Source organism: Streptomyces sp. NPDC020299 (genome assembly GCF_044387825.1).
In the GTDB taxonomy this organism is placed as follows: domain Bacteria; phylum Actinomycetota; class Actinomycetes; order Streptomycetales; family Streptomycetaceae; genus Streptomyces.
Window position 1 is genome coordinate 1 of the sequence record NZ_JBIRWL010000022.1, and the last position, 57,504, is coordinate 57,504.

A 57,504-nucleotide genomic window follows, 5' to 3' on the forward strand; every position below is an offset into this window, starting at 1 on the left:
TGGAACAGCTCCCACAACTCGTCTGGCACCAGCCGCTCAACAATCCCCACCACGGCCCACAGCATAACGACTCGGCCAAATGAGATGACCTCTAAAAGGGCCCGTCACATAGGGAGTGAGAACAGCCGTACTGGTCCTGGGGGCCACCGGGCATCGTCGCGCAGCGGCGTCACCATGGTCCGCAGCGGCATGGTCACCAGGCGGCCTTCGGGTTGGTCGACGAGTACGTCCTTGCCGAGCGGGTGCCATCCGAGGCGCTGGTAGAGCGGCACGAGGGGAGGCCGGCAGAAGAGGAGTGCGTGTTGAGGACCCATCGTTCGGGCGTGCTCCAGGGCAGCTGCGACGACGAGGCGGGCGAGGCCCTGACCTTGCATGCCGGGTGAGACGGCCACCCCGCCGACGCCCACCACCTCTGTCTCGGCGTCGCCGATCGCGACAGGCAGTCGCAGCAGGCCGGCGTGTGCCACGAGGCGGCGGTCGTGCCGGATGGCGAAGTGCTCTTCTTTCGGCAGCCAGGTCAGACCGGTCCAGGCGATGCCGAAGGGATCATCGCTGTTGCCAAGGATTTCCTCCTGGTCCGCCTTCGTGTACTGGGCGAGCCGCATCACAGTGGGTGCCACAGTGGATCGGTTCTCAGGCATTCCCTCATGATGATCTCTCCGCCGAGCACTGGCCAAGCGATTCCCCAGCCGATCTGCGCCGTCCAGAGCAGGGAGTTCAGGCCAAGTGGGCATGGTTCGCTTCCAAGGCCGGGGACCTTCCTCGGCGCCGTGATGTTGGCCGCACCTGTTCAAGAGGGGCCACGTATGACGTCAGCCCGCGGTGGCTTCCCGTGCGGCGGCCCGGGCCTCGGCAAGGGCCAGCCGGTAGGATCCGGCACCGGTTTGGATGAGATCTGCCGCCGAAGGTGAGCCGGGCGACGATGGCCGCGCAGAGCCCGGGTCGGTGAAGGTTTTGGTCCAGCCGCTGAAACTCTCGTTCGAGGCGATCGCGACGCTGTTCTTCTCCTCGCGTTCGGTCAGCACCTCTCCCGCAGCGCGGCGGCCTCCCGCTGCTCCTGCTCCGTCCAGCGACGACACGCCTGACTGGCTGGTGTCGGGTGTCAGGCGGGTGGGGTGCGGGCGGCGATGAGGGTGATGTCGTCGCGGGGGTCGCCGAGGTCGCGGGCGAGCTGGGCGCACAGCCGGGGCAGGGGCAGGTGGTGGTGGGTGTCGGCGTGCTGGCGCAGGCGTGTCATGCCGGTGTCGATGTTCTGGGTGCGGGATTCGACCAGGCCGTCGGTGTAGAGGACGAGGGTGGCACCGGCGGGCAGCGTGGTGCGAGCGGTGGGGCGGGGCATGGTGGGGCGTACGCCCAGGAGCATGGCGTGGGGGCCGGTGAGGTAGTCAGCCGTGGCGTTCGTGGCCAGCAGCAGGGGCGGAGGGTGCCCGGCCACCGACCAGGCCAGCTCCCACGTGCCGTCACCGGTGGGGTGGAGGCGGGCGAAGATGACGGTGGCGGAGTCGGCCAGGGTCAGGCGGGACTGGGCGGTGTCCAGCCGTTGCAGGATCTGGCCGGGGTCTTCTTCTGGGCGGTCGACGGCCAGGGCGCGGAGCATGTTGCGCAACTCGCTCATCCGGGAGGCGGCCTGGATGTCGTGGCCGGTGACGTCGCCGATGACGAGGGCGGTGTCACCGCCTGGCAGGAGGAAGGCGTCGTACCAGTCGCCGCCGACCTCGGCGGCGCGCTGGGCGGGCTGGTAATGCGCGGCCAGTTCCAGGCCGGTCACGGCAGGCAGGTCGGTGAGCAGGGCACGCTGGAGGGTGGCGGCGATGTCGGCCTGGGCGGCGTGCAGGCGGGTGTTGTCCAGGCCGAGCGCGGTGCGGCGGGCGACTTCCTCGGCCAGGACCCGGTCGGCCTCGTTGAACGCCGGGCTGGCCGCCGCACGGCACAGCGTCAACGCGCCCAGCGTGGTGGCCCGCAGCCGCAGGGGCACGACCAGCACGTCGACGGCTTCCACCACACTCAGCAGGTCCGCCGGTGCGTCGCTCTCGGCGACGGCGACGTGCTGTATTCCGGCGCCCTGCAGCACCCGGTCCAGGGCAGCCCGGTGCCGGGGGTTCTCGGGCGGCTGGTTGGACTCGCCGGAAGTGGGGGGCAGGACGTCGGCGAGGTGGTGCGCCCAGGCGGTCTGGTGCGGGGCCCCCTGTTCGGACAGGTGGATGAGGGCGGTGTCGGCGAGGCGGGGCACGAGCAGCCGTACCAGCCGTCCCAGGGTCTGTTCGGCGTCCAGGGTACTCACCATGGCCAGCGTCAGCTCGCTCAGCCAGGTCACCTCTGCCAGGCCGTACTCGGCCTGCTCGCGCATCGTTTCGCTGTGCGCGTACCGGTCCGCCTGGCGGTCGGCCCGCTCACGCTGGGCGGAGATGTCGTGGAAGACAACCACCGCGCCGGGTCCATAGCCGGCCTGGGGCGGCAGGGGCGCCGCTGACCACCACACCGCCAGCGCGGTGCCGTCGGCTCGCATCAGGACCGCACGGTCACCGCTGATCCGCTTGCCCAGCGCCACGTCCCGCAGGACGGGGGCCTGCCGCGGCAGGCCCCCACTGCCGGTATCCGGGTTGCGTACCTCGTGCGCGCTGACGCCGATCAGCGCGCCTGGTTCGTAACGCAGCAACCGCTCCGCCCACGGGTTGCAGGCGATCACCTGCCCATCGGCGTCGACCGCATACATACCGGCGCCGGCAGCTTCGAACAGGGCGGACATCAGCGCCTCGTCCCGTAGCGGGACGCTGGTGCTGTCCGGTTCAGGGGAACTCTCCACCCGCAGTATCCTCCTGGTCCCTCGCCTCGGTGAGAAGAAGCATCCGCGCGGCGCCGCTCACGTGGCGGCCGGTTTCGAGGCCGCAGCGACGTCCGGGTACACCTCGACGGCCGCATCCAGCCCCGTCAGCTCCAGCAGCCCGCACACCTGTGGACCGGCTCCGGCCAGCCGGACCAGGCCCCCTCGCGACCCCGTCGACCGCATCGGGTAGACCAGCACGCCCAGACCCGCGGAATCCATGAAGTGAGGTCAAGGAGCCCTGGCCCACCGGACAGCAGCCCACGGCGCTGCAAGGCCTGGACGCGGCCGCGGCGGCAAGCTGAGCAGACAATTGGGCTCCGGGGTGCGGCCGCTCACGGCGTGCGATGATGCGGGTGCCGACCGGGTAGCCGGCCAGATCCACCATGCCGGTCAGCTCGGCGATCTCGGCGCCATCACGCAGGGTGCCGTCCTGGTCCAGGGCGGGATGCCAGAGGCGTTCGGGGATCGCCCGGACAGCGCGGCGGACCGGCTCGGTGACCGCGTATCCGACCGAGAAGAAGGTACGGATTCCTCGTTTCCACATATCGCGGACGTGGGCGAGGAAGGCTCTCGCGGATCCGGCACTGTCGGCGCGGGTGAGGATGTCGGTGCCGTGCCGGTGAGCGTCGGGGATCTGCGCGAGCGCCTGGTCGAACACCGCGATGTGGTCGGCGGCAGTGTTGGCTCCGGAGTTACCGGGCCGCAGCCGTCCCGCCACGGCCTCGCCGGGGTCCGCGAGGAAACACAGCAGCGGATGGAAGCCGAAGCCGCCCTTGTAGGACGGGGCGGCCTGTTCCTTTTCCGAGTGGCAGGCGACCAGCGTGGCGCCGAGGTCCAGAACCAGGCCGGGAACCTCTCGTCCTCCGACCCGAACAGCAGGTGTGCCCTCGCCGGTCTCGGCGGCCTGCATCCAGGCGACTTCCCGGGCGCAGGCGCGGCCCGCTCGCAGTGAGGCAATTGCAGCCTCATCGGTGTCAGCGAGCAACCGCCAGGCGGTGGGCGTGGAGGCGACGACCGGCCGAACACCTCGCCCTGGTCCCGCAGCACGGCCAGATCCGCGATCGCCTCACCGCCGTCGGCGAGCATCACTGCGAGATCGTGGCGACCCGTCCCGGGTCCTGCTCGGTTCCGCGCGGCCGAAGCGGCCGAGAGCGGCGGAGTACGCGGCGGTCAGCCCTGTGGCGTCAGCGAGATCCACCAGCAACCGTGCCCCGGCATGCCCGACCACCCTCGAACCATCGGCACTGGGTGATGTCGAGGGTCGTTTAGCGCGGCCTTCCAGGGCATGGCCCAGCGGGCCTGTCCGTTGCCGGTGGGGTCGAGCGGCATGATCGCCATGTAGACGCACTTCAGGGCGGCCTGCTCGTTCGGGAAGTGTCCGCGGGCCTTGACCGCTCGCCGGATGCGGGCGTTGACCGACTCGGCCTGGGCGCGGTCATCCGGTCCGGCGAACGGATGACCAGGGGCCGGTCGAAGAAGCGGTGCTCAGGCTTCTGACGGGGCGCGTATCGAGCCGTGATCAAACTGCCTGTTCCATGTGCCGGTTGTGGCCCCCTGCGGGGACTTGCGTGAGATCATCTGTCCATGAGCAGCGACCTGGAAGTGAGTGCTCTGGCGATCAATGTCACGATCCCGCAGGCGCTCCGCTGGACGGACACTCGACGCGGTGAAGCGTTCACGCTCACCACGCTCAATGTCCGGCTTCTCGCGGACGGTCACCTCGCCGTAAAGGCCTATGGCCGGCCCGTCGGTGGTGGTCGGGGCGCGTACGTCTCGTTCCCCGTCCCCGACAAGCCCGAACTGGCGTCCCTGGTCGCAGACGCTGCCAGCCGTGCCGGGAAGTTGTGGGCCGGCCATCGTGGTCTCGGCTGAGCCCGGTTCGGCTCGATGGCGGACGGTGGCAGTCCCAGATTTTCGCCCCGGCGGCGCGGCCGGAAGGATAGGTCTTCTTGCCTGACGCGACTGCAACTGACGGATGAGAAATGGGAGTTCACCGGGCCGTACCTGCCGATCTGCGAGTAGGGCCCGTATCTCGAGCGGCTGTGGCAGCAGTCCGAGGGCGTGATCTGGCGGTTCAGGACTGACGGACAGCGGTGAGAGATGCCGGCGAAGTTCGGTGCCTGGTCGACCGTCCACCACTGTTTCCGGCAGTGGCGGGACGCCGGTGTCCTCGAGGCCCTGCTGGAGTGCTTGATCGCGGAAGCCGCGAAGCGGGGTGGGGCGGACCTGGCCCTGGTCAGCATCGACTCCACCACCGCCCGGGCCCACCACGACGCGGCCGCAATGCACCTCGGCCAGGACGTCATCACCGTCTTGGAAAAGGCTGCCTCCGAGGAGGAGAAAGCCAGGCCAAGAGGGGCGGCCTCGAAGAACAAAGCGGGCAGGACTGCGAAGACGATCCCCCGGGAAGAACGACGCCGTATCCGGCGACGACGGAAGCGCCGGCTGAAGGCCGCTCTCCTTGGACGCTCCAGAGGCGGGCTCACCAGCAAGCTTCCCCTTGCCGTCGACCGCAAGTGCCGCCCGCTGGCATGCGTCCCTGATCGCGGGCCAGGCAGCGGACAGGGAGGTCGCCCCCTGCCCAAAGCGAGTCGGATGAGAGTGGGCAAGGACTCAGCATGTCCAATCCTCAGCAGCCCGAGCAGCGGCGCAGCGACAAGGGGGCTGCCACACCGCAGGACAGCGGTGGGCGCAGGACGCGGCAGACCGCGGACAAGGTCGGCGGGCACGCCCATGGCCATTGACAAGGGGAACGAGGGCGGCGGAGCAGAAGGCGGAGTGCCTCCGGACCAGAGGCGATCCGATCACCCTCGAACATCCATCGAGGAGGAGCGTCATGCCTGCCGGATCGAGTTCCAAGCGGGAACGGACCGCTGCCTTCTCTGGACCACCAAAAGAGAGCTTCGCAACGCACTGCTGCAGGAGTTCGGTGGCCGGCGCCATTCACAGGGGTAGCCGTCTCACCTCCGGTCGGCGACCGAGCCGGGGCTCCCTGGTGGCGTGAGATTTGTTCCCCGGCTGGGCCATGCGAGGTCGTCAACGGCGAGAAACGGCTCGCGGGCCACGGTCGCGGGAGTTGTTCCGGTGAACGCCATGACGTCCCGGTGCAGGTGGGACTGGTCGGCGTAGCCGGTGTCGGCGGCGACTTCGGCCGGGCCTTCACCCGCGACCAGGCGGTGGGCGGCATGGTCGAAGCGGACCAGCTTCACGGCGCGTTTGGGCGGCAGGCCGAGCTGCGACCGGAACCGGGACCACAGCCGCTTACGGCTCCACCCGACCTCGGCCGCGAGTCCGTCGACCCGGATCAGGCCACGGCTGACGACGATCCGGTGCCAGGCCCGGGCCACCTCCGAATCCACCGGCGGCCCTGCCTCGTGCCGGCGGGCGAGCAGCGCGTCCGTCAACGCGAAGCGATCCTGCCAGGATGAGACATCGCCGAGATGTTCCCGGATCCGTGACGCCTCCCGGCCCCACAGGTCGCTCAGCGACACGACGGCGCCGTCGAGGTCGGCGGGGGAGGCGCCCAGGATCGCGCGTGCGATCACCGGGGACAGGCGTACCTGTACGCACTCGACGTTCTCTCCCCGCGCCCGGACCGCGCCGCCGGAACCGAGCCCGGGCCCGGCGACGACGCTTCCCCGCTGCTGTCGCCCGGCGGCACAGTCAATGACGGGCGAACCGGTGCCGAACTCCAGGAGCAGCGTCACGGTCGGGTGCGGGACTATCCGGAGCGCGTTCAGGTCACGGACACGGAACCCGGCCATGGTGACACCGGCCACCTGGCTGGGCCGCCGCGGGCATGCGACGTCCCACCGAGCCGCACCGTGTACGAACGTCCGCATCATCCCATGCTATGCGAGCCGGCTGAGAGGTCGCGCGGATAGGCGAGTGCGGGTGGTCCCGCGTCATTTGCCGTTTCCGCTGCGGATGGTGACGCCCGCTTTTTCAACCGCTCTATTCGTGCGACCTCCAAGAGGAACATTCGTCCAATCCACCGGCACATGCGGGCGGAGAGGGTGGGCTCATGACTGTTTCTGACGGCGGACCGCACGTGAATGGCGGCGCCGAAGCCACCGAGAGTGCGACCCTGGCGCTGGACGACGGCGATATCCACGTGTGCCAGGACGGCCCCCGCGGCGCACTCCTGCTCATCCACGGTTCCGCCTCCTCGACCCGCTCATGGAACCCGATGGTTCCGCTGCTGACCGGATCTCACCGCGTCATCCGGATCGACCTGCTCGGGCACGGCCGATCGGCCAAACCGTCCGACCGCAGCTACGCGATCCCGGACCAGGCACGTCGGGCCGGCGTGGCACTGGACCGGCTCGGTGTCGAGCACGCCGTGGTCGTCGGTCATTCCGGTGGCGGAGTGGTCGCCACCGCCCTCGCCGGGCAGCGGCCCGAGCTGGTGACCGCGCTCGTGCTCATCAACACCGGACCCAATCTGGACGCCCTCATCGCACCGGAGTCCGCCGCGATCGGCCTCGCGCAGTGGCCGCCGGCCGACGAGCAGCTCCGGCGGTTCGCGAGCACCGCTTTCAGCCGCGCGGGCTACCAGATCCCGGAAGAGCTCCTCGATGACGTGCGCCGTATGACCCACCACTCGCTCACCACGTCGATGCGGGCCACCCGCTCCTGCCTGGAACAGCGGACGCTGCCGGATCGGCTGACGGTCCTGGGCAAGCCGCTACTGGTGATCTTCGGCGAGGACGACCGCAGATGGCGATCCTCATCCGCCTCCGACTACCGCGCCGTTCCCGGCACGAAGGTCGCGTTCCTGCCCGGCCTCGGACACTCGCCCCTGCTCGAGGACCCGCCGCGGACCGCCGTCCCCCTGCTGGCCTTCAGCGCCATCCACGCCGTACGGCCGGACTGAAATGGAAAAGGAGGGTGCCATGCGGATTCTCGTCTCCGGCGCCGGCGTCGCCGGTCCGGTGCTGGCCTACTGGCTCACCAGGCACGGCTTCTGCGTCACCGTCGTCGAGCGCACGCCGGCTCCGCGCAGGACCGGCGGCCACGCGGTCGACCTGTTCCTGCCCGCGGTGAACATCTCGGAGAAGATGGGTGTGCTCCCGCGCATCGAGGAACGGGCCACCGGAACGAACCGGATGACCGTCTACCGGGAGGGCTCACGGCGTCCGGTCCGGGCGGACCTCTCCAAGATCTTCGGTGGCGCCTCCGACCGGCACGTCGAGATCATGCGCGACGACCTGAGCGAGATCTACTACGAGGCCGCACGCGACGAGGTCGAGTACGTCTTCGGCGACTCGATCACCGCGCTCTCGCCCGACGGTGAGGTGCGGTTCGAAAACGCCGCGCCGCGCCGCTTCGACCTCGTCGTCGGCGCGGACGGGCTGCACTCCAACGTGCGCCGACTCGTCTTCGAAGAGGAGCCCCGCCGCAACGCCTTCATCGGGGCCTACCTCGGGGTGCTGAGCCTGCCGAACGTCTCCGGCCTCGACGGCGAACTCCTCATGCACGTCGGCGTCGGCCGCACCGCCGGCATGTACGGCGCTCGGCACCTCGGCGACGCGCGGGCGCTGTTCCTGTTCCGCAGCGAGCGCGAACTCGCCTGCCACCACCGCGACGTTCCCCGGCAGAAGGAACTGCTGCGCGGTGCGTTCGCCGGCATGCACGCCCACGTGGACAGCTGGCTGGACGAACTCGACCGCACCCCGGCGTTCTACTTCGACTCGATCACCCAGCTCCGCATGGACACCTGGTCGCAGGGGAGAGTGACGCTCGTCGGCGACGCGGGCTACTGCCCCGGTCCGGCCGTCGGCGGCAGCACCACCCTGGCCATCGTCGGCGCGTACGTCCTCGCCGGAGAGCTGGCACGGGCGGGCGGCGACCACGAGCGCGCCTTCCCCGCCTACGAGCGCGCTATGGCCAAGCACGTGCGGGGCAGCCGCGCGGTGGCGCTGAGCGCGGCGAAGACCCTGATCCCCACGTCCCACCTCGGCGTATGGGGACTGGCCCAGGGCGCCCGCCTGATCTCCGCCCTGCCCGCGGGACCCAGCCGCGCCCTCCTCCGCCTCACCACCAAGAGCGCCCGCCTCTACAACTCCGTGACCGTCGACGACTACCCGCCGTCGCCCGCCGCATCAGGATCGCGACGTACGGGTCGAGGACCGGCCCAAGGCCGCCCTCCAGCAGCCCACCGATGCGGTGATCCGCACCGTCGCCACCTGCGTGTGCGGCTCGGACCTGTGGGACTACCGAGGCATCAACGAGATCGCCGGGCCACCGGGAGCTCGTCGAGCAGCGCCAGCCGGTTCAGCTCCAAGCTCTCCTGGTACGGGGCATTCTGCGCCGCTGGGCGCCCGTCCGGCAGGTCACGGGGTGCTCCGCAGGTGGGTCAATGGTGACCGACAGGGGTGGCCCTCGTGACTGCAGGGTCGGCCCGGCAGCGTTCGATGAGTGAGTCGTCTCGTAGTCGGGGGGCACCAGGGTCGTCCGGGTTGCCAGGCACACGGTCGGGCTCAGTACGTCCAGCCCGGTGAAGATGACTGCGGCGACGACGTCGAGGACGTCTACGTTGACGGCGAGTTGAAGTCTCGCTCACGCAGTCCAAAAAACTTCCTTCTTGGCAATCTTGCCTTCTCGGCAAGATTTTCCCTACGCTTCTCGCATGGTACCTGCAGACGAGGCCCGCATGACCGGGCAGCTTGGACTCCGCGAGCGCAAGAAGCGGCAGACGAGGGTCGCGCTGAGTCAGGCGGCGATCCGGCTCTGCGTCCTGAACGGTTGGGCCGATGTGACCATCGAGCAGATCGCAGCCGAGGCCGACGTCTCCGTCCGCACCTTCCGCAACTACTTCGCCAGCAAGGCCGAGGCGATCGCCGCCAGCCACCTGGAGCGGATGCTCCGCGTCGCTGACGACCTGCTCGTCCGCCCAGTCGGAGAACCGCTCTGGGACTCGTTGCTCCACGCCGTCCTGGGCCAGTTCGTTCCGCAGGACAACTCCGCGCCGCAGAACGAGCGTTGGCGTGAGGGGGTGCGGCTGATGCTGGCCGAACCCGCGCTGGCCGGTGAGATTGTCAAGGCCAACGCCGCCGCCCAGCAGGAGTTGGCCAAGGCGGTCGCACAGCGCACCGGCACCGACGCTGAACGCGACGTCTACCCGAAGCTGGTCGCGGCCGTGGTCGCGACCGGCAGCGCGGTGGCCGTCGAGCACAGCCTGCGCGCCGGCGAACCCGCGCCGCTCGGCGCGGTCCTGGCTCAGGTTTTCGAGCAGCTCGCCGCCGGCCTGCCCGTCCCGTAGCGATGAGCCGCGACCAACTCGCTTACTTTGCCGCGTTACCCGTTCACACGAAGGAGACCTGACCGTGACAGCCGACGTGATCATCGTGGGAGGCGGCCCGAACGGGCTGATGCTGGCCTGCGAACTGAGCCTGGCCGGCATCCGCCCGATCGTGCTGGAGCAACTCCTCCACCCCAGTACCGAACCCAAGGCCAACGGCCTGCTGGGTCAAGTGGTGCGCCTGGTCGACCACCGCGGTCTGTACGAGCCGCTCAGCGGCAGTCCGGAGCCCCCGCAGCCGAACTCCGCCTACTTCATGTTCGCCGCCATGGGCCTCAACCTCGGCCTGCTGGACACCAGCCCGGTCTTCGGTCTGGCCGCTCCACAGCACCGCATCGTCCAAGTCCTGGAGGAGCGCGCCCATATGCTCGGTGTCGATTTACGGCGCGGACACCGGGTCGGCGCCGTCATCCAGGACAAGGACGCCGTCACCCTCGACGTCACCGGCCCCGACGGCGACCAGCAGCTCCATGCCCGCTACGTGGTCGGCGCAGACGGCGCGCACAGCGTGATCCGCAAGCTCTCCAAGATCGCCTTCCCAGGCGTCAGCTACGACCGTCGCACCAACCGCACCGCCCACGCCATCGTCCCGGCCGGTTGGGTCGACCCGGTCAACGGTGCGCTCACCGTTCCTGGCCATGGGCCGGTCCTGCCTTTCCTGCCCCACCGCACCGACCAGGGCGGTTTCTCCTACGCGCCGTTCCCTGGCCAGCCGCCGCTCATCAGCACCACTGAGTGGGACCAGCCCGCCACGGACGAGCCGATGACCCTGGCCGAAATGCAGTCAAGCATTCAGCGAGTCCTCGGCGTCGACCTGCCGCTCAACCCGCCGGACGGAGCAGGCCCGCATGTGTTGCGACGGCTGACCGGCGGCAACACCCGGGTCGCCGAGCGGTTCCGCGACCGCCGGGTCTTTCTGGTCGGCGACGCCGCCCACGTCTACACCTCCGGCGGTGGCCCCGGGCTGAACCTCGGTATGCAGGACGCCGTCAACCTCGGCTGGAAGCTTGCCGCGGCGCTGCGCGACACCGCCCCGTCGGGCCTGCTCGACACCTACGACACCGAGCGCCGTCAGGCCGCCCGCCGCATGGTGCTCAGCGCGGAGGCGCAGTCCGCGCTCACCGCGCCGGGGAGCGATACCACCGCCCTACGCGAACTCTTCACGGAGCTGCTCACCCAGAAGCACGTCGTCCAGCACCTCGCCGACCTCACCGCGGGCACCGACGTGCGCTACGACATGAGCATCACCGATCCCCACCCCGCAGTGGGCTACTTCGCACCGGAGCTGGAGCTGATCACCGGGACGGAGAAGGTCCGGCTCGCCGAAGTCGCCCGGAGAGGCAGGCCGTTGCTCCTCGACCTGACCGAGGATCAGTCACTGGCAACGGCACTGACGGAGGGGCAGGACGCCGTCGACCTCGTCATCGCGCGGGGCGGCCCGGCTGGCCTCACCGGCCTGCTGATCCGCCCTGACGGCTACGTGGCCTGGGCCTGCGGCTCACCCCGCCCCGACCCAGCTGAGCTGGCAGACCTGCGGGCGGCCATCCAGCGCTGGTTCATAGTCTGAGCTGCCCGCCAGCCATGCTCGGCGCCCGGCTGGGACCTGACGGCGCCGATCAAGCCGTAGCCGTGCGCTACCCCGCGGGTGCGTGCCGAGTGGCCTGAAGCAGTCGGCTGTTCTCCACCATCAAGCGCTGGATGACGTTGCGCAGGGCCGTCAGGTCGGCCGCAGCACGCTGGCTGGCGGCCAAAGCCGCGTCCCGCTGTTCCGCAACTCCTCCATCTGGGCATCTCGCAGGGGCGGCAGGCTCAGGCCCTCACGGGCGCGGGCACCGAGATCTTGGACGCGCAGGGCACGGAGCCGGGCCCGTGCCTCCACCAGGTCTCGCCGGAGAGATGGGCACGTGCTGCCTCGGCTTCGGCCTTGAGGTCGCGGTGGCGCATAGGTTCAACGACTTGCAGATCGGCCCGGATAGCACTGTCCAGTAGGCGAGTTCTGCGTGTGGGTCGATGGTGCCTCCACTGCTCTGTCTCACCGGTGATGGAGGGCGGCAACTGCATGAGTGAGTCAATGCGGGCCACCGGTGCGCACAAGGCCGGAGCCTCCGGAAGCGGCTTGGTAAGGACGGAGGTGCTGACCGGAACCCCGAACACCACAGAGGCGCCGCTCGCCGTCGACGGCGTCGTACAGGCGGACTGTACTGCCGCCGCCGGGTTTATCTACACCTGTCAAGTAGTTCGGCTGGTCCGAGGCTTGGAGTCCGTGCAGACACGCCAGGCACATGTCTCGTCAATCCACTGGCTTCACGGATCGCGACGCTGAAACGGGGTCGCAAGGGTCGTGCACAAGCCCGTACTCGCCGACCCAGCGGACGGCCATGCCGGGGGCGGCCGTCTCGCTGCCCTGCCCCTCTCAGTCGAACGGTTGTCTGGCCGACGGGCAAGCTGCTGGTAGTGCGGGTGAGGCATCCTGCCGGTCGTACGCCGTGCACGACAGCGGTCCGCCGCGTGCCGGTTCCGGCGCCGCAGCCCGCCCCCGGAACTCCCCGGCGTGGGGGGTGGTCCGCGCATCGTCCGGGTGGCAAGTCAGCGGCAAGCGCCTGCCAAGAGGAAGCGGTCAAGGTGTCGCATCCGCTGTCGGCAGCGAAACTGGCCCACCTCGGGGCTGACCATGCCCCTTGCCCGCGGAACCACCCCCTGGGGAACTGCGGGCTCTGTCGCTGATCTTGTGACTGGTTGCCCGGCCATCGCAAGCGGCTGGGCAACTGCCGTGACGACGGCTGACGGACCCGGCAGGGTTGTGATCTTCGGTTGGCGGAAGCCACCCGGAGTCCCCTGAGGCTGTGCCGACACGATGAACCCCGGCGACAGAGTTCCTGCGTGCCTGGTGGGCTCACACCCTCGCTGAATCGGATCCCGCCGTCCCCGTGCATGAGGTCCTCGCGCTGTGCGCCGAGGCATCTGCCACGCTCAGCCCGTGGCTCGACACCTGGGAGGCACTCGAAGACCGGGTTGCCGACCGGCACCTGACCGAAGCGGCTGCCCACCGGGAGTACGACCTTCTGGGCGATCAACTTCCATGGGACGCGGGGGACAACGCAGATGAGCTGCGCACCGAGCTCACTGCCTGGTTGGTCCGTAGCGCGCCAATTCGAAGGGCTTGCGCCACAGGCCGGGCATCAGGTCGGGGATGCGTCCGGCGTTCGCCGCAGACGTAGAAGCAGCTCACCGTGGCGGAAGTCCACCGGCTCTTGGCAACTGGCCCTGCGCACCGGTCCCGTCCGCCCCTTCGCATCCATGCCCGGAGTCGGTCGCGAAGGTGCCAAGCCGTGGCACGGCACTGTGACTACCGACGACGATGTCGTTCGTTGGAGGGGCGGTCCGGCAAGACCGTCCCTGACGTGCCGGCAGCCAACCACACTCCCGACGATGCCTCTGGCCAAGCCAGATAGCGAAACGCGGCCCGACCCACGGCACGTGAGTAGCGCACCTGGCCGCGCTGGTGCCCGGGCTGACGGGGCGGACCGGTCGGAGACCACGTCCTCGTCGAACTTGCCGAGCTGTACCCCGTCAGCCGGGCAGCGGTGCACCGACGCCCTCGAACGCGCCCGCGACGTCTCTCGTTCATGGCCGCCGTCATTGGGTGAAGTACAAGGCGGGGTGCCGTGGGTCGGCCGAGCAGACGTAGATCCCGGCGTCGGCGACGTCGTCCACGCGGAAGCCGGTGGCCTCCCGGACGTGTGTGCACTCCTCCGTCCCCCAGACCACATGTCTTCCTGTCACAGTGTCCAGATACGTGTGCGGGTCCTGGGATATGAGTGGCATGTCCTCATAGGAGTCGACCTGGAGCAGGAGGACGAGAAGCGCGCCGCATTCGGGGCAGTCCAGGCTCTTGGGCATGTCGCTGGAGGCCCAGGACTTGCTGCCGCCGACCTTCCAGCCGCCGGTGAGGCTCTTCCGCCAGTAGAGGCGATGGAGCTCCCCCCAGTCATCCAGTTGCTCCCGGAGCCCAGCGGGCAGTTCTTCCCACCAGGGGTACTCGGCGACCCGCACGGGATGCACGGTGCACGGCCGGGGGACTTCGTCCCACTCCGCATCCCAGTGCTCCCAGGGGGGAGGCTGCACCTCCGGCCCGTGCACGACGTCGTCGGAGCGCCGCCACAAGACCCGGCACTGCTTGCCCTGGAACTGAGGTTCCGGCAGGCCGTGCACCTCGGGGCACCAGAGGATCTGCACCAGGTCGGTGCCCTCGGGGAAGGCGATCTCGGGGATGTCGGCGCTGTACAGCTGGACCACGGATACCATCGGCACCGATCCGCTCTTGTGATCCCCGTCCGTACAGTGTGGCCAGGGCTCGCCCTCGGGCCAGAGCAGGGGGCCGCCGACATGGCTCTCCCGGATGCCGGGCTCGCCGCGGCGCGGGCGGAGCGCGACGACCGTGCGGACGAGTTGGGCCAGGCCGGGCATGGCGGCCAGGAGGCGGGCCAGGTCGTCGTCGCCCTCTTCGGAACTCTGCGCGGTACCAGTCACCGGGGCACTTTTGCACGCCCCATACGCCGGCACCAACCGCGGCTCACAGGGAACGTCGGACGGGTGCCGCCGATGGAATCGCTCTCATACAGGTTCGCCCCAGGCCTGATCCCAGCCGCCAACAGGTGAACCGGCACCACACCGGCCCTGACTCCCACCCCGTCCCCTGACGCCGGCAACAGCCACTGCGACCCGTCACCGGAATCAACGGCACCGTGTCCGGGTCGGATTCCTGCCGCAGCGGTCGCCGGCCTCACCCCCGTCCCGGGTGCTTCCGTTCCGTGCCGCTCCCACGCCCCTGCCGCCCCGGTCGGCGGCGGGACGCCAGGGCGCGCAGTAGTACGGACCGGCCGTGGTCCGGGACCGTCCAGACAACCTCTCCGCGCACTCCCCACCGCTCCAGGAGGGCGTTGGCGGCGAGGAAGCCTGAGGTGGCTGCTCGTTCCATCAGGGCCACGGGGAGGTCGGTGCGGACCAGGTCGCCGGCGACGACGACGGCCGGGTCGGGGGTGCGCACGGTGGGGCGGTGGGCGTACCCGCCGACGGGGAACAGGGGGCAGTCCGCCCGCCATTCGTGCCGCGCGGTGACGACCCGGGCCCGGCGCGTCTCGGGATACACCCGGTGCAGTTGCTCGACGAGATGTCGTTCGGCCGTGTCGTGGTCGGTGTCCGGCGGTACGGCGTAGGCGTGGAGCTCGACGACCGAGCCCCCGGTGCGCGCGGCCCAGCGCGTCGCCTCGCCCTCCCACCGGGACAGGACGCTGACGTTGTCCAGTGCCCCGTATCCGCTGGTGCCCAGGAAGTGGGGCCGGGTGGGTTCGGGAGGGCTGTCCAGCCACAGCCGGGACACCAGGAAGGGCGAGGCCGTGCGCAGCCGTGCGACCCGATCGCGCCACACGCTGTCGCCGAGCCCCGGGGAGCGGCTCACCACCGCCTGCAGACCACCGGTGTCCATGGCCAGCACCACGGCGTCGAAGAGCCGGCTGCCGGTCGCGTCGGCCACGAGGTGGCCGCCGTCCGGGCCGGAGTGGACGGCCTCGACGGGCGTGGCGGTGCGCAGCTCGGTGCCGTACCGCGCGAGGTGGCCCGCCAGCGGTTCCCACAGGGCCGTGGGAAACGGCTCACGGGGCACGTCGAACAGCAGGCCCTCGCTCGAGCCGAGGAAGTAGATGTGGAACATCAGCGCCATCTCGGCTGCCGAGAGCTGCCGAGGGTCGGCGAAGAAGCTGCGGGAGAAGACCTCGAAAGCCAGATGCCGCGCGGCCCGCGGGAATCGCACAGCGTCCAGGAAGGCGTCGGCGCTGACCTGGTCGAGGTCCTCGTGGATCCGGCGTGTGCGGACGTCCAGCAGGGGCAGCGCGGAGCCGGGGCGCATGGACAGCAGGTCCCTGAGGCGGAACGTGGGGCTGAGCGCGGCGAAGCCGAGCGCGTTCCACGGTGGCGTGCGCGGCACGTGGCGGAAGCTGTCGCACAGACCGCTGCTGTGCCTGAGGGGGTAGTCGGGCAGACCGGTCAGCATGCCCAGCGCGGGATCCACCCGGCGCAGCAGGGCCCGCAGGCTGTAGTACTGCCGGAAGAAGGCGTGGAAGCCCCGGCTCATGGTGGCGCGGCTGCCGTCGGGCAGGGTGACCGGCCATCCCGCCACCCGGCCGCCGAGAAAGGGCTCGCGCTCGTACAGCACCACGCGAACGCCCCGCTCCGCCAGCACCGTGGCCGCGGCGAGACCGGCGATGCCGCCGCCGATCACCGCGGCGACCGGCGGATCATCCCGGACCCGGTCCGTTCCCGGCCGGACAGGCACGGCCTGCGCCCGCAGGTCCCGCCCGGGCGGCCGGCCGTCGACGCGGCCGTTCACCGAGCACCGCCGGGAGGCTCGGGCGGCCGCCGGGCGAGGAACGTGTACGTGATGCCCGTCTGCCAGCCCGGCAGCGGCAGCACGCCGACCCGGTCGAATCCGGCGCGGCGCACCCGGTTGCGGAACGCCGACGCGGTGTCGAACCGCGCGACACTGCGCCGCAGGTGGCGGTAGAGCCTGCCGTTGCCGGTGGCCGCCCCGAGCGGCATGATGACGCCCCCGCAGACCGCGGCCCACACCGCGCGGTCCACGCGTCGGCCGCTGAGCGCGTACTCGTGCACCGCGAGTCGGCCCCCCGGCGCCAGCAGCTCCAGCACCATGCGCAGGACCGCGTCGGGATCGGCCAGGTTGCGGAACAGGTAGGCGGCGAAGACCGCGTCGAACGGGGCGCCCACGCCGACCGCGTCCAGGTGCTTCGCCGGGGTGTGGACGAAACTCACCCGGGCCGGCCAGGTTTTGGCGGCGGCCCGGCGCAGCATGCCCGCCGAGGCGTCCACCCCGACGATCTCCGCGTGCGGCAGGGCGGCGGCCAAGGCCGCGGTCGAGGCACCCGTGCCGCAGCCGAGGTCGAGCACCCGGTGCCCGGCCGCGCCGGCCACCAGGGCGAGGCGCCGGGCGGAGCGGCGCAGCTGAGCGTGGTAACCCGGGTTCAGTGTCACCATGCGGTCGTAACTGCGGGCGCCGCGGTCGAACGCTTGGGCGAGCTCCGCGTCGCGCAGCAAGGTCATGACGAACTCCTCGGCGCCGGGCCGTCCGCCCCGGCCGGTCGGTCAGCGGCGGGGGAGGGGCGGCGGGGCAGCCACAGCAGTTCCGCGGCCGTGCGCAGCATCGGCGCCACGGGGGCGCGCACGCCGACCGCGAGGTCTTCGTACAGCCGGGTGCGCCCGTCCAGAAACCGCAGCAGCCGCACCGTGGGGACGCGGTCGAACAGCCGGTAGAAGAAGTCAGGTCCGTCGATACGGCCGGTGTCCAGGGCGCGCAGGAGAACGGCGTCCATCCTCCGGGCGCGTTTCCGGTGGGGTGGCGGTGGTACGGGGCTGCGGCCCGCGCGGACGGCCCCGGCGACGGCCTCCGCCTGCCGTTGGATCGCGGCGAAGGTGTAGCCGGTGGACGCGCGCGTGCAGCCGCCGGCGACTCCGATGGGGAACACGGTGCGTGCGGCGCGGTCGGTGAGCGCGGCGTCGGTCATCGGAATCACCCCCTGTTCCGTCGCCTCGACCTGCACCGGGCCGGTGTCGAGCACGCGGTGGGTGTAGTGCTCCAGTGCGGCGTCGTAGGCGTCGACGGTCAGCGGTGCCGGGCCGAACTCGGTGTACTCGACCAGGGCGGTGTGCCGGCTGGTGGGCAGGACGTACCCGAACGACAGTCCACGTGTCGGCTGCGGCGTGCGGAAGTCCATCAGGTCGGCCACGTCCGGGTCGAACGCCGGCCGCCGGGTGCGGACGAACCAGCCGCGGAAGTGCTGAAGCAGGTGGGTGCGGGCGGCGGGCAGGCGGGGCGGGGGGCGGGAGTCGAACACCCAACGGGCGGCCAGATCGACTCGGGCACCGCAGGCGTCCGTAGCCGTCACGCGCGCCGTCCCGTCGGGGCGGACGGCAACGTCGTGGACGGTGGCGTGCAGCCGCCGGATCCGCGGCCGCTGCGCCAGGTCGTGGCCCACCAGTGCCTCGAAGTCAGCGGAACGGATCATCTTGTAGCGCAGGGGTGCGATGTGGCGTCGTACGGCGGTGCCGTGCCGGCTGTGGACGCGCAGCCACTCCCAGGAGGCCGTCACCGCTGAGTCGTAGCGGCCACGGCCGGCTTCCCAGAAGCACCACGTACGCCGCGGCGCCCGCAGGGGCCCGGCCGGCGCGTCGACCAGCACGACGGACATTCCCGGCCACTGGGCCGTCTCCGTCGGCAACCGGTGCGCCAGGGAAAGACCCGCGGCACCGCCACCGACGATGACGATGTCCCACTCGACCACGCCCTCCTCCTCGACTCCTCCTCGGCTTCTCCTCCGCCCTGTGCGGGCACGGCTGCTGCGGTGCAGTATCCCGGCCCGGTCCGGCGACGGATGCGCGCCACGCGGGTCCGGTCCGCGACCTCCTCCGTCGGCCGCTCGGCCGACGGAGGAGGCCGTGATGCCGGGTGCAGGTCAGTTCCGCCACGGCACAGTGTTCCGGCCAGGACCCGCGGACGGATGCACGCCGGACGGGCCCGCCCTGCGACCCTGCCCGCCGAACGGGTGGCCGGCGCAGGGCATTCGGTGCCCGGCCCACGGCAGACCGGCCATGGCGGGGAATGCATCGGCGCATGGTTCGCAGGTCGTCGGCGCGGGCGGACGGGGCGCGGGGAAGGTTCGGCGTCCGGCAGCACGGCACGGGGCGATCCCCGTGTACCCCGGGGTCGCGCAACCGCGGTGTCGGGCGTTCCCGGGTGCCCCGCGCGCCGCGGCCTTCCGCGCGCGGTTCAGGCGGTGCATCCGAATTGGCGTGCGCGGCCGAAGAGCCCCAGGACGCCCCTTCGAGCCGATTCGTACCGACGAGAGGAAGCGGGATGCACACCAGCAGTGCCCATGGCGTTTCGGATGGGATCCGGCCAGTACCGCTCAGCCCTGCCGGAGGCCGGCCGGTTCCGCCCGCCGTGCACCCGGCGGCCGTGGACGCCGACGTGCCGGCTGCCGTCGGACGCTGCCTGGAGCAGATCATCGACGAACGCCTCGCCCACTGCACGTCGCTCGACACCGTCTTCGGTGACGACCTGGCCACCCGGCTCGCCGCCTTCACCCTGCACGGAGGCAAGCGGAACCGGCCGCAGCTGCTGTGGTGGTCCTTCCGCGCCGCAGGGGGCGACGGCCGGCACACCGCGGCCGTACTGCGGATCGCGGCGGCCCTCGAACTGCTGCAGACCTGCGCGCTGGCGCACGACGACGTGATGGACGACTCCGCCCTGCGCCGGGGCCGCCCCGCGCTGCACACCGACATCGGCCACCAGTACCCCACGGCAGGCCCCGACTTCGCCAAGGCCGCAGCGATCCTCGTCGGCGACCTCGCACTGGCCTGGGCGGACGACATCGTCGCCGGTGCGGCCCTGCCGGCGCCGGCCGCCGACGCCGTACGCGAGATCTGGCGGGTCATGCGCACCGAGATGGTGGCGGGGCAGTACCTGGACCTGCACGGCCAGGCGACCGCGGTGTCCTCTCCGGCCCGCGCCGTGCGGATCGCCTGCCTCAAGAGCGCGCTGTACTCGGTGGAACGGCCGATGGTGCTCGGTGCCGCGCTCGCCGGGGCCGAGGCGCAAACCACCAGGAGCCTGTCGGCGGCCGGACGCCGCGCGGGCATCGCCTTCCAGCTCCGTGACGACCTCCACGGAGTCTTCGGCGCACCGCACGCCATCGGCAAGCCCTCGGGCGATGACATCCGGCAGGGCAAACCGACGTACCTGGTCGCCGTGGCCAGGGCCAGTGCCACGGCGAGCGGCGACACCGAGGCGTTGGCCGTGCTGGACGGGTGTGTGGGCGCCGGCAGGCTGACCGAGGGCCGGCTCGCCGAGGTACGGCGGGTGCTCGAGCGCACCGGAGCCCGCCAGGTGGTGGAACGCCGGGCGGAGCGGCTCGGCGGCGCCGGCGTGCGGCGGCTGGCGGACGCCGCCCTGCGTGAGCCTGCCGCCGAGCGGCTGCGGGAGCTGCTGCAGGCGGCGGCGGGCTGCCGCTTCGCTCCGCATTCCCGCGCAGCGGACAACGGGTGGGAGCTCCCCGGGACCGGGCGGGGACAGCGATGAGGACGGTGCGCGGTCGAACGGACCACGTCGTGGTGGTGGGCGCGGGCCTGTCGGGCCTGTCGGCGGCCCTGCACCTGCTGGGCTCCGGTCGGCGCGTGACCGTCGTCGAGCGCGATGTACTACCCGGCGGCCGGGCCGGACGGCGGGACCTCGGCGGCTACTTCATCGACACCGGACCGACCGTGCTGACGATGCCGCAGCTGGCCGACGAAGCGTTCGCGGCGGTCGGCGAGCGCCTCGCCGACCGCGTCGACCTCATCCCCCTGCACCCCGCCTACCGGGCCTGCTTCGCGGACGGAACCATGCTGGACGTGCACACCGACGCCGCAGCCATGGAGACGGAGGTCGAGCGGTTCGCCGGAGCCCGCGAAGCGGCGGGCTACCGGCGGCTGCGTACCTGGCTCGAGCGGTTGTACGCGGTGCAGATGCGGCGGTTCATCGACGTCAACTTCGACTCCCCCCTTGGCCTGCTGACGCCTGACCTGGCGCGGCTCGCCGCCCTGGGCGGCTTCGGCCGGCTGGACGGGCGCATCGCACGGTTCCTCAGCGACGAGCGCCTGCGGCGGGTGTTCTCCTTCCAGGCCCTGTACGCCGGTGTGGCCCCGGCCCGTGCCCTGGCCGCCTACGCCGTCATCGCGTACATGGACACCGTGGCCGGCGTGTACTTCCCGCGCGGCGGGATGCACGCACTGCCCCGTGCCATGGCCGCCGCCGCTGCCGACGCAGGCGCCGAGCTGCGCTTCGGCCATGAGGTCACGCACCTGGAAAGGCGGGGGGAGCGGGTCGCCGCGGTCCGCACGGCGCATGAGCGCATCCCCTGCGACGCCGTCGTCCTCACTCCCGACCTGCCGGTCGCCCACCGGCTCCTGGGCCGCCGTCCGCGTCGCCCGGTCCCCCTGCGTTACGCCCCGTCGGCCGTCGTCCTGCATGTCGGAACGACCCGCACCTGGCCGCACCTCGCCCACCACACGCTGTCCTTCGGCGCCGCCTGGGAGCGCACCTTCGAGGAACTGACCAGGACCGGCTCCCTGATGACCGACCCGTCCCTGCTGATCACCCGCCCCACCGCCGGCGACCCCGGCCTGGCACCCGAGGGACGGCATCTGCACTACGTCCTGGCCCCCTGCCCCAACACCGAGGTCGGGATGCCCGCCACGTCCTGGGCCGGGCTCGCTCCGCGGTACCGCGACGAACTCCTGGCCACCCTGGAGCGCCGGGGGATGACCGGTATCGCCTCCGCCATCGAAGAGGAGTGCCTGCTGACACCCGCCGACTGGACCGACCAGGGCCATGCCGCAGGCACGCCCTTCTCGGCCGCCCACACCTTCGCCCAGACCGGTCCCTTCCGCCCCCGCAACCTGGTGCGCGGCGTCGACAACGTCGTGTTGGCCGGCTGCGGCACCACCCCCGGCGTCGGTGTACCGACCGTGCTGATCTCCGGCAGGCTGGCCGCGGCACGGATCACCGGATCCCCATCCCCGCGCCGCCGGCCGGCGTGCGCCGCGGCCGTGCGAGGCGAGGTCCGGTGAGCCGCCGTGAACTCGACGCCGCCGGCATCACCGACCCGGCCCTGCGCGCCGCTTACGAGCGGTGCCGGCGGCTCAACGCCCGTCACGGCCGCACCTACTTCCTGGCCACCCGGCTGCTGCCGGCGGCGCGCAGGCCGGCCGTGCACGCGTTGTACGGCTTCGCCCGGTGGGCCGACGACATCGTCGACGACCTCGGCCGGGCGGCCACCCCCGCGCAGCGCGCGGCAGCCCTGGACCGGCTCGAGGGACGGCTGCGGCGAGCACTCCACGGCTTCCCCCCGGCCGGTGAACCGGTGGTGCTCGCCGTCGCCGACACCGCCGCCCGCTACGCCATCGACCCGGCCCACTTCACCGACTTCATGGCGTCGATGCGCAGCGATCTCACCGTGGGCGCGTACGCCACCTACGACGACCTGTGTCAGTACATGCATGGTTCCGCCGCGGTCATCGGACTGCAGATGCTGCCCGTGCTCGGCACCGTCGTGTCCCGGACCGAGGCGGCGCCGCACGCGGCAGCGCTGGGTGTGGCCTTCCAGCTGACCAACTTCCTGCGTGACGTCGGTGAGGACCTGGACCGCGGCCGGGTCTACCTGCCCGAGGACCTGCTCGCCGCGCACGGCGTCCACCGGGACCTGCTGCGCTGGAGCAGAAGCACCGGGCGGCGGGACCGGCGCATCGTGGCCGCGCTGCGGGCCGGGGAGGAGCTGACCCGGACCGTCTACCGGCAGGCCGCGCCCGGTCTCGCCATGCTGGACCCGGTGGCGCGCCCCTGCATCCGGGCCGCCTGTGTGCTCTACGGGAGCATCCTCGACGCCATCGCCGACGACGGGTACGCGGTACTGCACCGGCGCGCGGTGGTCTCCCGGCGCCGGCGCGCAGCCGTCGCCGCGGACGGACTCACCCGGCTCGCGGCGGCCCGGTTCGCCGCGCACCGCCACGGCAGGCCCGCGCCCACCGGCACGACCGGTTCCCGTCCTCTGTCCGGCGAGGTGTCCGGATGAGCCCTGCCCCGAGCCCGCGCAGGGCCCGCTACCCGCTGCGTCTGCGCCGTCGCCCGGTGCGCTGGGAAGGTCAGGTGCCCACCTGGCGGCAGGCACAGCCCGCCGTCATCGCGGGAGCACTCCGGCGCGCCCTGGCCCGACCGTCGGGCAACTGGTACGTGGTGGGAGCCACCGCGGACATCACGCCCACCAGCCCGCTGGCGGGCAGCGTCGCGGGCACGGAGGTCGTCGTCTGGCGCGACGCGCGCGGACACCTGGTGGGCGGCCCGGGGCAGTGCCCCCATCTGGGCGCGCCGCTGGCTGACAGCCCGGTGCACTGCGGCACCCTGGTGTGCCACTGGCACGGTCTGTCCCTCGACGGATCGGCGTACGCCGGCTGGGAGCCGTTGCCCGTCCACGACGACGGTGTCCTGACGTGGGTGAGGCTGGACGCGGTCGGCGGTGACGAACCCACGCGGGCTCCGGTCGTGCCGGTCAGGCCCGCACTCACGGCATCCGTGCACGCGGTCTGGACCGGCGTGGGGACCTGCGAGCCGAGGGACATCGTGGCGAACCGCCTCGACCCGTGGCACGGCGCGTGGTTCCACCCCCACTCGTTCGTGGACCTCAGCGTCGTCCGGGCGCCCGGCGACGGCGACGACACCTTCGTTGTCGACGTCTCCTTCCGTCTGGCCCGGCGGATCGTCGTGCCGGTGAGGGCGGAGTTCACCGCGCCCGAGCCGCGCACGGTGCTCATGCGGATCACCGACGGTGAGGGACTCGGGTCCGTGGTGGAGACCCACGCCACCCCTGTGAGCCCGGACAAGCTGGGACGGCCGCGCACCACCGTGGTGGAGGCCGTCGTCGCCACCTCGAAGCGGCCTGGCTTCGCCCTGGCCCGCGCCCTGGCCCCGGCCCTGCGCCCGCTGATGCGCACGGCGGCGGGCCGGCTCTGGCGCGACGACCTCGCCTACGCCGAACGCCGTCGGCACCTGCGCGAGACCGGCTGGTCATCCGAATGACCAGCCCGGATCCAGAACCTCTGGACGCCCATCCGGCTGTTTCTCGCGGGTTGGACCGGGGACCCGGCGCACGGCGCCCCGCAGCCACGGATGGGCACCGCCGGCGGCGTGGCACGGGCGCCGGGCCATGCCGATCGCCAGTGGTGGCAGCGGCAGCGGATCCCGGAGCATCCTCGTAGATCACCGTCGACTACGCCGCCCCGGCCGCCACCCGCGCCCCCGTCCGCACACGCGCCGAAGGCATCCGGCACGCAGTGCTCGCGCTGCCGCGGCGTTCGACGGGACGGCGCCCTTCGCCCGTCCCCCGTATCAGGTCGCGCCAGGCTCGTACTGGTGTTTGGTGGCGGCCGGTGGGGCAACTCGCACCTCGAAGTCTGCGTCGTGGCGAGGGACAGTGAGGCCGGTGCGCTGCTGTCGGCGGTCCGCACCGGCAGGACTAGGCAGAGACGGATGACAAGGGGATGGTCGCGATGACCGTGGCGACACAGCAGGGTGGCGGGGGCGGTTCCAGTGGCCTCTACGACGTCTTGGAACTCATTCTCGACCGCGGGCTGGTGATCGACGCGTTCGTGCGGGTCTCCCTTGTCGGTATCGAGATACTCAAGATCGACATACGGATCGTGGTCGCCAGCGTCGACACCTACCTTCGCTTCGCCGAGGCGTGCAACCGCCTTGACCTGGAAGCGGGGCCGCGCAAGCCGGCCGGGCTCACGGAGCTCACAGGTCAGCTCACGGAGTCCGGTGCCCGTGGCAAGACCAAAGGAGCCCTGGCCGGTGCCGCGGAGACGATCTCCGATGCCTTCCATCAGGCACGTGACGAAGGTCGGGAACGTCAGGGCGAACGGTCCGCGCGCAGTAGCGGGTAATGAGAGAGGAGCACCTACGTCTACGGGATCATCCGCGCCCCCCACTCGCCCCTCTGCCAAGACCTGAACGGAACGGCATCGGAGACCCCCGCGGCCGGTATGCGTGCTGCGCCAGGGCGAGCCGGCCTCGATCGTGACGCCCCCCGAGGAGCTGCGGCCCAGGCGCCGTGATCTGCTCGCCCGCCAGCGTATTGCCGATGAGGTTCGGCAGTGCGGTTCCGAACGACGACACGGTGACCACGGTGCTGCTCGCCGAGAGTGCGGGGGACTTCCTTGAGCGGCTGCGGGCCCTGGAGGGCGCGGCGGAGTTCAACATCAAGGCGAACCACGCCGGCATCCGGTCCCTGGCGGAAGCGAACCGCGAGGCCGGCGGCGGCACGCAGGAGCAGAAGATCCGGCTGGGGAAACGATCGCCGCTGCCGTCCAGGCAGGCGAGGCGACCGACGCTTCCTGGTGGACCGCGATTCGGCGGAGCAATTCCTGGCAGCCCGCGGCAGCCCAGTCGAACAGGTAGAGAAGACCTCCGGTCTCAGACCTGGCGGACAATCCCGAGCCAGGCGACGGTCTGCTGGAGTATGGTCCCCTCGCAAGATCCGTACACAGAGATGCTGAGGGGGACATCTGCTATGGCCGGCACGGAGAGTGGCGCGCACGAGGGGTTCACGGCCGAGGAACGGGCCGCGATGAAGGACCACGCTCAAGAGCTCAAGAAGGCGGCACGCCGTGGCTCGCGCGCGGACAAAGCGGCGGAGGCGGAGCGGGACGTACTCGCGAAGATCGCCGAGATGCAGGACTCGGACAGGATCATGGCCGAACGCGTGCACGCCGTTGTCACGGCAAGCGCCCCGGTTCTCGCGCCCAAGCTCTGGTATGGGATGCCCGCCTACGCGCTGGACGGCAAGGTCGTCTGCTTCTTCCAGAGCGCGGAGAAGTTCAAGGCCCGCTACGCGACGCTCGGGTTCAGCGACCAGGCCAAGCTGGACGATGGCCCCATGTGGGCGGCGGGGTTCGCCCTGACCGAGGTGACACCGGAAGTAGAGGTGCGGATCGCCGCGCTGGTGCAGCAGGCGGTGAGGTGACGGCGAGGCCATCAGGCGGCATCCAGGGCCGCGGAGCGGCGAGGGGTGGAGGCGCTGGTATGGCGGGACGGCCGCGGTCATCGGGCGGGCGGCCCGGAATCGGCCCCACCTCGGCGCATCGTCGGCCGGCAGCCTGACGCACGGTGGCGCACACGGCTGCCGCCGGCACGGCCCGGCCGTTCCATGTTGCGTCAGCCGCCGGTGCCGGGCCAGTGCCACGTGTGGGTGCCGAACCACCAGGCGACGACTTCGACGAAGACGAGGATGAAGAGGCCGACAAGACCCACGCAGCCGCACACGACAGGCACGACCCACGTGCGGGCACCCCAGCCCTCGGCGCCCGGATGCCGGGACGGTGCTCGCGCGGTCGCCCCCCGCCCTGGTGGAGGAGGTGATTCCGGCACGACTTCATCGTCCGTCCAGGGTCTGCGGGCCGCACCTTCGCAGGTTCGGCCGGGTACCGGGCAGCTCCCGACCGCGGCCGCATTCCGCCGGTCGGGAGTCCCTGTCGCTCGGCACGAGCTGAGGCGCTGGTCGCACTCGTAGAGGGGGCACTTCCCGCTACGCCCTGGATGCCCGTACGAGAGGAGCTGTCGGGGACATCTCGTACAGGGCGTGCGCCACGGGCCGACGACAGGCGTGGTCACCTGTGGGCGGCGCGGTTCATCTCGACGACGTCCTCCAGGGTGGGGTCGGCACCGAGGGCAGCGAAGCGCTCCGCCTTGCTCTCCCGGACAACCGCGTCCTTGACGCGATCGGCCGCGGCCTGGGCTTCCGGCAGCTCATCCATGGTCAGCTCGGAGAAGCTCGTCCACGTAGTCCGCCCGTAGCGCGCTCTCGTCGCCGAGACCGCTCTGCAGGATCTTGCTGAGGGCAGGCCCGGGCTCGACCTCGGCGATCACCGGGCCCACCCCCGGGGCGAGAACACCGCTGACCACCACACGGGCGAGGAGACTGGACCGGGCGATTCCGCCGCGGAAGTCGTAGGTGTTGACCGCGACGACGCGCCGGACCCGCTCCGGCAGATCGGCCGCGGTGGTCAGGGCGAGCACCGCTCCCATGGACTCCCCGGCCAACGTCACGTCGTGCAGGTCGAGTTCGGTGAGGAGCCGCTAGGGGGTGTTTCGAAAGTCCTGTGCGGTGCCCGCGGTGTCCGGTGCGTGCTCTCGGCGTGCCGGACGAAAGCCCTCGTACTGGACGTACTTGGGTTTTTGGCCGGTGCGGCGAGAGTGCGTGCCGGGCACCGTGGGTGCTGTGCGGGACTTTCGAAACACCCCCTAGACGCCCGCGCGCATGGCCGGCTCGTCGTACGAGGCACCGGGCACGATCTCGGAGTAGCCCGTCCCCGGCGGGTCGAGGGCGTACACGGTGTAGCGGTCCGCGATCAGCGGGATGAGGAGGCGGAAGTGCTCGGCCTGGGTGCGCACGGTGTGCAGCAGGATCACCGGAGCACCGGTGGCCGCCTTGAGGTAGCCAGATGTCCCTCACGGCCGCTGCGAGGGGCGATGGTGTGGCTGGTGGTCCCCGGAATGTGAATGGTGGGACGTGACTCGTGGGCGGGCATCTCGCCGACTCCTCGGGTGTAGGGCTTACTTCGCCAGTTGGGGGTACAGCCCGGCCAGGTCACCGGCCAGGCCCGCCTTGACCTGCCGCGAGATGTCGTCGGCGAGCACCTCGTACGCGCCCGTCTCGATGCCGTCGAGGGCGAGGGCGGCGACGTCACGCGGGTCGGACTTGGGCGCCTCGACGCCGGCCGCGAGGTCTGTGTCCACGTATCCCACGTGCAGTCCGGTGACGGCGATGCCGCGCGGCTGGAGCTCCAGGCGCAGGGAGTTGGTCTGCGACCACAGGGCGGCCTTGGAAGCGCTGTAGGAGCCGCCGAGCGCGATCCAGGACAGCACGGAGTGCACATTGAGGATGTGGCCGCCGCCGTTGCGCTCGATGACGGGCACGAAGGCCCGGGTGACCAGTAGCGGACCGTAGAAGTTGGTCTCGAACTCCCGGCGTACGTCGTCGACCGGGGAGTCGAGGAAGGAGGCGCCGACCGAGGCACCGGCGTTGTTGATCAGTACGGTGACGTCCCCCGCCTGTGCGGCGGCCGCCGCCACGGAGGCAGGGTCGGTGACTTCCAGCGCCACCGGGACAGCGTCCGGGTGCGTCACGCCGCGCGGGTCGCGGGCCGTGGCGTAGACCTTGCCGGCGCCACGCGCGTACAGCTCTTCCACCAGCGCCTTGCCTATGCCTCGGCTGCCGCCGGTGACGAAAACGCTTGCGCCCTTCAAAGCGGTCATGACTGCCTCCAGAATGAGAAACCGATCGGTTTCCATCAAGGTAAACCGATCGGTTTTCAAGCGCAAGCCGGGCAAGGTCCCTCCCCGGCCTGGTCGACGCCGGAGCTGTCCAAGCCGAGCTGGAGTTTGAGGCCGGGCACCATGCCGACGCCGAAGAGCTTGATGGTCAGCACATCGTTCATCCCGATCGCCGTGAGCGGCAGGCTCATGAGCAGCGCCGCGCTCACGACCAGGCGGCCGATGGACCGCGGCCCGGTCGCTCCGAGATGGTCCCGCGCCTTCCGCCTTCTGCAAACCGGTGATCGGGGGTGCCGCGGCCGGCAGTCACGGCAACGGCAGGCGAGCGATGCCGGGAGCGCCGGACGCGGCGAGGAGGTGTCATCAATGCCCCGCCGGCTTCTACCGTTTCCGCAGACTTCGAGCCGCTGCGAGATGATGGCTGTCGGCCTCATCGGCTACGAAGCCGAGAAGATCGCCGCCCCCGGAGTAGCGGGAACCGCGTCCTTACGCCTGCTCGGCCGTGGGCGGCGTCGTGGATCGCACCCTCAAATGTTGTAAACCGATCGGTTTCCAACGGGCCGAAATCGAGTTAACCTCGCAATTATGACCACCGCAGCGAAGTCAAGCCCCCGAGAGCGACTGCTGGAGGCAGCGGCCACGCTCACCTACCGAGACGGTGTCAGTATCGGCGTCGACGCACTGTGCAAGGCGGCGGGGGTGTCGAAGCGCTCCATGTATCAGCTGTTCGAGAGCAAAGACGAACTGCTGGCGGCGAGCCTGGAAGAACGTGCCTCCGCCCATGTGACGACTCTCCTTCCCGCGAGGGACGACAACCGCCCACCCCGCGAGCGGATCCTGCACGTATTCGAGCAGATGGAATCACAGGCGGGTGCACCCGACTTCCAAGGCTGCCGGTATCTCGCCGTACAGATCGAGCTCAAAGACCAGAGCCACTCCGCGAGTCGGGTGGCCCACCGGGTCAAGGAGAACCTGACAGCCTTCTTCCGTGCCGAGGCCGAACAGGGCGGGGCGAGCGACCCGGACCTGCTGGCCCGGCAGCTGATCCTGGTCTTCGACGGCGCCAGCGCCCGTGCGGGAATCAAAGCCGACACGCCGACCGGGCTCATCGCTCCCACCGTGACCGTCCTGCTCGATGCGGCGGGCATGCGCTGACGCATCGGGATACGAGCAGCCGCGGCGACCGACGTGCTCGGCGGGTCGCAGCCGCCCTCCGGCGGCCCGAGAAACTCCCACGGCGTCACACCGTTGCCCATTGCCGTCAGCCCCTGTCGGCGGGTGCACGGCCTCAAAGACATCCAGCAGCCCGGACCAACTCGCGGGGCGGAGGCCTGATCACCTGGCGATCGCTTGGACAACCTTCAGCTGTACGCCCTGCTCGCGGACAGTCACCGACGAGGACGATGTCCCACTCGACCACGCCCTTCTCCTCAAGTCCTCCTCGGGCATGGTTCCTTCTGGGCGGCGGTGCGGCAGCCGAGGCGGCGCTGATGTTCCACACCGCCACCGGCGAGATCAACCGCACCGATTTCGGCGTCATTACAACGGTCCCGTGCCCGGCAGGCCGCTTTCCCGCGTGTGCAGCATGGACCCTGTGTCCTGTGCCGGTACCGATAGGCCCGGCCTATACAGGGCATCGATTTTTGGTCGTGGACCCCTGACAGTGTGGCCCGGTTCACTGTGGCCCAAGCTGGCGCGGACCGGTCGGGCTCGGTCTCGTGCGATCAGGGAGGCTGCAATGACGCATACGCCAAGCCATGGGCGAGCCGAACACGCCGCACGTATTGCGGCGAAGCCGTGGTACCGGCAGTTGTACGTCCAGGTGCTGGTGGCGATCGTGATCGGCATCGTGCTGGGCTGGCGGTGGCCGGATCTCGCCACTGACATGGAGCCGATCGGCACGACGTTCATCACCGCGATGAAGCTGCTGATCGGACCGATCGTCTTCCTGACGATCACCGGCGGGATCGCCGGTGTCGCGGATCTGAAGAAGGTCGGTCGCACCGGCGTCAAGGCGCTCGCCTACTTCCAGGTCGGCACGCTCGTCGCCCTGCTGACCGGACTCGTGGCCGTCAACCTCTTCCGCCTCGGCGACGGCGTGCACGCCGACCCGGCGACCCTCAAGACATCGGGGGACGCCACGCAGTACATATCCCAGGGAGAGCACCAGCACTGGTGGGAGTTCCTCACGGGCACCGTGCCGAACAGTTTCTTCGGCCCGTTCGTCGAGGGGAACATCCTCCAGGTCATCTTCCTGGCCGTGGTCTTCGGCATCGCGGTCAAGATGGTCGGGAAGACCGGCGAGCCGATCATCGCCGCCGTCGGACGCCTGACCGAGGTCGTCTTCAAGGTCCTGTCCTTCGTCATGAAGGCCGCGCCATTGGGCGCCTTCGGCGCGATGTCCTACGCCATCGGGAAGTTCGGCCTGTCCACGCTGACCAGCCTCGGCTCGCTGATCGTCCTCTTCTATGCCACCTCCGCGCTGTTCGTGGTGGTGGTGCTCGGCGGGGTGCTCGCCCTGTATGTGCGGCTGAACATCTTCCAGCTCTTCCGCTACTTCAAGGAGGAGTTCTGGCTGATCCTCGGTACGTCCACGGCCGAGCCGGCGCTGCCCGGACTGATGCGCAAGCTGCACTTCATGGGCGCGGAGCGGTCCACGGTCGGCCTGGTCGTGCCGACCGGCTACAGCTTCAACCTCGACGGAGCGGCGATCTACCTCTCCCTGGCCACCCTCTACATTGCCCAGGCCACCGACACATCGCTGTCACTGGGTCAGCAACTCGGACTGCTGGCGGTCATGTTGCTGACGTCCAAGGGAGCGGCGGGCGTCGCCGGCGGCGGCTTCATCGCGCTCACCGCGACGCTGTCGACGGTCGGTTCGGTCCCGGCCGCGGGCATCATGCTCATCTTCGGCATCGACAAGTTCATGTCGGAGTGCCGGGCGCTGGTGAACTTCTTCGGCAACGCGGTGGCCACCCTGGTCGTGGCGAAGTGGGAGAACGGCCTGGACCTGGCGCGGGCCCGTGAGGTACTGGCCGACAGGGCGGGTGAGCCGCCGGCCGTCGAGACCGCGGGGGAGACCGGCGCCGAGGACGGGCCCGGGGTGGAGCTCGGAAAGCAGCACCCGGCGGTCGCCGAGCCCGCCGAGGTGACGCCCTGATGGTGTCCGTCCTGATCGCCCCGGACAAGTTCAAGGGCTCGCTCAGCGCCGACGAGGTGGCCCGCGCGCTGGAGTGCGGGCTGCTGGAGGGCGCTCCGCACGCCCGGGTCAGCCGTCTCGCCCTCGCGGACGGGGGTGAGGGCAGCGTGGCCGCCGCCTGCTCGGGCCGGTTCCACCGCGAGGAGATCGTGGCGACCGGCCCGACCGGGAAGCCCCTCACGACCGGGGTCGCGGTGCACGGCCATACCGTCCTCATCGAGGCCGCGGCCGTCTGCGGGCTCGGCGTCCTGCCCGGCGGGCACAAGGCACCGCTCACTGCCACCAGCCAGGGCCTCGGCCAGGCCATCCGGTACGCGGTGGCGGGCGGGGCGGACACCGTCGTCCTCGCCCTCGGCGGGGTCGCCACCACCGACGGCGGCGCCGGGCTGCTCCAGTCCCTCGGCGCGGTGCTGGCCTGCGAGGACGGCACGCCGATCGGACCGGGCGGGCGGGCCCTCGCCGAGCTGCACACCGTAGACCTCACCGATGCCCGCGCCGCTCTCACCGGCGTCGACCTGGTCCTCGCCACCGACGTGGACAACCCGCTCCTCGGACCGACCGGCACGGCCGCCGTCTACGGCCCGCAGAAGGGGGCGACCGCGGACGACGCGCGGCAACTGGACGACGCGCTCGCCGGTTTCGTACGACGGCTGGCGGCGGCCGGTGTCCCGGATGCCGTGCCCCGCGCCGCTGCCGCCGGTGCCGGGTCGGCCGGCGGGCTCGGGTACGCCGGGATGCTGCTGGGCGGCCGCGTGTGCTCGGGGGCCGACTACTTCCTGAGTCTCCTCGGCGCCGACGAACTGCTGGCCGCGAGCGACCTCGTCGTCACCGGCGAGGGCAGCCTCGACGAGCAGACCCTGTCGGGCAAGCTGCCGGTCGCACTCGCGCGCCGGGCCCGCGCACACGGCACGCCGGTGCACGCAGTGGCGGGCCGCTGTACCCTGCCCGCCGACCGCACCGCCCTCCACTTCCGCTCCGTACAGTCCCTGACCGACCTCACCGACGAGGACTGCGCCAACGACAGAGCCCTGTCCGAGCGGCTCCTCACTCAGTGCGGACGCACCCTCGCCGACCGGTGGATCACCGGGTGCGCACAGGAGGCGGCACCGGCGGATAGGTTGGCCCTGCCCTAGCAGAGAGCGATCGGCGGAGGCACGGTGGACGCCCGGCAACTGGAGTATTTCCTGGCCATCGTGGAGCACGGCGGATTCAGCAGGGCCGCCGCCGCCCTCCACGTCGCCCAGCCGTCGCTGTCCCAGGCGATGGCGAACCTGGAGGCGGACCTCGGGGTGGCCCTCTTCCACCGGGTCGGCCGGGGCGTCGTCCTGAGCGAGGCGGGCCAGGAATTGCTGGAGCCGAGCCGGCGCGTACTGCGCGACCTGGCCGCGGTACGCGACACCGCAGCCGCCCTCGCCGGACTGCACGGCGGCACGGTCGAGGTCGCCACCATGCCCTCGCCCGGCATCGAACCCCTCACCACCCTCATCCACCGCTTCGCCGAGCTGCACCCGTCGGTGACGGTGAGCACGCACGCCGCCTTCACCCCCGACGAGGTGATCTCCCTGGTCCGCAGCGGTGCCTGTGAACTGGGCCTGCTCGGCGGCGCGACCCCCGCGCACCCCACCGGACTTGACGTCTTGCACGTCGAAAACCAGCCCTTCGTCGTCGTCGCCGCGCCCGGAGGGGCGATCGAGGACGACGTCACCATCCGGCCCGAGGACCTGGCCGGACAGAAACTCATCGCCTCTCGCACCGGCAGCCTCATGCGCCACATCGTCGACGACATCACCGCGGGCGGCACCGGCACGGAGATCGTGACGGTCGTCGACCACCGCACCTCGATCCTGCCGCTGGTCCTGACCGGCGTCGGGGTCGCCGTCCTGCCGTCGGCCTGGACCCGGCTGGCCCGCCGCTGCGGCGCGGTGGTCGCACCCATCGAACCGACCGCCCACCTCCATGTGGCGATGGTCAGCCTGCCCGCCCATCTGACCCCGGCCGCGCAGGCTTTCCTGAACCTCACCGAGGCGCTGGCCCGCCGCCGCGCCAGCAACGCCTGACGCGGGATCGATCGGCTGCGCCTATACGTCGTATCGGCAGCAGGTCTTGGACGCCGTACGGCCGCCCTGTGTTGACTCGGAACCGATCCCGTACAGCGAGCCGGAGGCACCCATGACCACCGCACCCCGCACGTTCCGTATCGCCGCCATCCCCGCCGACGGCGTGGGCAAGGAGGTCGTCGCCGCAGGGCGCGCCGTCCTGGACGCCCTGGCCGAGGACTCCGCCGGCGCCTTCGCCTTCGAGTGGGAGGAGTTCGACTGGGGCTGCGAGTACTACGAGCGCACCGGCAGGATGATGGACGAGGACGGACTCGACCGGCTCAAGGACTTCGACGCCATCTACTTCGGCGCCGTCGGCTGGCCCACCGTCCCCGACCACATCAGCCTCTGGGGCCTGCGCCTGAGGATCTGCCAGAATTTCGACCAGTGGGCCAACGTCCGCCCCGTGCACTTCCTCCCCGGTGTCGTCAGCCCGCTGCGCAAGGCCGACGACACCGAGCTCGACTGGGTCGTCGTCCGCGAGAACAGCGAGGGCGAGTACGCGGGCCTCGGCGGCCGCAATCTCGCCGCGCGCGGTCAGGGCGGTGAAGTCGCCGTCCAGTCGGCCCTGTTCACGGAGGTCGGCTGCGAGCGGATCATACGGTTCGCCTTCGACCTCGCCCGCACGCGCAGCCGCCGCAAGGTGTCGTCGGTGACGAAGAGCAACGCCCAGCAGTACGGGATGGTGCTGTGGGACGATGTCTTCAAGCGGGTCGCCGCCGACTACCCGGACGTGGAGACCGAGAGCGTCCTGGTCGACGCCATGTCCGCGAAGTTCGTCCTCAAGCCCGAGGACCTCTCCGTCGTCGTCGCCTCCAACCTCAACGCCGACATCCTCTCCGACCTCGGCAGCGCCCTCGCCGGCAGCCTGGGCCTGGCCGCCAGCGCCAACCTCAACCCCGAACGCCGCTTCCCGAGCATGTTCGAGCCGGTCCACGGCTCCGCGCCCGACATCGCAGGCCAGGGCCTCGCCAACCCGATCGGCGCGGTCGGCAGCGCGGCCCTGATGCTGGAGCACTTCGGCCTGCCGGAGCAGGCCGCCCGCCTGAACAAGGCCATCGAGGCGACGACCGCCGCCGGCATCCTCACCCGCGACGTCGGCGGCACGGCTACGACGGAGGACGTGACCAAGGCCCTGATCGACGCGCTCGACGCCTGACGGTCTGAAAGCGACCATTGAGCCACCCTGTGTCCGCGTACTCTCGATGCGGCCGGGCCGGTACGTTTGAACGTGGCCACTGGTCAGGCCACGCTGGCGTGCCGCTCGATGGCCTTGAGGCGGTTCTTGCGCCGGTAGCTGGGGCCGTTGATCGCGGTGGCGAGGACCTCGTCCCCGAACACCTGTCCCCATTCGCTGAAGGTCTTGTTCGAGGTCAGACACCTCACGTTGCTATGCCCTCAAGCGGCGGCGGCCTGTTCGGTGGGGAACGCGGTGCCTCCGTCGAACAGCTTGCGGTGCTGAATGCAGTGGTAGAGCTGGCCGATCATCCGGTTGAAGAGGTTCCTCTGAGTGGCCGCATGCCAGTCGCCGTGCTCGCGTCGCCGCCGGCAGTGGGCGCTGGCCCCAGCGGAGGCCCGTAGCGAGGCGAAGGCCCAGAGATAGCCGGCGTGGTTGAGCCGGTCGTTCTTCACCCACCGCCGCGTGATGGATGACTCCCCCTATGTGCTGGTGTTTGCGCTGGTCACGAGCGCATGCGGGCCATGCGGGCGACCTAATCCCAGGCGTCAACCATCTTGTGGATGTGCCTCCGCCTCACTAGCCGTTCGTGGCACCAGCGCACTCCACGGGCCTCGGTCTGCACGGGAGCTCAAGCGGCTCGGGCGTAACAAGAGGTCACCGTGCGGCGGGCTCGCACCACCAACACCAACGAGTGATCAAGCGATGAGTGTTGACGCCGGACGGTCCCGGACACCGCCGCTCTGACCTGAGGCGTCAAGGCCCGGATGATCGAAGACGTCCGTCCGGAGCCGACCGGCGACAACACCTGTGGTGGCGGCCGAGAGGGAACCGCGGGACGCCGATCCACTCGAACATCCCGAGAAGCACCGCTCTCCCAGAACGCTCATAGCAAGGGATCAGGATGGTGGAGCCCTTTTCGTAGCGCTTCGAGATGACCTGGAAGACCAGGTCGCTTCGGCGTGTTTGAGGGGCTGGTAGCCGACCTCGTCGACCACGAGAACGCCGGGCCTCAGGTAGGAGCCGAGTTTGCTGGTCAGTCGGCCCGCCGCCTCGGCGGCCCTGAGATGGCGGACCATGTCGTCGAGGGTGGTGAAGTAGACCGAGAAGCCGGCCCGGCAGGCTGCGACCGCCAGGGCGACCGCGATGTGCGTCTTGCCGACCCCGCCGGTTGTCCCCGGTTTGGTTTCTGTTTCTGGCTGGCATTCCAGCTCAGGACGCTTCTGCGATCGATGGAGTGTGAGAGGCGGTCCGTGCCTGGGCGGTAGTGATAGACAGTTGCTGTGGCAACGTTCATGGTGATGGTCGATGGAGACGCGGGTGGGTGGCAGATCGATCGTGACGCTCTGACCGCGGCGATCCGAGCCGGGTGGCCTGGTGTCGAGATCGATGCGATACCCCGCAGCGAGGCACGGAGTTGTTGCTGGTCCTTCGAGGCGCAAGACGGCGCCGGTGAGGCATATCTGCATCAGGACGGGACGTGTCTGTACTTGGATGTTCCGGAGGCTGACGCTGTGAGGTTGGCGGTGGTGTTCCGCAGGCTCGCTCCGGCCGGCTTTGACCTGCTGTATTGCGACGAGGGCTATAACTTCGACGTCCGGCTGCGCTCCGGGAGCACGGATGCCGAGCTCATCGGCCTGATGACCGCTGAGTGAAGTCAGCAGGGTCCGATGACTCGGGCTTGTGGCGGTGGGGCGTCTCCGCCACGGCGGGCGAGTTCGCGGCGGAGGTCGAGATTCTCGCCGTGCGCCTGCTCCAGGGCGTCCCGCGGTGCCTGTACTTCTTCTCGGTGCGGCTTCTTGAGACGGGTCATCTGGCCGGTCAGCGCGAGGACGAGGGTGCACTGGTCATGACGCAGTCCGCCTTGCCGTTCTGCAGCGCGGCGACGGCCGTGGCGCCCGCACCGACGGCCCGTGCTGCGCCGCGGAAGTCCGCCGATGAGTTTCCGGCGGTTGTGTGGTCTACCTGTCGACGAAGGGAGCGCACCATGCGCGAGATCATCGTTTGCTCGTTCCTGACGCTGGACGGCGTCATGCAGGCGCCGGGCGGTCCGGACGAGGACGCTGAGAGCGGCTTCGAGCACGGCGGCTGGCAGAAACCGGTGGCCGACGACGAGGTCGGCGCGGCCATCGCCGATTGGTACCAGCACTCCGACGCGATGCTGCTCGGCCGCAAGACGTACGAGATTTTCGCGTCGCACTGGCCGACCGCCGATCCCGACAACCCGTTCACCGATCGGATGAACAGCATGCACAAGTACGTGGCGTCTCGGACCCTGGCGTCCGTCGAGTGGCAGAACTCCACACTGCTGGAGGGCGACATCGTTGATGCCGTACGCAAACTGAAGGCATCCGGCGGTGGCAACATCAACGTCGTCGGCAGCGGTGACCTCGCCCAGACCCTTATGCGGCACGGGCTTGTCGACGAGTACCGGCTGACCATCCATCCAGTGATCATCGGCACCGGCAAGCGGCTGTTCGCCGACGGAGCGATCCCCACTGCGCTGGAGCCGGTCAGCGTCTCGACGACGACGGGCGGCACCATCGTCGGCGTCTACCGGCCGAACGGTAAGCCCAGCTACGACAGCTACTGAGCGGTTTCGTTTCGATCACCGAGCGGACCAGAGAAAGTTGCCCGCGACGTGGAGTCCGGCCAGGTAGATGATCGCGGCGGGCGCGCCCGTACGCCCAGCTTGGTGCGCCCTACGAGCCGTCGTTCGACGACTACGAGTCCGGTTTGCACGCCCCGGAGGCGACTGGCCCGCACCTGAGCGGCGTGTTGTGCGGGACCGGGTTCCGCCTGCAGAGCTGGTGCTCTGACTGGCAATGTTCACCGGTTCGCCATGGATGAACGGAAAGTAAGGCAGGGCGGAACCGACGTCTGGACTACTGCGCTGAGGGAGCGCGCTGTGCGGTGAGCACGGGCTGGTAGTACCCGCTGGAGGCCGGACTGTGCCAGGCGATGTTGGTGAAGCCGGCTTCAGTCACGAACTCTGTCAGCTGCGGGGGCGTCAGCGCCCAGTGGGTCGTCCGGCGGACTCGGACCTGCCAGGTGTTCTTTGCGGGGATGAGCTGGAAGTGCTCCAGGTCGTAGCGTTCGCCGTCTTCGTGCCAGTGCCACAGCTGGAAGGTGATCACTTGGCCATCGCGTGTTTGCGAGACCTGGGGAGGTGTCGACGTGGGTCTGGTCTGGCGCGTCTCGTCATAGGCCCGGACAGTGATCATCAACAGTCCGTCGTCTCGGAGTACCCGTCTCATGCCGAGGAGTGCCGCCCGGAGATCTTGCCCGGAGAGTAGGTGCGTGAGTGAGTTGTCCGCGCAGAGGACGACGTCGAATGACGTCTCTCTGAAAGGAAGTTGGCGCATGTCAGCCGCAGCGGCCGGAAGCCGGCTTCCCCGCGCCGCCGCCTCGGCGGCGGCGCGCGCGGCGGCGATCGGGCTCAGGTCGCTGCCTACGACCTGGTGCCCGGCCAGGGCCAGCCCGATGGCCTGGGTGCCGATCCCGCACGAGCAGTCCAGGACGGTGTGCGGTCCCGCGCCGAGAGATTCGCGGACGTGCCCGCCCAATACCTCGGCCTGGTAGGCCATGCTTGCGTCCCAGTCCCGGAACATCAGGTGGTAGTCGTGGGCCAGATCGTCGTAGAAATCCCGCACGGAGGGCTCGGACATGTATTCCACCGTAGTGCGTGGCCGCCGGGGAGTACGGGCAGTTTTAGGCAGCGGCTGCCTGACTTCGGCCGCCCCAGCGGATGCCCTTCTCGCTGCGGATACGGGCGCTTTCGCGGCGTTGGGCGACCAGCACGTCGGGGTGGCGGGCGTTCGCGTTGCGCCAGCGGAGGTAGGCGTGGAGGGCTCGGGTCTGCCCGGTGTGGTTGCGGTGGTTGGAGTTAGCGATGGTGAACTGCCTCAGCGGTCCGAAGTGGGCCTCGATCGGGTTGGCCACCCGACACGAGAGCCGGGCCCTCGGCCTGCCCCAACCCCGAAAGGCCGCACCTCGCAGACACAGAGTCCCCGTCAGCACACCGACGAGGACTCATGAACGATCGAGGCTAAAGGCCAAGGATTGCGCCGTTCCCCGCGCCCCTGAAGGCCCTGAAGGCGAAAAACTGGCGTAGTCCCGTTTTTCAGGGGCGCGGGGAACTGCGCGACCAGCCCCCACCCACCCGCAGGCGAACACGCACCCGCGGCTCCCATTACTCCCGGGGGAGTAATCCGCACCCCCCGCCACCCCAGGCAGTACCCGCAGGCTCCCCCTCCCGTCCGACGTAAACCCCTCCCCGTGCCGGAAGGCTGACAGCTGAAACGGTAGTCGTCGTAGCGAGGGAGATCTGCTCATGACGGTCGGGAAGACAACCACGAAGGGCGTGGGACGCAGGCGGGCCGTGCCCTGGGCGCTGCTCGGGCTATGGGTGGCCGTGCTCGCGCTGGTCGGCCCGTTCGCGGCGAAGCTCGCCGACGTGCAGCACGACCGGGCCACCGACTACCTGCCCTCCAGCGCTGACTCGACCCAAGTGGCCCGGATACAGGACGCGCTGCCCGGGGGCGAGAGCACCGAGATGGTGATCGTGTATCACCGGGGCGGCGGGCTGAGCACCGACGACCGGCGGGTGGCGGCCGGGCAGGTCGAGGAGATCGCCGAAGCGCATGAGCTGGTCGGCGGGGCGCCCAAGGGGATTCCGTCCGACGACGGTACGACCCTCATGTACCCCGTCGTCAGCAACGAGCCCGGGCGCGACGAGAAGCTGCGGGACGCGCTCGTCGAGGACGTCCGGGGCATCGCCCGCGGCCAGGACGGGCTGAGCGTCGAGGTGGGCGGCACCGCAGCGCTCGGCACCGACGCGGGGAAGGTCTACGACTCACTCGGCGGGCCACTGCTCTACACCACCGTCGCCGTCGTCGCCCTCCTGCTGATCCTGATCTACCGCAGCCCGGTGCTGTGGCTCGTGCCGCTCGTAGTCGCCGGCATCGCCGACCTCATGTCGATGGGCGTCGCGTACGGGCTCAACCAGGCCTTCGGTACCACCGTCACGGGCCAGAGCTCCGCCGTGATGACGATCCTCGTGTTCGGCGCGGGCACCGACTACGCACTGCTCCTCGTCTCCCGCTACCGGGAGGAACTGCGGCGCATCGAGCGACCGTACGAGGCCATGGTCGCCGCCCTGCGCGGCTGCGGGCCCGCCGTGCTCGCCTCCTCCGGCACCGTCGCCGCCGGCCTGCTGTGCCTGCTCGCCGCCGATCTCAACAGCAGCCGCGGCATGGGCCCGCTCGGCACGGTCGGTGTGCTGTGCGCGCTGATCGCGATGCTGACACTGCTGCCCGCCGTCCTCGTACTGCTCGGGCGGCGGGTCTTCTGGCCGCTCGTACCGGCCTACGGCAGCGAACCCACACAGCGGCGGAGCCTCTTCGCCGCGATGGGCGACTCCGCCGGACGCAGGCCGCTGATCGTGCTCGCGACCGGAGCCGTCCTGCTCGGCGCACTCGCCCTCGGCACGCTCAACCTGCCGGGACCGGTCAAGCAGGAGGACTCCTTCGTCACCAAGCCGGAGGCCGTCACCGCCATGGAGACCCTCGCCCGGGCTTACCCCGGGCGCGGCACCCAGCCCATCGACGTGATCACCCCGGCGGACCGCGTCGACCGGACCCTCGCGGCGATCCGGGGCACCCGGGGAGTCGAGAGCGCCGAGAAGGGCCGTACCGGAGACGGCTGGGCCGAGATCTCCGTCATCGCGAAGGACACACCCCAGTCGGCGGGAGAGACCGCCACCATCAAGTCCCTGCGCAGCAAACTGAAGGGCTCGTACATCGGCGGGGACAGCGCCGAGCAGATCGACCTGGAGGACACCAACAGCCGGGACACGAAGATCGTCGTACCCCTGGTCCTCGTCTCGGTGCTGCTCATCCTGTTCGTCCTGCTGCGCAGTCTCGTCGCGCCGCTCATCCTGGTGGCCGCCGTGGTCGCGGTCTGGGGCGCGGCCCTCGGGATCGCCGGACTGTTCTTCGGGCCTGTTCTCGGCCTCAAGGGAACCGATCCGGGACTCGGGCTGCTGTCCTTCGTGTTCCTCGTCGCCCTCGGCGTCGACTACGGCATCTTCCTCATGCACCGGATGCGGGAGGAGTCCCTGGCCGGCGCGGAACCGGCCGCCGCCGCGCTCACCGCCCTGCGGAGCACAGGCGCCGTCATCGCCTCGGCCGGCCTGGTCCTCGCCGCGACCTTCGCCGTGCTGATGAACATGGGGCTCGTGCAACTCGTCGAACTCGGCTTCGTGATCGCCGTCGGCGTACTCCTCGACACCTTCCTCGTACGGACGTACCTGGTGACCAGTGCCAGCGTCGCCCTGCGCCGGAAGATGTGGTGGCCGGGCGGCCTCTCCCGCGAACCCGCGCCCGGCGCCGGGCCGTCCGAACCGACCGAGCCGCCGCGGCAGCCGGAAGAAATCGGCGCGCCCTGACCTGCCGGGCTCACCACAGCCGACCGGGCGCCTCTCCTGCCTTCTGCCGGAGGGGCGCCCCCATGACGGAAGATGGAATCGTGCAAGATCGGGGAGCGACCTCAGCCGCAGGGAACCTGAGAACCACCGTCGTACGGGGTGACGCGCGGCCCCGCCGGATCGAGCGCGTCATGGCGGTCGTCAACCGGGACCCGCTCACCGCGCCGCACCGCACCCGCAACGACGCGTTCCTCGCCGTCGGTGTCGCCGTGCTGGCCGTCATCTTCGCGTCGCTCCTCGACGACGGACTCCCGCTCGGTCCGCCCGGCTGGGCCCTGCTGGCCGGCGCCCATGTGCCGCTCGTGTGGCGGCGCAGCCGTCCGCTGCTCGTGCTGCTCGCGGTGGCGGTCTGCGTCACCCCCTACCACGTTCTCGACTACAACCACGCTGTACCCATCCCCGCGACCCTCCTGGCGCTCTATACGGTCGCGGCGACCGGCACGGTACGCCGCTCGCTGCTCACCGCTGTCGTCGTCCTCGGCCCGACGCTGATCATCAACAGCTTCACCAACCCCGACGGGGCACTGGAGCTCCTGCGCATCTCCGGCTGGGTCATCGCGGTCCTGTTCTTCGGCGTCGACGCCCGTTTCTACCGCCAGTACGTCGCCTCCATCGTCGAGCGGGCCGAGCGGGCCGAGCGGACCCGCGAGGAGGAGGCGCGGCGCCGGGTCGTCGAGGAGCGGCTGCGGATCGCCCGCGACCTGCACGACCTGCTCGCGCACAGCATCACCCTGATCGGTGTGCAGACGTCCGTGGCGGCCCACGTCCTCACCGCGGATCCGGACCGGCTCGACCGCAAGGCGGTCGCCCAGGCGCTCGACGACATCGCGGAGACCTGCCGGACGGCCCGGGGCGAGTTGCGGACGACGCTGGAGGTGCTGCGGGCGAACGAGACGAGCGTGAGTGTCGGAGGGGAACGGGAGTGGGTGGCCGAACCCGGCTCCGGATCGGGTTCCGGTTCCGGGCTCGGCTCTCCGGACGGGCGCGGGCCGCTGCCCGGGCTCGACGGGCTGGGCGCGCTCGCGGAGGCGGCCAGGGTGGCCGGGGCCAAGGTCGAACTGTCCGTCCACACGGACGGCGTACCGCCCTCGGTGGGCGCCGCCGCCTACCGGATCGTGCAGGAGGCGCTCACCAACGCCGTACGCCACGGGGGCCGCGACGACCTGACCGTCCGGGTGGGACTGCGGGCGGCGGAGGGGACCCTGCGGGTGACCGTCGCCGACGACGGGGTGGGGCAGGGGACGGGCCACGGGGTGAGGAGCGCGGTGCGCAACGGGGTGGGGCACGGACAGGGAGCCGTCGGCGGCGCGCCGGGGTTCGGGCTCGTCGGGATGCGTGAGCGGGCCCGTAGCGTGGGCGGCACACTGGACGCCGGACCGGGTCCCACCGTGGGCTTCGAAGTGACCGCCGAGCTGCCGCTGCCCCGGGAGGAACCCTCGTGACGGCCCCGATGCCGATCCGCGTACTGCTCGCCGACGACCAGACCCTCGTACGGGCCTCGTTCGCGATGCTCGTCGCGTCCGCCGGGGACATGGAGGTCGTCGCCGAGGCGGGCACCGGGCGGCAGGCCGTGGACCTCGCCCGTTCCGCGAGGGCCGACCTCGTCGTGATGGACATCCGCATGCCCGACCTGGACGGCATCGAGGCGACCCGGCTCATCGCCGCCGACGAGGACTTGGCGGGCGTGAAGGTGCTCGTCCTGACGACGTACGACACCGACGAGCACATCGTCGATGCGCTGCGGGCCGGGGCGTCCGGCTTCCTGGTGAAGGACATCCGGCCGGCCGAACTCCTCGACGCCATCCGGACCGTGGCCGCCGGGGACTCCCTGCTCTCGCCCGGACCCACCTCACGGCTCATCGCCCGTTTCCTGCGCGCACCCGACACGGCGATGTCAGCGGTGGGCGGCCCGGACGGGCTGTCCGAGCGGGAGCGGCAGGTGCTCACCCTGGTCGCGCGCGGGTTCAACAACACCGAGATCGCCGAAGCGCTGGGGCTCAGCCCGCTCACCGCGAAGACCCATGTCAGCCGGATCATGGGCAAGTTGGGGGCACGCGACCGGGCGCAGCTGGTGATAGTGGCGTACGAGTCGGGGCTCGTGATACCCGGGGCGGTCTGAGCGCCGCCGCCAAGTCCCGTCCCTACGAGGCTGTTTGGCTGCAGAGGCATTGCCCTGTCCCTCGGTGCGCACTAGTTTCACCGAGGACATGACATCCCACGTCCTGTGCCCGATGCCCTAGCCTCGCGTTTTCATGAGCGTGCTCGTCCATGCCTTGATCAAATAAGCGGAGAGTGCTCCTGACTTGCAACGATGGGACTTGTCTAGAGGCCTGTTGGCTGCAAGGAGAGAAGCACTCTCCAGGTGAGCAGGCGTATCGGGTTGTACCCGCGTGTCCGCGTCGAGGGCGGCGGCAGAGGGGCTGTCTCGCAGGCCGGGGCGGGGCTGCTGGTCGAGACGGTCCGCAAGTCCGGTCTGGACACCGCGATATCGACGGCGTTGGCGCCGTGGCGCAAGCCGCGGGCGGTGCACGACCCGGGCAAAATTCTGCTGGATGTGGCCCTGGCGGTCGCGCTGGGCGGGGATTGTCTCGCGGACGTGGGCATGCTGCGGGCCGAGCCGGGTGTGTTCGGCCCGGTGGCATCAGACCCCACGGTCTCCCGGCTCATCGACACCCTCGCCGCCGCCGGACCGAAGGCGCTCACCGCGATTCGCTCGGCCCGAGCCGAAGTACGCTTGTGGGTCTGGGACCTGGCCGGGGCGAACGGTCCGGCCGCCGACGGGCAGGTGACCGTGGACATTGACGGCGTGCTGGTCCTCGCGCACTCCGAGAAGCAGGACGCCACCGCGACCTGGAAGAAGACCTTCGGTCATCACCCGCTCGTCGCATTCGTCGACCACGGCCAGGCCGGGTCCGGAGAGCCGGTTGCCGCCTTGCTGCGGCCCGGGAACGCCGGTTCCAACACCGTCTCCGACCACATTGAGGCCGCCCAACTCGCCCTGGCCCAATTACCCAAACACCTGCGGTGGGGTCGGCGCACACTGATCCGCACCGACTCCGCCGGCGGCACCCACGCCTTCCTCGACCGGCTCACCCGCCGGGGCCGGTGGCTGTCGTATTCCGTCGGAATGACCATCACCGACGCCCTCCATCAGGCCGTGCTGAAGATCCCGAAGAAGGCATGGACACCGGCCTACGACGTCGGCGGTACCGAGCGGCCCGGCGCCCGGGTCGCGGAGATCACCGACATGCCCGACCTCTCCTCCTGGCCCAAAGGCATGCGGCTGATCGTCAGAAAGGAACGCCCCCACCCCGGCGCCCAGTTGCGCTTCACCGACCCCGACGGACTGCGGCTGACCTGCTTCGCGACCAACACCCAAGGCGGCCAACTCGCCGACCTCGAACTGCGTCACCGCAGACGGGCACGCTGCGAGGACCGCATCCGAAACGCCCGCGACACCGGCCTGCGCAACCTGCCCCTGCACGACACCGCCCAGAACCGGATCTGGCTGGAGATCGTCTCCCTGGCACTCGACCTACTCGCCTGGATGCCGATGCTCGCCCTGACCGGCGAGACCCGCTGCTGGGAACCCAAGAAGCTCCGCCTGCGGCTGTTCTCCGCCGCCGCCCAGCTCGTGAACACCGGACGCCGCCGCTGGCTCCGCTTCACCGCCCGATGGCCGTGGACCGATGTCATCACCCACGCGATCGGCAGGCTCCAGGCTCTCCCGAACTCCGGCTGACCAGCAACTCGACCGTCCCGACAGTCCGCCCCACTGCCCGGCGAAGTGGAACCCGGCGCCCACCCGACACGAGGGCCGGGCCCTCAGCCTGCACCAAACCTGAAAAGACCGCACCTCGCAAACACAGAGTCCCCGTCAGCACACCGACGAGGACTCATGAACGATCGAGGTTACTGCGCCCCGTGCATGTGACGCGCCATAGAATCCCAGCATGCCTTTCCCGATAGCCCGCCGCTCCTTGCTGACTGCCCTGGTGATCTTGGGACTGGCCGCATTCGGCTACTACGCTCTGCAACCCGTACGGGAAGCTTGCACGCTTACCTCCGGACCGTATGGCTCCACCTTCACCCCAAACAGCTCCCACACTTCCGGCAGCGGCCGGTGCGGCGAGGAGCGCACGCGCTTCATGGCCTGGCTTGATGGCTAGGCGCGCCAACGGGATGAGATCGACCACCTCGGAATGCCGATGCAAGTTGGTGCCCAGCAGCCGCTGCGTGGGCCCGATGGTGGGCCAGGCCCCTGTTCCTGCCCGCGATCAGCAAGGAGGCCCTGAAGAAGGTCAGCGGGGAGGTCCGCTCATGGCGGCTTCACCTGCGGATCGGCCTCACCTTCGCCGAACTGGCCCGCAGGAGCAAACCCGATCGTGCGCGGCTGGATGCAGTGCTACGGAGCGTTCTACCGCTCCGAACTGCTGCCCCTCCTGCGGCGTATCAGCGCCTACCTGATGCGCTGGATCCGGCCCCGCCGCCGCGGCGGCCCTCCAGGACGCGGACACTCTTCTGCTGCTCGGCACAGACTTCCCCTACCGGGACTGGTATCCCGAGGGACGGACCGTGATCCAGGTCGACACCGAAGCCAACCACATCGGACGCCGGGTGCCGGTCGACGTCGGACTCGTGGGGGACGCCGGCGCCGCCGTCCGCGACCTGCTGGACCACCTCAGCGCCACCCCCGCAGGTACCGATGGCGCACGCGACCGCTCGCACCTGGAGAAGGCTCGCGAGCTCTTCGACCAGTGGCGCGCCGGACAGGCCCGGCCCGCCGACCCCGCCCACGACAAGGGCCTCGTGGGCCGCATCCGCTCAGCGCTGGACAACCGCGCCCATGACATCCGCCGGAAGGCCCTGGCCGCGGCCGTCGACCGGATCGCGGCCGACGACGCCGTCTTCACCTCCGACACGGGCATGGCCACGGTCTGGCTCTCGCGCTTCGTCGAGATGCGCGGCCGGCGCCGCCTCATCGGCTCCTACAACCTCGGCTCGATGGCCAACACCATGCCCCAGGCCCTGGGCGCCCAGAGCCTGGCCCGCGAGAGGCAGATCGTCGCCTTCTGCGGCGACGGCGGCCTGAGCATGCTCCTCGGCGACCTCATGACCCTGAAGACGTACTGCCTGCCCGTCAAGCTGGTCGTCTTCGACAACCGGCGGCTGGGCATGGTGAAACTCGAACAGGAGCAGGCCGGCCTGCCCGAGTTCGGCACCGTGCTCGACAATCCCGACTTCGCCGCCGTGGCCGAGGCCATGGGCATCACCGGCATCCGCCTGACGGACCCGGCAGAGGTGGAGAGCGCCGTGCGACGCGCCTTCGGCAGTCCGGGCCCGGTCCTGCTCGACGTCCTCACCCACCCCGACGAGATCGCCGTCCCGGCCAAGCCGACGGTCGAGCAGGGCTGGGGGTTCGCGGTGGCCAAGGTGAAGGAAGTCGTGCGCAGCCACGGAGAGCCGAGGGGGAACTGACGACGCTCGGGGAATGGGCTGCAACCTGGCCCTGCGCAGTCGATGGCCCTGTGGCAAGGACGTTGCACGGGGTCCAGCGTTCCAGGACGGCTTCGCGGGCGCGAGGCCGCGAGCGGACTGGGTACCCATGCCGTTCACGCCCCGACCGCTCGGGACGGCGCACGGAGCCGATCATGCCGCACTGGTCGGCCACCCCGACCTGGAGTTCTACGGAACTGTCCGCGACGGTTACCAGGGCCACTGCGGTGCCCAAGAGAACGGAGCCACCGCAGCAGGCCAGGCGGACCGGCCTGCCAGAAGCGCGCAGGGGGCGCCGCAGTGTCACGAGCGACAAGGCACTGACCTGCTGTGATCGCAAACCTGTGTGTGAAGGCGGCGGGCGGAATGTGGAGGATCCGGGGTCGCATGGGGCCAGTGGGCGGGTCCTGAGAGACTGGCGGACATGGATGTCGCTCGCAGGAACAATGTCACCGTCACCGGCAATCCGCAGGGGCGGACGGTGGTGCTGGCGCATGGGTTCGGCTGCGATCAGAACATGTGGCGGCTGACACTGCCTGCCCTGGTCGAGGGGTACCGGGTGGTGCTGTTCGATTACGTCGGTGCCGGCCGCTCGGATGCGGCTGCCTTTTCGGAGAACCGTTACTCCTCTCTGACCGGTTACGCCTTGGACGTAGTGGAGGTGTGCGAGGCGCTCGATCTGCACGAGGCGGTGTTCGTGGGCCATTCCGTCAGCGCGATGATCGGCGTGCTGGCGGCCGACATGGCTCCGGAACGGATCGGGGCGCACGTGATGGTCGCCCCGTCTCCGCGCTACATCGACGACGAGGGCTACCGGGGCGGATTCAGCGCTGACGACATCGACGAGCTGCTCGCGTCACTGGAGTCGAACTATCTGGGCTGGTCGACGGCGATGGCGCCGGTGATCATGGGCAACGCGGACCGGCCGGAACTGGGCGAGGAGCTGAAGAACAGCTTCTGCGCCACCGATCCGGACATCGCGCGTGTCTTCGCCCGGACCACCTTTCTGTCGGACTCGCGGGACGACCTGAAGAGCGTGGGGGTGCCCACTCTGGTGCTGGAGTGCACCCAGGACGTGATCGCTCCCCGGGAGGTGGGTGCCTTCGTCCACCAGGCGATCCCCGGCTCGACGCTGGTCACGCTGGATGCGACCGGGCACTGCCCGCATCTGTCCGCTCCCGAGGCCACCAACCAGGCGATCATGGAGTTCCTGGCGGCCCTACGGTGATGTGCCGCACCGAGCAGCAGCCCGATCCGCACGAGGCCGACGACGGGAAGACCTCCAGCAGCGCGGCGTTCGCCGCGCTGCTGGAGGACAGTGCCGAGGAACTGTACGAGAGCGCACCGTGCGGGTACCTGTCCACGCTGATGGACGGAACCATCGCGAAGATCAACACCACGCTGCTGACCTGGCTCGGTATCGAGCGGGAGGCGGTGGTGGGACGGAAACGGTTCACCGACCTGCTGACCATGGGCGGCAAGCTCTACCACGAGACGCACTTCGCCCCGCTGCTGCGCATGCAGGGCGAGATCAGCGGCATCGCACTGGAGCTCAAACAGACAGGCGCCGGCCGGATGCCGGTGCTGGTCTCCTCCGTGATCAAGTACGGTGCCACCGGCGAGCCTCTGCTGATCCGCACCACCGTCTTCGACGCCCGGGACCGCCGCGCCTACGAAGAGGAACTCCTGCGCGGCCGGAAGGCGGCGGAAGAAGCACGCAAACAGGCGGAAGCCGACCGGGCCCGGCTACAGGACGCCCTCGCCGTCCTCCAGCAGTCACTGTTGCCCGACACCCTCCCGACGGTGCCTGGGGTGGAGACGGCCGCCTACTACCACACCGCCCATCCCGACCGGCTCGGCGGCGACTTCTACGACGTCTTCCCCATCGACGGCAAACGCTTCGGCTTCTTCCTCGGTGATGTGTGCGGCAAGGGCCCCCAGGCCGCTGCGCTCACCTCACTGACCCGCTACACCCTGCGCGCCGCCGCCCTGCACGACCCCGACCCCGTCTCTGCCCTAACCACCCTCAACAAGGTGCTCCACGAGCGGTACGCCGGCAGCGGCGACCCGCGGTACTGCACCGTCGTCTTCGGCATCCTCGAGCCGGACCCCGATACCGGGCAGGTCGCCGTCCACCTGGCCTCGGGCGGCCACCCTCCGGTCATCACCGTGCGTGCCGACGGGACCACCGGCTTCCTGCCCACGCCCGGTGGCCTCCTCGTCGGCATCCTGCCCTCCGCGCGCTTCACCGCCGCCACGACCGCGCTCGGCCCCGGCGACATGCTCCTGCTCTACACCGACGGCATCACCGAGGCGCGCACCGGTGAGGACCACACCGGCCTGTACGGGGACGAGGCCCTGCTCGCCTTCGCAGCCGACCACGCCGGCAAGCCCCCGCCCGCTGTGATCCACGCCCTGACCGGCCTGCTGCACAGCTTCGGTGACGGCCTCGACGACGACACCGCACTTCTCGCCCTCGGTGTCCCAGCCCCCAACCCCCAGACGAGAAGCAGCCGATGAGCCCACTGAAGATCACCACCCGAGACGCTGCCACCGGTCCCGTTCTGGAGATTTTCGGCGAGCTCGACTACGACAGCGCCACGGAACTACTGGAAATGATCCCCACCATCCCCCTCCGACCGGGCCAGTGCCTCATCCTGGACCTGGGGGGCATGGAATTCTGCGACTCCAGCGGCCTCAGCGCCCTCATCGCCGCCCACAACCACGCCCACGCCGCCCAAGCGGACATCGCTCTCGCAGCTGTACCCACCCACACCCTGCGCACCCTGCGCATCGTCGGCCTCGACCAGATCTTCCCCATTCACTGCGACAGCGAGACCACCCCTCATTCCTGAGGACGGAGTGGGCTGACCGGGCAATGACGTCTCTTTCTGTGGCGCTCCCGCTGGGCCGGCGTGCGGCCGGTTCGGTCAGGCGGCGAGGGCTTCGCGGAGGCTGGCGTAGCAGGGGATGACGGAGTTGACGCCGACGATCTCCAGTGTGCGCATCACGGAGTCTCGTGCGCCGGCCAGGCGCAGCCAGCCGCCTGCCGAGGCGAGGTTGAGGCGGGCGGCGAGCAGGACGTTGATACCACTGGAGTCCATGAATGTCACGTGCCGCATGTCGACGACGGCGTGGGGCCTGGCGCCGAGAGCGCCGAGGTCCAGAGCCTGGATGAGGGGGCCGGTGCTGGCGTGGTCGATCTCGCCGGTCACGGTCACGACGGTGACGCCGTCGGTGGCGGTGGACACGACTTCCAGCGGTTCGGGCTGGTGCCCGTTCTCGGATTCCACCACGGTCTGCTCAGCATCCTCGATCTCGGCTACGACGTGCATTTTGTCCTGAGCGATGCCCGGCATCGTATGAGGCGACGCCGCTGTGTGGCCTAGCCGACAGTCCGATCGCCCTGGGTTGCCCGGCCCGATCACGGGTACCTGCGCCTGGAGGCATGAGGTAGTGGAGGCGGTGCGGATGGAACGGGCCTTGGCGGGCGAGGACAGCATGACGCCCCACTCAGATGGCGCTCTCCTGAGCGTCGCGGTGGCTCTAAACGGGCAGGGCCCCTGCATCGCCGAGGCCCGCCACACGGCTGCCGGTTTCCTGACCCGGATGCGCGTCGAGCACGGAATCGCGGTCTCCCAGCGAGCTGTGGAGGTGACGCAGCTGGTGGTGAGCGAACTGGTCACCAACGCGCAGAAGTATGCCTTCGGCCCGATCCTGCTGGATCTGCGGATCGCCGCTGATCTGGTGGAGGTCCAGGTGTGGGACTCCGATCCAGTGCTGCCGGTGGCTCGGGCCGCCGATGTGGGCCGGGTGGGGCAGCATGGTCTGGAGATCGTCATGGCAGTCTGCCAGGGCTTTGAAGCCGCGCGGGAGCCGGTCGGTAAGCGCATCACCGCCCGCTTGGCCCTGACGGACGATCCGCTCGGCGTCAGCGCTTGGACCAGCACGTGAGCGACCGCCAGGCCTGGCGGCCGACAGCCGAAGGAAGCAATCAGCACGTCGTGGGCCCTGGCGTTCGTGTGACGGCATTTCTCCAACATTCCTGAGTCGCTCGATTTCTCGCGGCAGGGTGGCCGTCGCGGCCGATGTACGGCCGTCGGTGTCTGCGCTGGTCGCTGGATGAGGTGGAACGACCAGTGGGGCTGTGACCGCTGCCCGTATCTCGGTGCAACCTTGCTCGACTCCGTGGGGCACGCCGTCGGCGGCCGACGCCCTTACTGGAACGCCTGCTGACGCCCCGACCGGGGGCACCCAATCCGAGGACCCCGACGCCACTGGCCATGGCGTCGTCGAGGTCCAGCACCGTCCGGTACGAGGCGACGCCTTGAGTAGCTGCGGCATCGAGAAGTTGAGGTGCCCCGTCCCGTTCGGTTTCGCCGCAGGCTCTCACCAGGCTGAGGCCCTCGAAGCAGGCGCGCGTGATCGACAACGGAAGGTTGACGGCCCGGGTGGAGGTCCCCGAAGGCGAGTTCGCGGTGCCCCCGGGTGAGCGGATCGTGCGGGCGCGGCTACTTCGCCTGATGTACCTGCGGTAGAAGCACATGCGCCTTCCATGGAGAAAAACTGTCATGGAGACAGTAGACATTCGGCCGTCGCAGGGTTAACGTGGTCTCCGTACCCAGAAGTCGAAGTGGGCACAGCAGGCACGAACTGCTGTGCAGGTAGACCAGAAGGACACGGCCCCAGCGGGGCTGTGAGCAGCACCCGCGATATCCGCGCAATCGAAAGGTAAGGAGCAGAACGCCATCAGGATCGCCCGGGCGAGGAAGCAGTCCGCTCGGGTACCGCAAGGCCCCGGATTGGAAGGTGGTCCCCGGTCACGCATTCGCGATCCCCGCAATCCCGCCCTGCCAGGCGGCACCTGCGGAAAAAGGAGGCCGGCGCAGCGCGCCGGTAGATGGTGTTGAAAGCTCGGGGCCCGGGTGCCGTACTGGCACCCGGGCCCCCCGACGCGTCCCCGAAAGAAGAGGTCTATGACGCCTGCCGGTTCCCGTCCCGTCGGCCCTCTCGACGATGATGACTACCCCGCCTACACCATGGGCCGGGCCGCCGAGATGCTCGGCACCACCCCTGCCTTCCTCCGTGCCCTCGGTGAACACCGTCTGATTACCCCGCTGCGATCCGACGGCGGCCATCGCCGCTACTCCCGGTACCAGCTGCGCATCGCCGCCCGAGCCCGCGAACTCGTCGACCAGGGCACCGCCATAGAGGCCGCCTGCCGCATCGTCATCCTCGAAGACCAGCTCGAAGAGGCGCAGCGCATCAACGAGCAACTGCGCGGCGAGAGCGGTAAGCCTCAGCCGAAGACATCAGCCTGATTCAGAACGCCCGAACCCGAGGCGAGCGACCAGCGGACGAGGCTGCTGAGGCACCGCACTGCCGTTCCGCAGCTCAGGCGGGTTCAACGCGTCAACCGGACTCCGCCGGAAGCTGCATGCGTGCCCGGCGAGGACGGCATTTCGCACTGCGAGAGCGACTTCGCTCTGTGCCGAACAGGACAGTCCGCCACGATTACTACGCGGCGTCGGTGCGATGGTGGCGCCGATGCATCCATGCGCTGGGGCATTGTTCGCACCGAGGAGATCGCCATCGCTTGCGACGTCGTCAACGGCTGGACCGTTGTCGAGGTCGACGGTGAGCTGGACATCCCGGGAACGGCGCCGGCGCGCACACTCCCATGCCTGCTACTTGTCAAGCAGCGACATGTGGTGCTCGTTGTAACGGTCCCCCTGCACCCCGACTTCACCGGCGAGTTCGTTGAGGTCCGCCAGTTCGTCGGCGGAGAGCGGCAGTTGGGCGGCGCCGATGTTCTCGTCCACGCGGGCGATACGCCGCGTTCCGGGAATCGGCACGATCGACGGGTGGCGGGCGAGGAGCCAGGCGAGAGCGACTTGTCCGGGGGTGGCGTCCTTGGCCTGGGCGAGCGCTGCGATGTGGTCGACGAGAGCCTGGTTCGCCGCGCGGTTCTCCGCGGTGAACCGGGGGGTGGTCGTGCGGACGTCGCCTTCCGTGACGATGCCGAGTGCCACGCACGTCGGCAGGATTTGCGGCTCGGGGCCCCTGGTCCACAGGGAGTACTCACTCTGCACCGCGGTCACCGGGCGGACAGCATGTGCCCGGCGGATGTTCTGCGCACTGGCCTCCGAGAGCCCGAAGCAGCGCACCTTGCCCTCCTGCACCAGTTCGCCCACCGCGCCGGCGACGTCCTCGATCGGCACCTCCGGGTCGACGCGGTGCTGGTAGAACAGGTCGATCGTCTCCACACCGGGAGGCGGGCCTTGGCGAGGACGTCGAGGCTCATGTAGCGGCGGGCTTCGGTCCATTCGTCGTTCTGCTCGGCGAGGACCGCGCCGACCAGGCGGACGACGGCGGTGCGGTCGGGGAAGATGCCGACCACGTCGGTGCGGCGGCGGATCCCCTTGTTCAGCCGTTCCTGCGGGTTGTTCGACCAGATCTGCCGCCAGAGTTCACGCGGGAAGCCCGTGAATGCGAGCAGGTCGTGCTGGGCTGCGTCCAAGTGGCCTGCTGCCTTCGGGAACTTGGCTTCCAGAGCGTCCAGAACGTGGGCCATCTGGGCCGTCACCGCGTCGGTGTCGGGCTGTTCGAACACGGTCCGCAGCAGGGTCGCCACCCAGGGCTGGGCCGACTTCGGGACCTGGCTCAGGAGATTCCTCGCGTAGTGGGTGCGGCAGCGCTGCGAGGACGCGCCGGGCAGCGTGGCGCCGATCGCGTCGACGAGGCCAGCGTGGGCGTCGGAGACGACGAGCTGGACGCCGGACAGGCCCCGGGCGATGAGCGAGCGCAGGAAGGCGAGCCAGCTTGCGCTGTCCTCGGCGGTCGCAACGTCCAGCCCCAGGATCTCCCGGTGCCCGTCGGCATTGACGCCCACCGCGACCAGGGCATGGACGTTGATGAGCCGGCCGCCTTCCCGGACCTTCTGAGTCAGCGCGTCGACCCGGACGAAGGTGTAGGGGCCGGCGTCGAGCGGCCGGTTACGGAAGGCGGTGACCTGCTCGTCGAGATGCTTGACCATCGCGCTGACCTGGGACTTCGAGAGCTGGGTGACGCCGAGGGACTCGGCGAGTTTCTCGACCCGGCGGGTGGAGACACCGAGCAGGTAGGCGGTGGCGACCACCGAGATGAGGGCCTGCCGGTAGCCGTTGCGGTGGTTGACGCGTTCGTCACTGACCTGCCCGTATTCGGCGTTGCAGAGGGCGTCGGCCTCCGCGGACATGAGCGCGTCGGCGAACGTTTTGACCATCGCGCGCAGCAGATCGGGACTCGCCGCAGCGAGGTTGTTCTCGGCGAGCGCGTGCAGGACACACTGTCGGATGCGGTCCTGGGTGCTGATCTCCTTCGAGGCTCCGACACTTCGAAGATCAGCCGGTGGCCGTTTGTCTATGCGGACTCCATCCCGATGCCGGAGCAAACCCCCGGATCAGGTCGAACCCGTACACCACTTCCCTGGACGCAACCTGGATGTGGCTTGCGGGCGGGTTCTCTCCCGCCGGGCCGCGTTTTAGGCTGCGACCGCTCCGAATTCTGGCGATCTTTTGGAGGGTGTGCAGGATGAACCGAGCTCTCATGACCGTATTGGCGGCAGCAGCGTTGGTCGTGTCCGGCGGCAGCACGACCGCCTCCGCTCATGATGCCCCGCCGCGCACCACGCACGGTCCTTGCCAGTACACCCAGACACCGAACGAGCCGGCGGCGCGGCGGGTTCCCCTGCCGCCCGACCCGCGACACACCCCCAGTCACGGCACGGTCGATATGGCTGTCCCGACCAGCCAGGGCCCGCTCCCGCTGCGTCTGGACCGGGCGAAGGCGCCGTGCACGGTCCAGAGCTTCGTGCACCTGGCGCGGCACCGGTTCTACGACCGTACGGTGTGCCATCGGCTGACGGCGTATCCGACGCTGAGTGTCCTGCAGTGTGGCGACCCGACCGGCACTGGCGAGGGTGGGCCGGGGTACGAGTACAAGGACGAGCTGCCGGTGGACCTGCCGCCGGCACCGAGTGATCCGACCGGCGTCCGCCGCCTCTACGGGCGCGGTTTGCTGGCGATGGCCAACGCCGGGCCGAACACAAACGGTTCGCAGTTCTTCGTCGTCTACGGCGACTCCGCACTACGACCGAACTACACGGTGTTCGGCACTGTCGATGCCGCCGGCCTGAAGACGCTCGACAAGATCGCTGCTGGCGGTATCGAGCCAACTTCGCAGGACCCGGCGCCTGTCGACGGCATGCCCGTGCTGCGGACCGAGCTGCTCAGCGTCCGGCCGTCCTGCCGGCCCTGATGGGACGGGATCTACGTCGCGGTGCTGGAGCGCGCCAGGATCGCGCTGCTGGCAGCCCTGCCCCCGGCCGAGGTGCCGGGTGCCGACGTCGCGCAGCGACTGGACGCCTTCCTTGCGCAGGTCGAGGACGCCTTCCAGCGCCACCCGCACGGTCTGACCTTGCCGTTTACCCTGCGATGTCGAACGGGGCTCGAACTTGTTTGGGTTTCCCCAGTTCACCGGTCGTGCCACGGGCGTGGGCCTGATCCTGTGGGCAGGGTGGCTGCGGCACGGAGGCCGGGATCGTGGAACTGGTCGGGCACGGGGTTCAACGAGACGCGTTCACGACGGTGACGGAGTTCCGGTCGGAGCTGTACGCGTGCCTGACATCGCGACGCGCAGTTCGAGTTGTGCGACGCGCTGTTGTGTACGGACGGCCCGGTCCGGACCCTGGTGAATCTGGCGCTCGCGCCGGAACACCGGCGCGGGCACGGTGCCTTGTACTCCGGCGTCAACCAAGGCCGGATCGACGTCGCCCGCCTCCGTCGCGCGCTGGCGGGTGTGCCGTACCCCGGGCGAACGACGGCCGTCTGGTGTTGGCAGTGGACGTCTCGCCATGGCTGCGGCCGGATGCCGACACGTGCTCGGACCGCTCGTTCTGCCACACTTTCGGCCGCGGCCTGGGCAAGCACCAGATGGTGCCCGGCTGGCCGTACTCGATCGTTGCCGCGCTGGAAACGGGCCAGACCTCGTGGACCGCGCTGCTGGACGCGATCCGGATGGAACCAGGCGCGGACCTGGCCGCTGTCACCGCCAGCCAGGTCCGTGAAGTCATCGAACGCCTCGTTGCGGCTGGCCAGTGGCGGGCTGGCGACCCGGATGTCCTGGTCGTGGTTGACGCTGGCTACGACGCACCGCGCATCGCCCACCTTCTGGCCGACCTGCCCGTGGAGGTCCTGGGTCGGCTCCGCTCGGACCGGCTGATGTGCAAACCTGACCCGGTACCGTGGATCTGCCCGCCGCAGGGCGGGCGCCCGCCCAAGCACGGTGGCGAGTTCGTCTTCGGCCGACCCGAGACCTGGGGAGAGGTGGCGGTGGTCACCGTGACCGACACCGACCGATACGGCACCGCGACCGCGCAGGCATGGGACCGGCTGCATCCGCGGCTGACCCGCCGGGCGGCCGACCACGAAGGGCCCCCGCCGGTCATCGAGGGCACCGTGATCCGGTTGACGGTCGCGAAGCTGCCCAGCGGCCGGGTGAACAAGCCCGTGTGGCTCTGGTGGTCCGGCACCGCCGCGAGCCCGGCTGCCGTTGTCGTACTGGAAGACCAGGTCCAACTCGCCGCCACCAAAGGCCTGTTCCAGGGCCTTCCGGTTGGCGACGACCAGCTCCGTGTCCATGCCGCCATCGGCGTCGGCCGCACCGTACTTCAGCGCGGCCAGGACATCCGGCATCCACACGTGCGCCAGGGACTCCTGCGCCCCGATCCGCAGCCGCGGCCGGTCGCCGCGGGCCACTCGACGCATCCGCTCCTCCAGCTCCAGGGCCTCCCGGGCGTCCGGCAGCAGCCGGGCGCCGGCCTCCGTGAGAACCGACCCGGTGCCCGCGCGCACCAGCACGTTCACCCCGACGTATTGCAGGTTGTCCGCGGTCTCGTGGCGGCCCAGCAGCACCGTTCGGGGCGTAGCGGGGGAGCCGGTGACGGCGCCGATGAGGGCCTCGGTGGTCGACGGGCACAGGGCCAGCGGAGCCTGCACTCCGGGGTCGGCGAACAGTGCCTGACGCGCCACGTGCCGCCGCTGGCACGGCCAGCCGGTCACGTCCGCGCCCGCGTGCACCAGGTACCGGCATGTGCGACGCTGCGATGCTGGCGGTGACACGGCCGGAGGCTGAGGGGAGCATCGGGATGCCACGCAAGGAACGACCGCTGGACGACGACAGCGGTCCGCTGGGGGCTCTGGCCGGGGCGCTACGGGAGTTACGGAACGAGGCGGGCCGGCCGACGTACCGGGAATTGGCGCGACTGACAGGCTTCTCCTCCTCGACGCTGTCGGCCGCCGCGGCCGGCCGTTACCTGCCCAGCCTGCCGGTGCTGCTGGCCTTCGTCCGCGGCTGCGGCGCCGAACTCGGTCCGTGGGAGGAGCGCTGGCGTGCCACGGCGGCCGAACTGTCCGGCGAGTATCCCGCAGACCAAGCGGAGCCGGGGGACAAAGAGCAGGCGCCGTACGCCGGGCTGGTCGCCTTTCGCGCCGAGGACGCGCCGTGGTTCTTCGGTCGCCGACGGCAGATCGAGCAGCTGTCGGAGCAGGTGGGCCGGCGCCGGTTCACCGCCGTGGTGGGCGCGTCCGGTGCGGGTAAGTCGTCCTTGCTGCACGCCGGGCTCGTTCCGGCCTGGCGGGCTGAGCGCCCCGACGGGCCCGTGGTGACGCTGACACCAGGACCCCGTCCGCTGAGCGCCTGCCTCCAAGCACTTCACGCTTTGGGGGAGGACCCCCCGGCCGACGCCCACGCCGGAAGCGATCCGGTGGGCCGCGCCGCCCGGCTGCTGCTGGCAGGCTCGCCCGACTCGGCGGAACTCCTCCTGGTCGTCGACCAGTTCGAGGAGGTGTACAGCCTGTGCGAAGAGCCGGGGGAGACTGCACGGTTCATCACGGCTTTGCTGGCGGCGGCACATCTTCCCAACAGCCGGTGCCGGATCGTGGTGAGCTTG

45 protein-coding genes and 12 pseudogenes (1 of these 57 only partly in view) are annotated in these 57,504 nt (G+C 70.2%); 33 read left to right on the plus strand and 24 right to left on the minus strand.

Features of this window, described 5'->3' with window-relative positions; genetic code table 11:
- Positions 1-104 precede the first annotated feature (104 nt).
- The 6 genes and pseudogenes from ACH45E_RS38695 to ACH45E_RS38720 all read right to left on the minus strand — a co-directional run.
- The gene (locus ACH45E_RS38695; protein WP_361456265.1) at positions 105-641 is read right to left on the minus strand and encodes a GNAT family N-acetyltransferase; all 537 of its coding nucleotides are present in this window, start codon (positions 639-641) and stop codon (positions 105-107) included.
- 171 nt (positions 642-812) lie between these two features.
- Positions 813-1,028 (minus strand): annotated as a pseudogene (locus ACH45E_RS38700) (ATP-binding protein); the annotation flags it as partial.
- A 74-nt stretch (positions 1,029-1,102) separates the two neighbouring features.
- Entirely contained in the window at positions 1,103-2,803 is a 1,701-nt protein-coding gene (locus tag ACH45E_RS38705) for a SpoIIE family protein phosphatase (protein ID WP_361456262.1), read from the minus strand.
- A gap of 57 nt (positions 2,804-2,860) precedes the next feature.
- On the minus strand, positions 2,861-3,043 hold the full coding sequence (locus tag ACH45E_RS38710) for an STAS domain-containing protein (protein WP_361456286.1): 183 nt from the start codon (positions 3,041-3,043) through the stop codon (positions 2,861-2,863).
- An 85-nt stretch (positions 3,044-3,128) separates the two neighbouring features.
- Positions 3,129-4,106, minus strand: a pseudogene (locus ACH45E_RS38715) (transposase); the annotation flags it as partial.
- Positions 3,995-4,246, minus strand: a pseudogene (locus ACH45E_RS38720) (transposase); the annotation flags it as partial. The pseudogenes ACH45E_RS38715 and ACH45E_RS38720, both read right to left, overlap by 112 nt.
- 162 nt (positions 4,247-4,408) lie before the next feature.
- Here ACH45E_RS38720 and ACH45E_RS38725 point away from each other — a divergent pair.
- Positions 4,409-4,696: a hypothetical protein gene (locus ACH45E_RS38725; protein WP_361456259.1), complete on the plus strand. Its 288-nt coding sequence runs from the start codon at positions 4,409-4,411 to the stop codon at positions 4,694-4,696.
- Positions 4,697-5,442: 746 nt separating this feature from the next.
- Positions 5,443-5,568 (plus strand): hypothetical protein, encoded by a 126-nt coding sequence (locus ACH45E_RS38730; protein ID WP_361456256.1) that lies wholly within the window; start codon positions 5,443-5,445, stop codon positions 5,566-5,568.
- 216 nt (positions 5,569-5,784) lie between these two features.
- Here the strand turns inward: ACH45E_RS38730 and ACH45E_RS38735 are convergent, their stop codons facing one another.
- The gene (locus tag ACH45E_RS38735) at positions 5,785-6,666 is read right to left on the minus strand and encodes a helix-turn-helix domain-containing protein (RefSeq protein WP_361456253.1); all 882 of its coding nucleotides are present in this window, start codon (positions 6,664-6,666) and stop codon (positions 5,785-5,787) included.
- Between the two features lie 182 nt (positions 6,667-6,848).
- On the opposite strand from ACH45E_RS38735, the gene ACH45E_RS38740 reads away from it, so the two are divergent.
- The 4 genes from ACH45E_RS38740 (at position 6,849) to ACH45E_RS38755 (ending at position 11,694) form a co-directional block, all read left to right on the plus strand.
- Complete coding sequence (locus ACH45E_RS38740) at positions 6,849-7,700, plus strand: alpha/beta fold hydrolase (RefSeq protein ID WP_361456250.1); 852 nt, start codon at positions 6,849-6,851, stop codon at positions 7,698-7,700.
- Positions 7,701-7,719: 19 nt separating this feature from the next.
- Positions 7,720-9,192 carry an FAD-dependent monooxygenase gene (locus ACH45E_RS38745; RefSeq protein WP_399042445.1) on the plus strand — a complete coding sequence of 491 codons (1,473 nt, stop codon included), beginning with the start codon at positions 7,720-7,722 and terminating at the stop codon, positions 9,190-9,192.
- Between the two features lie 263 nt (positions 9,193-9,455).
- Entirely contained in the window at positions 9,456-10,088 is a 633-nt protein-coding gene (locus tag ACH45E_RS38750) for a TetR family transcriptional regulator (protein WP_361456247.1), read from the plus strand.
- A 64-nt stretch (positions 10,089-10,152) separates the two neighbouring features.
- Positions 10,153-11,694, plus strand: coding sequence for an FAD-dependent monooxygenase (locus ACH45E_RS38755; protein WP_361456244.1), 1,542 nt, complete (start codon positions 10,153-10,155; stop codon positions 11,692-11,694).
- 2,069 nt (positions 11,695-13,763) lie between these two features.
- Here ACH45E_RS38755 and ACH45E_RS38760 read toward each other — a convergent pair.
- The 4 genes from ACH45E_RS38760 to ACH45E_RS38775 all read right to left on the minus strand — a co-directional run bounded on the left by ACH45E_RS38760 (position 13,764) and on the right by ACH45E_RS38775 (position 18,478).
- A complete protein-coding gene (locus ACH45E_RS38760) occupies positions 13,764-14,657 on the minus strand; it encodes a hypothetical protein (RefSeq protein ID WP_361456241.1) in 894 nt (297 codons plus the stop codon).
- 253 nt (positions 14,658-14,910) lie between these two features.
- The gene (locus ACH45E_RS38765; RefSeq protein WP_399042449.1) at positions 14,911-16,512 is read right to left on the minus strand and encodes an FAD-dependent oxidoreductase; all 1,602 of its coding nucleotides are present in this window, start codon (positions 16,510-16,512) and stop codon (positions 14,911-14,913) included.
- Positions 16,509-17,240 (minus strand): class I SAM-dependent methyltransferase, encoded by a 732-nt coding sequence (locus ACH45E_RS38770; RefSeq protein WP_361456238.1) that lies wholly within the window; start codon positions 17,238-17,240, stop codon positions 16,509-16,511. Before ACH45E_RS38770 ends, ACH45E_RS38765 begins: the two co-directional genes overlap by 4 nt.
- Positions 17,237-18,478 (minus strand): lycopene cyclase family protein, encoded by a 1,242-nt coding sequence (locus tag ACH45E_RS38775; RefSeq protein ID WP_361456235.1) that lies wholly within the window; start codon positions 18,476-18,478, stop codon positions 17,237-17,239. The genes ACH45E_RS38770 and ACH45E_RS38775 overlap by 4 nt, the downstream gene beginning before the upstream one ends.
- Positions 18,479-19,152: 674 nt before the next feature.
- Here ACH45E_RS38775 and ACH45E_RS38780 point away from each other — a divergent pair.
- From ACH45E_RS38780 to ACH45E_RS38810, 7 genes and pseudogenes are all read left to right on the plus strand, one after another.
- Positions 19,153-20,274 carry a polyprenyl synthetase family protein gene (locus tag ACH45E_RS38780; protein WP_361456232.1) on the plus strand — a complete coding sequence of 374 codons (1,122 nt, stop codon included), beginning with the start codon at positions 19,153-19,155 and terminating at the stop codon, positions 20,272-20,274.
- Positions 20,271-21,803 (plus strand): phytoene desaturase family protein, encoded by a 1,533-nt coding sequence (crtI, locus tag ACH45E_RS38785; RefSeq protein ID WP_361456229.1) that lies wholly within the window; start codon positions 20,271-20,273, stop codon positions 21,801-21,803. The genes ACH45E_RS38780 and crtI overlap by 4 nt, the downstream gene beginning before the upstream one ends.
- Complete coding sequence (locus ACH45E_RS38790; RefSeq protein ID WP_361456226.1) at positions 21,800-22,804, plus strand: phytoene/squalene synthase family protein; 1,005 nt, start codon at positions 21,800-21,802, stop codon at positions 22,802-22,804. The genes crtI and ACH45E_RS38790 overlap by 4 nt, the downstream gene beginning before the upstream one ends.
- Positions 22,801-23,805, plus strand: coding sequence for a DUF5914 domain-containing protein (locus tag ACH45E_RS38795; protein WP_361456223.1), 1,005 nt, complete (start codon positions 22,801-22,803; stop codon positions 23,803-23,805). The genes ACH45E_RS38790 and ACH45E_RS38795 overlap by 4 nt, the downstream gene beginning before the upstream one ends.
- Before the next feature lie 470 nt (positions 23,806-24,275).
- Positions 24,276-24,671: a gas vesicle structural protein GvpA gene (locus ACH45E_RS38800; RefSeq protein WP_361456280.1), complete on the plus strand. Its 396-nt coding sequence runs from the start codon at positions 24,276-24,278 to the stop codon at positions 24,669-24,671.
- Between the two features lie 197 nt (positions 24,672-24,868).
- Positions 24,869-25,021 (plus strand): annotated as a pseudogene (locus tag ACH45E_RS38805) (GvpL/GvpF family gas vesicle protein); the annotation flags it as partial.
- A gap of 276 nt (positions 25,022-25,297) precedes the next feature.
- Positions 25,298-25,750 (plus strand): DUF1801 domain-containing protein, encoded by a 453-nt coding sequence (locus ACH45E_RS38810; RefSeq protein WP_361456277.1) that lies wholly within the window; start codon positions 25,298-25,300, stop codon positions 25,748-25,750.
- 643 nt (positions 25,751-26,393) lie between these two features.
- On the opposite strand, the gene ACH45E_RS38815 is transcribed toward ACH45E_RS38810, so the two are convergent.
- From ACH45E_RS38815 to ACH45E_RS38835, 5 genes and pseudogenes are all read right to left on the minus strand, one after another.
- Positions 26,394-26,540: a hypothetical protein gene (locus tag ACH45E_RS38815; RefSeq protein WP_361456220.1), complete on the minus strand. Its 147-nt coding sequence runs from the start codon at positions 26,538-26,540 to the stop codon at positions 26,394-26,396.
- Between the two features lie 7 nt (positions 26,541-26,547).
- A pseudogene (locus ACH45E_RS38820) lies at positions 26,548-26,865 on the minus strand (alpha/beta fold hydrolase); the annotation flags it as partial.
- Positions 26,866-27,030: 165 nt separating this feature from the next.
- Positions 27,031-27,314 (minus strand): annotated as a pseudogene (locus ACH45E_RS38825) (alpha/beta hydrolase); the annotation flags it as partial.
- 25 nt (positions 27,315-27,339) lie between these two features.
- A complete protein-coding gene (locus tag ACH45E_RS38830; protein ID WP_361456217.1) occupies positions 27,340-28,041 on the minus strand; it encodes an SDR family oxidoreductase in 702 nt (233 codons plus the stop codon).
- Positions 28,042-28,097: 56 nt separating this feature from the next.
- Positions 28,098-28,268, minus strand: a complete 171-nt coding sequence (locus tag ACH45E_RS38835; RefSeq protein ID WP_361456214.1) for a hypothetical protein — start codon at positions 28,266-28,268, stop codon at positions 28,098-28,100.
- Between the two features lie 376 nt (positions 28,269-28,644).
- On the opposite strand from ACH45E_RS38835, the gene ACH45E_RS38840 reads away from it, so the two are divergent.
- The 5 genes from ACH45E_RS38840 (at position 28,645) to ACH45E_RS38860 (ending at position 34,513) form a co-directional block, all read left to right on the plus strand.
- The gene (locus ACH45E_RS38840; RefSeq protein WP_361456211.1) at positions 28,645-29,214 is read left to right on the plus strand and encodes a TetR/AcrR family transcriptional regulator; all 570 of its coding nucleotides are present in this window, start codon (positions 28,645-28,647) and stop codon (positions 29,212-29,214) included.
- Between the two features lie 583 nt (positions 29,215-29,797).
- Positions 29,798-31,219, plus strand: a complete 1,422-nt coding sequence (gene dctA, locus ACH45E_RS38845) for a C4-dicarboxylate transporter DctA (RefSeq protein WP_361456208.1) — start codon at positions 29,798-29,800, stop codon at positions 31,217-31,219.
- A complete protein-coding gene (locus tag ACH45E_RS38850; RefSeq protein WP_361456205.1) occupies positions 31,219-32,391 on the plus strand; it encodes a glycerate kinase in 1,173 nt (390 codons plus the stop codon). Before dctA ends, ACH45E_RS38850 begins: the two co-directional genes overlap by 1 nt.
- A gap of 24 nt (positions 32,392-32,415) precedes the next feature.
- Entirely contained in the window at positions 32,416-33,315 is a 900-nt protein-coding gene (locus ACH45E_RS38855; protein WP_361456202.1) for a LysR family transcriptional regulator, read from the plus strand.
- Between the two features lie 112 nt (positions 33,316-33,427).
- Positions 33,428-34,513: a tartrate dehydrogenase gene (locus tag ACH45E_RS38860; RefSeq protein ID WP_361456199.1), complete on the plus strand. Its 1,086-nt coding sequence runs from the start codon at positions 33,428-33,430 to the stop codon at positions 34,511-34,513.
- Between the two features lie 83 nt (positions 34,514-34,596).
- Here ACH45E_RS38860 and ACH45E_RS38865 read toward each other — a convergent pair whose 3' ends face one another.
- The 3 genes and pseudogenes from ACH45E_RS38865 to ACH45E_RS38875 all read right to left on the minus strand — a co-directional run.
- A complete protein-coding gene (locus ACH45E_RS38865; protein WP_399042455.1) occupies positions 34,597-34,740 on the minus strand; it encodes an ATP-binding protein in 144 nt (47 codons plus the stop codon).
- A 12-nt stretch (positions 34,741-34,752) separates the two neighbouring features.
- Positions 34,753-35,001 (minus strand): annotated as a pseudogene (locus ACH45E_RS38870) (IS110 family transposase); the annotation flags it as partial.
- 430 nt (positions 35,002-35,431) lie between these two features.
- Positions 35,432-35,697, minus strand: a pseudogene (locus ACH45E_RS38875) (ATP-binding protein); the annotation flags it as partial.
- A 117-nt stretch (positions 35,698-35,814) separates the two neighbouring features.
- Here ACH45E_RS38875 and ACH45E_RS38880 point away from each other — a divergent pair.
- Together ACH45E_RS38880 and ACH45E_RS38885 are read left to right on the plus strand one after the other, a co-directional pair.
- Positions 35,815-36,186 (plus strand): hypothetical protein, encoded by a 372-nt coding sequence (locus ACH45E_RS38880; RefSeq protein WP_361456196.1) that lies wholly within the window; start codon positions 35,815-35,817, stop codon positions 36,184-36,186.
- A gap of 332 nt (positions 36,187-36,518) precedes the next feature.
- Positions 36,519-37,124, plus strand: a complete 606-nt coding sequence (locus ACH45E_RS38885; RefSeq protein WP_361456274.1) for a dihydrofolate reductase family protein — start codon at positions 36,519-36,521, stop codon at positions 37,122-37,124.
- Between the two features lie 292 nt (positions 37,125-37,416).
- Here the strand turns inward: ACH45E_RS38885 and ACH45E_RS38890 are convergent, their stop codons facing one another.
- Complete coding sequence (locus ACH45E_RS38890; protein ID WP_361456193.1) at positions 37,417-38,199, minus strand: class I SAM-dependent methyltransferase; 783 nt, start codon at positions 38,197-38,199, stop codon at positions 37,417-37,419.
- 43 nt (positions 38,200-38,242) lie between these two features.
- A pseudogene (locus ACH45E_RS38895) lies at positions 38,243-38,470 on the minus strand (IS630 family transposase); the annotation flags it as partial.
- 394 nt (positions 38,471-38,864) lie between these two features.
- Between ACH45E_RS38895 and ACH45E_RS38900 the strand changes: the two are divergent.
- The 8 genes and pseudogenes from ACH45E_RS38900 (at position 38,865) to ACH45E_RS38935 (ending at position 49,369) form a co-directional block, all read left to right on the plus strand.
- Complete coding sequence (locus ACH45E_RS38900) at positions 38,865-40,979, plus strand: MMPL family transporter (RefSeq protein ID WP_361456190.1); 2,115 nt, start codon at positions 38,865-38,867, stop codon at positions 40,977-40,979.
- A 170-nt stretch (positions 40,980-41,149) separates the two neighbouring features.
- Positions 41,150-42,460, plus strand: a complete 1,311-nt coding sequence (locus ACH45E_RS38905; RefSeq protein ID WP_361456187.1) for a histidine kinase — start codon at positions 41,150-41,152, stop codon at positions 42,458-42,460.
- 8 nt (positions 42,461-42,468) lie between these two features.
- Positions 42,469-43,137, plus strand: coding sequence for a response regulator transcription factor (locus ACH45E_RS38910; RefSeq protein WP_361456271.1), 669 nt, complete (start codon positions 42,469-42,471; stop codon positions 43,135-43,137).
- A gap of 243 nt (positions 43,138-43,380) precedes the next feature.
- A complete protein-coding gene (locus tag ACH45E_RS38915) occupies positions 43,381-44,760 on the plus strand; it encodes an IS1380 family transposase (protein WP_361456184.1) in 1,380 nt (459 codons plus the stop codon).
- A gap of 740 nt (positions 44,761-45,500) precedes the next feature.
- Positions 45,501-46,496: pseudogene (locus ACH45E_RS38920) on the plus strand (thiamine pyrophosphate-dependent enzyme); the annotation flags it as partial.
- Positions 46,497-46,938: 442 nt separating this feature from the next.
- On the plus strand, positions 46,939-47,742 hold the full coding sequence (locus tag ACH45E_RS38925) for an alpha/beta hydrolase (protein WP_361456181.1): 804 nt from the start codon (positions 46,939-46,941) through the stop codon (positions 47,740-47,742).
- A complete protein-coding gene (locus ACH45E_RS38930) occupies positions 47,742-49,034 on the plus strand; it encodes a SpoIIE family protein phosphatase (protein WP_361456178.1) in 1,293 nt (430 codons plus the stop codon). The genes ACH45E_RS38925 and ACH45E_RS38930 overlap by 1 nt, the downstream gene beginning before the upstream one ends.
- Entirely contained in the window at positions 49,031-49,369 is a 339-nt protein-coding gene (locus tag ACH45E_RS38935) for an STAS domain-containing protein (protein WP_361456176.1), read from the plus strand. The genes ACH45E_RS38930 and ACH45E_RS38935 overlap by 4 nt, the downstream gene beginning before the upstream one ends.
- Before the next feature lie 75 nt (positions 49,370-49,444).
- Here the strand turns inward: ACH45E_RS38935 and ACH45E_RS38940 are convergent, their stop codons facing one another.
- A complete protein-coding gene (locus ACH45E_RS38940; protein WP_361456173.1) occupies positions 49,445-49,873 on the minus strand; it encodes an STAS domain-containing protein in 429 nt (142 codons plus the stop codon).
- Positions 49,874-50,015: 142 nt separating this feature from the next.
- Here ACH45E_RS38940 and ACH45E_RS38945 point away from each other — a divergent pair, with 142 nt between their 5' ends.
- Positions 50,016-50,468, plus strand: coding sequence for an ATP-binding protein (locus ACH45E_RS38945; RefSeq protein WP_361456268.1), 453 nt, complete (start codon positions 50,016-50,018; stop codon positions 50,466-50,468).
- 1,022 nt (positions 50,469-51,490) lie between these two features.
- Complete coding sequence (locus tag ACH45E_RS38950) at positions 51,491-51,835, plus strand: MerR family transcriptional regulator (protein ID WP_361456170.1); 345 nt, start codon at positions 51,491-51,493, stop codon at positions 51,833-51,835.
- A gap of 366 nt (positions 51,836-52,201) precedes the next feature.
- Here ACH45E_RS38950 and ACH45E_RS38955 read toward each other — a convergent pair whose 3' ends face one another.
- Both ACH45E_RS38955 and ACH45E_RS38960 read right to left on the minus strand, forming a co-directional pair.
- Positions 52,202-52,840 carry an aldo/keto reductase gene (locus tag ACH45E_RS38955; protein ID WP_361456167.1) on the minus strand — a complete coding sequence of 213 codons (639 nt, stop codon included), beginning with the start codon at positions 52,838-52,840 and terminating at the stop codon, positions 52,202-52,204.
- Positions 52,786-53,850, minus strand: a pseudogene (locus ACH45E_RS38960) (IS256 family transposase); the annotation flags it as partial. The gene ACH45E_RS38955 and the pseudogene ACH45E_RS38960, both read right to left, overlap by 55 nt.
- 236 nt (positions 53,851-54,086) lie before the next feature.
- On the opposite strand from ACH45E_RS38960, the gene ACH45E_RS38965 reads away from it, so the two are divergent.
- The 3 genes and pseudogenes from ACH45E_RS38965 to ACH45E_RS38975 form a co-directional block, all read left to right on the plus strand.
- Positions 54,087-54,812 carry a peptidylprolyl isomerase gene (locus ACH45E_RS38965; protein ID WP_361456165.1) on the plus strand — a complete coding sequence of 242 codons (726 nt, stop codon included), beginning with the start codon at positions 54,087-54,089 and terminating at the stop codon, positions 54,810-54,812.
- A gap of 284 nt (positions 54,813-55,096) precedes the next feature.
- Positions 55,097-56,107: pseudogene (locus ACH45E_RS38970) on the plus strand (transposase); the annotation flags it as partial.
- A gap of 593 nt (positions 56,108-56,700) precedes the next feature.
- Positions 56,701-57,504, plus strand: partial view of an XRE family transcriptional regulator gene (locus ACH45E_RS38975; protein ID WP_361456162.1) — the start only. Its footprint extends 3,045 nt past the window's final position; 804 of the gene's 3,849 nt are visible here — the first part of the coding sequence; it begins with the start codon at positions 56,701-56,703; its stop codon lies off the right edge, out of view.

Coding starts and splice junctions, on each gene's coding strand:
- ACH45E_RS38695 (WP_361456265.1), bottom strand. CDS start 641: ATGCCTGAGAACCGATCCACTGTGGCACCCACTGTGATGCGGCTCGCC.
- ACH45E_RS38710 (WP_361456286.1), bottom strand. CDS start 3,043: ATGGATTCCGCGGGTCTGGGCGTGCTGGTCTACCCGATGCGGTCGACG.
- ACH45E_RS38725 (WP_361456259.1), top strand. CDS start 4,409: ATGAGCAGCGACCTGGAAGTGAGTGCTCTGGCGATCAATGTCACGATC.
- ACH45E_RS38730 (WP_361456256.1), top strand. CDS start 5,443: ATGTCCAATCCTCAGCAGCCCGAGCAGCGGCGCAGCGACAAGGGGGCT.
- ACH45E_RS38735 (WP_361456253.1), bottom strand. CDS start 6,666: ATGCGGACGTTCGTACACGGTGCGGCTCGGTGGGACGTCGCATGCCCG.
- ACH45E_RS38740 (WP_361456250.1), top strand. CDS start 6,849: ATGACTGTTTCTGACGGCGGACCGCACGTGAATGGCGGCGCCGAAGCC.
- ACH45E_RS38745 (WP_399042445.1), top strand. CDS start 7,720: ATGCGGATTCTCGTCTCCGGCGCCGGCGTCGCCGGTCCGGTGCTGGCC.
- ACH45E_RS38750 (WP_361456247.1), top strand. CDS start 9,456: ATGGTACCTGCAGACGAGGCCCGCATGACCGGGCAGCTTGGACTCCGC.
- ACH45E_RS38770 (WP_361456238.1), bottom strand. CDS start 17,240: ATGACCTTGCTGCGCGACGCGGAGCTCGCCCAAGCGTTCGACCGCGGC.
- crtI (WP_361456229.1), top strand. CDS start 20,271: ATGAGGACGGTGCGCGGTCGAACGGACCACGTCGTGGTGGTGGGCGCG.
- ACH45E_RS38795 (WP_361456223.1), top strand. CDS start 22,801: ATGAGCCCTGCCCCGAGCCCGCGCAGGGCCCGCTACCCGCTGCGTCTG.
- ACH45E_RS38800 (WP_361456280.1), top strand. CDS start 24,276: ATGACCGTGGCGACACAGCAGGGTGGCGGGGGCGGTTCCAGTGGCCTC.
- ACH45E_RS38810 (WP_361456277.1), top strand. CDS start 25,298: ATGGCCGGCACGGAGAGTGGCGCGCACGAGGGGTTCACGGCCGAGGAA.
- ACH45E_RS38815 (WP_361456220.1), bottom strand. CDS start 26,540: ATGGATGAGCTGCCGGAAGCCCAGGCCGCGGCCGATCGCGTCAAGGAC.
- ACH45E_RS38830 (WP_361456217.1), bottom strand. CDS start 28,041: ATGACCGCTTTGAAGGGCGCAAGCGTTTTCGTCACCGGCGGCAGCCGA.
- ACH45E_RS38840 (WP_361456211.1), top strand. CDS start 28,645: ATGACCACCGCAGCGAAGTCAAGCCCCCGAGAGCGACTGCTGGAGGCA.
- dctA (WP_361456208.1), top strand. CDS start 29,798: ATGACGCATACGCCAAGCCATGGGCGAGCCGAACACGCCGCACGTATT.
- ACH45E_RS38850 (WP_361456205.1), top strand. CDS start 31,219: ATGGTGTCCGTCCTGATCGCCCCGGACAAGTTCAAGGGCTCGCTCAGC.
- ACH45E_RS38860 (WP_361456199.1), top strand. CDS start 33,428: ATGACCACCGCACCCCGCACGTTCCGTATCGCCGCCATCCCCGCCGAC.
- ACH45E_RS38885 (WP_361456274.1), top strand. CDS start 36,519: ATGCGCGAGATCATCGTTTGCTCGTTCCTGACGCTGGACGGCGTCATG.
- ACH45E_RS38890 (WP_361456193.1), bottom strand. CDS start 38,199: ATGTCCGAGCCCTCCGTGCGGGATTTCTACGACGATCTGGCCCACGAC.
- ACH45E_RS38900 (WP_361456190.1), top strand. CDS start 38,865: ATGACGGTCGGGAAGACAACCACGAAGGGCGTGGGACGCAGGCGGGCC.
- ACH45E_RS38905 (WP_361456187.1), top strand. CDS start 41,150: ATGGCGGTCGTCAACCGGGACCCGCTCACCGCGCCGCACCGCACCCGC.
- ACH45E_RS38910 (WP_361456271.1), top strand. CDS start 42,469: ATGCCGATCCGCGTACTGCTCGCCGACGACCAGACCCTCGTACGGGCC.
- ACH45E_RS38925 (WP_361456181.1), top strand. CDS start 46,939: ATGGATGTCGCTCGCAGGAACAATGTCACCGTCACCGGCAATCCGCAG.
- ACH45E_RS38930 (WP_361456178.1), top strand. CDS start 47,742: ATGTGCCGCACCGAGCAGCAGCCCGATCCGCACGAGGCCGACGACGGG.
- ACH45E_RS38935 (WP_361456176.1), top strand. CDS start 49,031: ATGAGCCCACTGAAGATCACCACCCGAGACGCTGCCACCGGTCCCGTT.
- ACH45E_RS38940 (WP_361456173.1), bottom strand. CDS start 49,873: ATGCCGGGCATCGCTCAGGACAAAATGCACGTCGTAGCCGAGATCGAG.
- ACH45E_RS38945 (WP_361456268.1), top strand. CDS start 50,016: ATGACGCCCCACTCAGATGGCGCTCTCCTGAGCGTCGCGGTGGCTCTA.
- ACH45E_RS38950 (WP_361456170.1), top strand. CDS start 51,491: ATGACGCCTGCCGGTTCCCGTCCCGTCGGCCCTCTCGACGATGATGAC.
- ACH45E_RS38955 (WP_361456167.1), bottom strand. CDS start 52,840: ATGGACCGAAGCCCGCCGCTACATGAGCCTCGACGTCCTCGCCAAGGC.
- ACH45E_RS38965 (WP_361456165.1), top strand. CDS start 54,087: ATGAACCGAGCTCTCATGACCGTATTGGCGGCAGCAGCGTTGGTCGTG.